The following is a 57671-nucleotide window of genomic DNA, read 5'->3' as shown; positions in this document are numbered from 1 at the left end:
TAACGCGCTCGTGCTGGGAAATAACCAAACTTTCTCTGCTGCCGTTTGGTAATGAAGCTGTTCATGTGGATGACTTATATCCAGACCGCAAAAACGCGCTGCTTTCTACCGGTGGAACCTTGCTGAATATTGTCTGGTTTATTCTCTTCGGCTGGTGGCTGTGTTTGTCACATATTGCCGCGGGGATCGTGCAGTGCGTCACTATCATTGGCATTCCGGTTGGCATTGCCAACTTTAAAATTGCTGCTATTGCATTATGGCCAGTGGGTCGCCGTGTCGTACCCGTGGAAGTTGCGCAGCAGATGCGTATCGCCAATGCGAGTCGTCGTTTTAAATAAAGGGTCACAACGTGCTCTCTTTTGCACCTGGTTTAAGGCGCTATGCGTACAGCAGCGCCCTGCTTTATAACTTTCGTATTTTTATTGCGCTCGCGGGAGCAGCTGGCCTGCCGTGGTTCATCGGTGAGCCTCGGTTAACGATTCCGCTGACCCTTGGCGTGGTCGCTGCCGCCCTAGCCGATCTTGATGACCGTCTGGTTGGGCGGCTACGTAATTTAGCCATTACCCTAACCTGCTTTTTCATTGCATCCGCTTCGATTGAAATTCTATTCCCTTACCCGTGGTTCTTTGCCGTGGGTTTAATGGCGTCTACCATCGGGTTTATTTTGCTGGGTGCGTTAGGGCAACGCTATGCAACTATCGCATTCGGCGCACTATTGATCGCTATTTACACCATGCTAGGTACCTCGATGTATCACATTTGGTATCAGCAGCCGTTGCTCTTGGTTGTTGGTGCGGTGTGGTACAACGTCCTGACACTGCTGGGTCATCTGATTTTCCCTATCCGGCCGCTGCAAGAAGCTTTGGCACGTAGCTATGGTCAGTTAGCCGTTTATCTCGATGCAAAATCCAATTTGTTCGACCCCGATCAGGAAGGGAACTTTAATCAACCGCTAATTGACGTAGCGATGGCTAACAGTAATTTGGTTACCACGCTGAATCAGACTAAAGCGTCTTTGCTCACGCGTTTAAAAGGCGACCGAGGCCAGCGCGGTACACGCCGTACCCTACATTATTATTTTGTCGCGCAAGATATTCACGAACGTGCCAGCTCTTCGCATTTTCAATACCAGCAGCTGAGCGAAATGTTTCGCTATAGTGATGTTTTATTCCGCTTTCAGCGTCTCTTGATGCTGCAAGCGCGCGCCTGTTCGCAGTTATCGCAATCCATCCTGCTTCAGCAGAAATACCAGCATGATTTACGCTTTGAACGAGTCTTTACCCATTTAGAAGCAACGCTGCAACGCATTGCCACGCAGCACGGCCATCAGCATATTTTGGTGAAGTCTCTGTTTAATCTGCTGCTGAATCTCAAAGCGATAGACGCTCAGCTAGCCAATATTGAATCTGAACAGTCTCTGGCTGCCGAACGTGAAGAGGAGAATACCCTGTCTGACGATCGCATCAGCGGTTGGAACGACATGAAACTTCGGATTAGCCGGCATCTCACTCCGCAATCCGCCCTCTTCCGCCACGCAGTCCGTATGTCGATAGTCTTAGGCGTGGGCTACGGATTTATTCAATTTACCGGTTTAAACCACGGCTATTGGATCCTGCTTACGAGCTTGTTCGTTTGTCAGCCTAACTACAACGCCACCAAACGAAGATTGGCGCTGCGTATTATTGGTACGCTGGCTGGGGTGTTGTTGGGATTACCGATCCTCTATTTTGTACCATCACTCGACGGCCAAATGTTGCTGATCGTGATAAGCGGGGTGCTGTTCTTTGCATTTCGTAACGTGCAATACGCACATGCCACCATGTTCATCACGCTGTTGGTATTATTGTGCTTTAACCTTTTAGGCGAAGGCTTTGAAGTCGCAGGGCCGAGAGTTTTCGATACACTGGTGGGATGTGCTATTGCATGGGCAGCGGTCACGTTTATCTGGCCTGACTGGAAATTCCGCGCATTGCCTGCGGTGGTACAAAAGACGCTTAACGCAGACTGTCGCTATCTCGACGCCATTCTGGTGCAATACCATCAGGGTAAATCCAACGGTTTGGATTATCGAATCGCACGACGTGACGCTCATAACTGCGATGCGGAGCTGGCATCTGTGATTTCAAACATGTCGGCAGAACCCAAAAATGATGCCCAGACGCAAGAGTCCGCTTTCCGTCTGCTGTGTTTAAACCATACGCTGCTTAGCTATATCTCAGCATTAGGCGCGCATCGGGAAAAATTGGATAACGGCGAAGTGCTAAGCATGTTGGATGATGCCGCGTGTTATATGGACGATGCTCTCAACTATGACGATAGCATTGCTGAACGTACCGAGGTGGCTATACAGGGTCTTAAGCAGCGTCTGGAAGCGTACGCATCTCCGTCTGATAACGCTGAACAATTAGTTGTGCAGCAGATAAGTCTGATGATGGGCGTACTACCGGAACTGATGCAGCTCAAGCGAGAACTTATTCCAGCCTAACCTCTCTATTTAGTACTACTTAGCACTACTCTGATGGGAGCCTTATTTTGGCTCCCGTTAGCGTGTAAACCACACTATTTTTTCTGCCACCGATAGGTATTTTGTTTCAACCATTCATCCAGTGTGGCTCGTACCTGATATGAGAGCGCCGCTTCATGGCATTTCCTAACTGCCCCCGCTAAATCGAAGAGCAAGCGGTTGTGCAGATTGGCATTCATTTTTTTAAGTCGAACAAACGCTTCTGTTTCCCCTATGCTAATCAGCTGCTCAGGGCTCGTAATACCTATTTTCCCCAAGAGTCGCTCCATCATATTGTTGATATTGGGCAGCGATCGCAAGCCTGTACTTTCTGCCGCTCGCAATGACCTTTTAAGCATCACGGCCTGTTCCAGCGAGGCATTCGCGAGGTGCTGTAAAAAGGCAGGGTCATCCCACATACTATGCTCAACGCGGTAATAACTTAAACGTACCGGTATTCCTCGTTTAGTATAAATGAACGCCTTCATACCATAAGTCAGAAAACGAGATTTCAGCTCATCATGCGCTCGTAGGTATAGCTCCCCATCGGAGACAACTCCAAACATGGTTTTGTCTAGCCATACGCCAAAACCTCCAAACTGCGAGCGCAAAGTCACCGCACCGAGCGAAGAAAAAACGTCACACGCAACGGCAGCTCTTTCAGTTAACAATCCTTTCATATGTAACTCCCTTGATATGCATTCACAATACTAATAGGTACTTTATTGAGTAATAACAGTGAATTAAGAACATAGCGAATTACCGAAAAGCATCCAAACTGAAAGTTAGTTTTAGCTCGTTTTCATCGCAGATTTGCGAAGAGCATTGTAAAAAATAGGTTGATCTCTGCCGATCACCCATGTACTGTATATTCATACAGTACACACAGCGAGAACATATCATGCGCACACAGTCACTGCATCACTACACCGAACGCTCATCATTTTTAAGCCCGTCAGCGCATCATGAAACTGAAGAGCAAGGGAATGCCTATGCTGGCGTCATCAGTGAATTGGTCTATAGCGAACATCAGCCTATGTTGTCTCTCCTTTTGCTTCCGTTACTGCGTCAGCTCGGTAAGCAATCTCGCTGGTTACTCTGGTTGAACCCGCAGCATAGACTGAGCAAACAATGGCTGGCCGATTCAGGTTTACCCGCAAGTAAGGTTATGCAGCTCAATCAGATTGAGCCTGTAGATTCTATTTATGCGATGGAGTGTGCACTACGCAGCGGTAACTATAGTGTTGTATTGGGTTGGCTGCCGCCGTTAACTCAAAATGAACGCGCAAGATTAAGAAAAGCTGCGCAGGATGGAGAGTGTTTTGGATTGGTTATGCAACCCGATCTGAACTCGGAACCAGACCAAGGACAACGGAATTTGCTAAAAATTCAGTCCAAATTGTTTCATTAAGTAAATTTAAGAGAAATCTTATCTGAACTATTTTTTCACTGCTAATTATTTAATTTTATAGCAGAAACCCGCATTGCGCCTGCATTACTGCTCTTTTTTGTGAAAAAAACGACGTTTATTTTTTGAACAAAACGTTAAACGAAGTGTACACATTAATGGTTTTTTTGTTGAGCTATATCACATCGTACTTGTAAGTTTCTAATCTCGTTGTAGACTTGTTATCGCGAAGGTTGCTCTATAACGCCGAGAAAATTGGCACAGTATTTAATCGAGCGAAAACCTAGCAAAGGATTTTAACCAAGGGCTAATTGTAGCATTCTAGCTCTTTGGCCTATTTGGATGATAACGAGGCGCAAAATGAAAAAGACAGCTATCGCATTAGCAGTGGCACTCGCTGGTTTCGCTACCGTAGCGCAAGCAGCACCAAAAGATGATACTTGGTATGTTGGTGGTAAACTGGGCTGGTCCCACTACTACGACAACAGCATCAACCATTTCGGTAGCACCAACGTTCGTCCTGACCAGTTAGGCGGCGGTGCGTTCTTCGGTTACCAAGCAAACCCATACCTGGGCTTTGAAATGGGCTACGACTGGTTAGGTCGTATGGAATACCGTGGCGACAACAACGGTGCTTTCAAATCTCAAGGCGTTCAGCTGGCTGCTAAACTGAGCTACCCAATTGCTGACGATCTGGACATCTACACTCGTCTGGGTGGTATGGTATGGCGCGCTGACGGTTCTGCAAACTCTGAAACTCGCGGCCGTTACATCGACAGCCACGACACCGGTGTTTCTCCACTGGCTGCAATCGGTGTTGAATACGCACTGAACAAAGACTGGGCTACCCGTCTTGACTATCAGTTCGTAAGCAACATTGGTGATGCTAACGAAACTGCTGCACGTCCAGACAACACCCTGCTGAGCGTAGGTGTTACCTACCGTTTCGGTCAGGATGAAGCTGCTCCAGTTGTTGCTCCAGCACCAGCTCCAGCTCCAGTTGTTGAAACCAAGCGTTTCACTTTGAAGTCTGACGTTCTGTTCAACTTCAACAAAGCAACTCTGAAACCACAAGGCCAGCAGGCTCTGGATCAGATGTATTCTCAGCTGAGCAACCTGGATCCTAAAGACGGTTCTGTAGTTGTTCTGGGTTACACCGACCGTATCGGTTCTGAACAATACAACCAGAAACTGTCTGAACAGCGCGCACAGAGCGTTGTAGATTACCTGGTATCTAAAGGTATCCCTGCAGACAAAATCTCTGCACGTGGCATGGGCAAAGCTGACCCAGTTACTGGTTCTACCTGTGACAACGTTAAAGCTCGCGCAGCTCTGATCGACTGCCTGGCTCCAGACCGTCGCGTAGAAATCGAAGTTAAAGGCATCAAAGACGTAGTTACTCAGCCACAGGCTTAAGTTAACTCGTTGGTCCTTTAATCAAAAAGCCTCGCATTGCGAGGCTTTTTTTATGCATTGTCCGTAGCGGTCACTGCTGATAGTGATTAATAGTAAAAATGGGTGTTATTCCGAGGGCTTACCCAAAAATGACTGCAAATCTTTCTTCAACGATGACATTTGATTAGCATACTGTTCTTTGCGTTCTGCATCTTCAATGAGCTGCACGATAGTTTCAGATAACGTACTCCCGCGCCGATGAGCAAGCCCCGCCAAACGTTGCCAAACCAAATACTCTAGATCGATAGATTTCTTGCGTGTGTGCATGTGTTCCGCGTTGAAATGACGCTTTCGCCGCGCGCGAATAGTTTGTTTCATCTTGTTTTGCAGATCGGGATTCATATGTTCCCTGATCCACTCGTGAACATTAACAGGCTCACTCTCAAGCTTTAGCAGCAGATCAACAGCCTGCTGGGCCATACTAGTTTCTAGATAGCGGGTGATCGCTTCGCCTTCTCGGTGTTTCTTCACCAAGTACTTCCACTTCCACCCACTTTCCAGATTTTCAAGCTGTTGGTATTTCATTGAGATATCTGCCAGTGACACGGTAACTTCCCATAAGAATAACAACTTTTTTTAGTTTTGCAGATATTTCATGTTTTATTATTGATTGTTTTTTATCCAGCACTGCATCGAAATCACTTCCTTTTAACTCTTCTGCCGTTGTTTCCTGTGCAGGGCGGTGGAATCTTGTATAATTGCGGTTTTCCTACTGACAATAAAATTGACGACTTTGAGCAATTATCGACTCGACTGGCAATCGCTACTGCCCGATACGACACCATATCAGTCTGTTTTCTCTGCGGCGGCACAACAGCCTGCGCTGACGTTCTCAGAATATCAGCCACGCTTGGAAAACAGCTTGGCCCATTTCTGTCATCCGCAATCGCCTTCACCTTTTATGATCTTGAAGGCAGAGGAGACCTATGAGTATTTGGCGATCCTGCATCGTGCAACCGGAGAGTTATTGCCGGAGCTCACCTTGCGAGGGAGCCAATATCACATCGATGGTATGCACGTCAGCATCATGCCGGCTGATAATCATCAGGCGAATTTTGCAGCAACCACAACATCACTTTTTGCCGACTGGTATGAAGGTGAACAATTGTTTGGCACTGTTCGTCAGTCCAATGGAAAAATCACCCTTGAACCAGGCATGGTCCATAAAGCAAACGGCGGCGTGTTAATCCTGTCTTTGCGTACGATGCTTGCTCAGCCGCTTCTTTGGCTACGATTGAAGCAAATCGTTCTTGGCAGGAAATTCAAATGGTTCTCACCTGATGATAACAAGCCCCTGCCGGTACACATTCCCGATATGCCTATCGATCTTAAGGTCATTCTGGTCAGCGACCGTGAAGGATTAGCTGATTTCCAGGATATGGAACCTGATTTATGCTTCAACTCAATTTACGGTGAGTTTGAAGCCGATATGTCATTGGTAGATACCGAGGATATGCAGCGCTGGTGCTCATTGGTGACAACCATTGCCAACGAATATCAACTTCCTCCCATTGCTGAGGATGCATGGCCAATCCTCGTCAATACGGCCATCCGTGCCATTGGCGACCAAGGCACGCTGCCACTTAGCCCAACGCTCATCGCGCGTACGCTGCGTGAAGCCGCGCTGCACAGCAATGATGTTATTGATGCCCAAGCCCTCAATGAAACACTCGCATCTCGTCGCTGGCGCGAAGGTTATCTTGCAGAACGGATGCATGATGAAATCGAGCTAGGCCAAATTCTGATAGAAACCGAAGGTGAGGTCGTAGGCCAAATCAACGGCTTGTCAGTATTAGAGTATCCAGGCCACCCGCTGATGTTTGGCGAGCCTTCGCGCATTACCTGCGCGGTGCATCTGGGCGACGGGGAATTTACTGACGTAGAGCGCAAAGCGGAGCTGGGCGGAAATCTGCATGCCAAGGGCATGATGATTATGCAAGCCTTCCTGATCTCTGAATTAGATTTAGAGCAGCAGCTTCCCTTCTCTGCCTCAATTGTTTTTGAGCAATCTTATGGTGAAGTTGATGGCGACAGCGCTTCACTGGCTGAGCTCTGTGCATTGGTCAGCGCACTTTCTCTTGCGCCAATCAATCAACAGATCGCAGTCACTGGCTCTGTAGACCAATTTGGACACGTACAGCCTATTGGCGGCGTTAATGAAAAGATTGAAGGCTTCTTTGAAGCCTGCCAGCGTCGTGGCTTAACGGGCTCTCAGGGCGTGATTATCCCGGCAACCAACGCTCGTCATTTATGCCTAAGTGCAGAAGTTATCGAAGCGGTTAAAGCTGGAACGTTCCACCTTTGGGCCGTGGAGAATGCGGAAGATGCACTGCCAATTCTGACCGGCGTAGTATACCGTAGTGAGACTGGGCCTAGCCTTATCGGCGCAATTCAAGATCGAATTGCGGCTATCAGTCCAATGGATAAGCGTCAGTTGCCTTGGCCATTACGCTGGCTAAACTGGTTCAACCATGGCTGATCGGACTTGTTCAGCGTACACGTGTTAGCTAACATGCACCCTTCATTAAAATAAGGCTTACAAGAATTATGGTAGATAAACGCGAATCTTATACTAAAGAAGACCTTGAAGCGTCTGGACGCGGTGAACTGTTCGGTGCTGGTGGACCACCATTGCCGTCAGGCAACATGCTGATGATGGATCGTGTCGTGAAAATGACCGAAGACGGCGGCAACTACAACAAAGGCTATGTAGAAGCTGAGCTGGATATCAATCCTGACCTATGGTTCTTTGGTTGCCATTTCGTTGGCGATCCCGTGATGCCAGGATGTTTAGGATTAGATGCTATGTGGCAGCTGGTCGGCTTCTACCTTGGCTGGTTAGGCGGCGAAGGCAAAGGACGCGCACTTGGCGTTGGTGAAGTGAAATTTACCGGTCAGGTTCTGCCTACTGCAAAAAAAGTCACCTACCGTATTCATTTTAAACGCGTCATCAACCGTCGTTTAATCATGGGTATGGCTGATGGTGAAGTATTAGTTGATGGTCAGGTGATTTATAACGCATCCGATCTGAAAGTAGGCCTATTCAAAGATACCAGCGCATTCTAATGCACTAGGATCCGTGGCTATTGCCATTTACGAATAAAAAAAGCGCAGCTTCTTGCTGCGCTTTTTTTTTCTAAACAACCGACATTCTGTTACCTAACGATGAACAACGGTATTATTCGTAATCAGAACCTCTTTGACTTTATTAATGAGATCTAATAACGCCTTATCTTGCTGTGCCTTTTTACTGTAAGACATATAGATTTCATAGGTCCCTAGATCAACCTCGCAATCTAGACGCTTAAGATGATATATATCTTTAAATTTTTCATACATTGACTGAGGGAAAAAACCAACGTCATTTGTTTTTTCAATCACGGCTAAAGCCGTAATTAAAGATGGCGATGCAAAAGACACTGTTCTTTTACTCCCTAAAAGAGTATCTATTTTTGTTCTAAACTCAGTAATTTTTTTTCTATTTTTGGTAATTGTTGTGTACCGCTCATCCTTTATGTTGCCAGTTGCCACATCACCACTTATTCTCGGATGATTTTTGCCGCAAACCATCACAATATCCTCACTATAAATCAGCTCAGATTCAATAGCCGAGTTATAAATTGGAACAATATCAAAAATAATGTCTGCTTTATGGTATAGCAGCGCATGCTCTACTTCGATAGGATCCTCAGGTAACAAATTATGGGCGATTCGGCACTTAATCTTCGCCGATGACATAAGGTGACTGCAGACATCTGGTATCAATAATTGAGCAAGATGAGGATCACTCCAAATCACCAGATTTCGAATACTATCTCCCTTATCAGCAAAAATATCAATAATGCCGTTTAAGCTTCCCTTTATATTTTCATGCATACTATCAGCAAAAACCGTTGCAGATATCCCCTTTCCATCTCTTATAAACAGAGGATCTGGGAAATACTGTCTGAGTCGTTGAATGCTCTGACTTACCGCTGGAGATGTCATACCTAAAATATCAGCCGCTTTACTAACGCTTTTATAAAAATAAACAGCCTCGAAAACCGTTAATAAATTTAGATCAAACTTCCTTAATGATTTTAAACTATCCTGATGTTCAAACATCCCAATAACTCCAAATAGCAAACTCCATTTTTGGCGTCATAAAATCCATTAAATTAATAATAATTTAAAATATGACAAAACCAAATTATTCGTCCATGGAATGAATTCACAACCCAATAATAATTCATTCAATAATACATTATCTGATAGATTATAAAAAATAAAGCCTAATTTAACCTAGGATTAAAAATATAAGGAATTTATTTATACATATAAAATTTAAATAAATTTCGTATATATTCATAAGTCAGTTCGTCTGCTGAATAAAAACCCCTGCGCTCGCAGAGGTTTTTATTACTAATCCGAATTGAAAGCGATGACCATCAGGCCATTACCGACCTGTCTTCCATGGCCTGCCGCCAGCCTCCCAACCAATGTGACCTTGCATCTACCGATTGATATGGGCAAAACTCCTTTGAGCGCCCGATAATACCAGCCTGATACCCACGTGATTGAGCCCGTTCTAGGCGGTCGCGTTTTTGTCTCTTCATGCCTCGTTTCCCTCATTTTCAGTTCTGCTGGAAAGAAAACAGTGATGGCTTTTTCACCATCACACATAATCAATAGCCGTTTTTAGCCTGAGGGTCAATGCGCAAAATTCATACCAGTGTCACAAATGTGAGCAACAAGACGTCGTCATATAACAGCATTTAACGCGATGTCTCACAATCATCTGTTCTACATAAAGAAAACCCCGGCCAGCGATACTTACTCTGGTCGGGGTTTATTTAGACAATGTTAGTCTAGCGTATTACTGAACCTGACGCGCGATCTGCTGCGCTTCCTGTTGCCAGCCTTCCGCGAGCGTCTTAACCAGCGCATCATAGCCATCCTGCTGCACAGGAAGCACTAGGTTGAACGCTCGCTTAGTCAGTTGACCATTACGCGTTAATATCCATTCACCGCTGATAACTGCTTTGCCATCATAGCGGCCATGGAAGCCTGTCACGCTGATATTTAGCGTATCCTGAGCGTTACCTAGCGGCTGAGATGAAACAATCCAGCCTGGCATCGCCACACTCAAATTCGCGACCATCGTTTGCTGAAGCTGTTGCTCCAACGGGCTTGCCCAAAGATTGTTCCCTGCGGTGACAAACTGCACATCATTAGTTTGATAAACCACGCCGAGGGCGCTCAGAAAATCAGCCACGCTCACACGCTCAAGCCATAGCTGATGCGTATCGCTGTTGATAGGCGCTTGTACCACCGCCGTGCTAGCCACGGGAACAGGCAGCTGATAGTAACTTTTCTGTGGTTGGCTACTACATGCACTCAGCAGTAAAGCAGCCGCTCCCAGCATCCAGATTTTCATTATTTTGTCCTCTTAGGCTGCGGATCTTTGCCAGCTGGCGCTTCAAATACCAGTGAATTGCTCTTCTCATTAAGCGTACGTAACACTGGCTGTAGCTCACGTAACACCTGATCCAAGCGCTGCATATCACCAACCATATTATTATAGGCTGGAGAACCTGGCTGGAAGCCTTTGACACTACGATTCAACTCAGTCAGCGTTTTCTGCATATCGCCTGGTAATGCTTGCGCCTCTTTACTTGAAACCAATTTATTCAACGCATCCAACGTTTTCTGCGTTTCTGCCATCGTTTTCTGGCTGGCTTTCAAGGTATTAGTCGCTTCATTAATCATTGGCTCGATAGGCAACGAGTTGATTTTATCAAGTGTCGCGGTCAGTTTCTGTTGCAGCTGCGCTAAGCCACCGCTCACCGTAGGAACGACCGGCCAACCATCAATTTTACGCGGCCCTTTCCACGGCTTAGCCTGTGGATAGAAGTCCAAATCAATATACAGCGAGCCAGTTAGCAAGTTGGCAGACTTCAGTGATGCGCGTAAACCTTCACCGACTCCGGAGAATAGGTGTTGCTCGACGTTAAAGTTATCACCCAGTTTTTGCTGAATACGTCCCGGCTCGATATTAACCAAGACCGGAATCTGATAATCAGAGTCCAACTTCTGGCTTAGACCAGTGACAAAGTAAGGCGCTTCAGCCACAGTACCTAAGCGAATGCCGCGGAATTCAACCGGAGCACCGGCCTGCAAACCACGAATAGAATCACTAAAGAACATCAGCACGCTTTTATGTTCTGTGTATAGCGATTCCTGAATGCTGCGCTGGTTATCAAACAGTGCAAACTGAGACTGATTTGCCGCAGGCTTACCGACTGACCAGCCTTGTGGTACATCAAAGCTCACGCCGCCGCTAAACAGCGTGGTTAATGAGCCCATTTCCACACGCATTCCCTGAGCCGACATATCGAATGCAACGCCGCTGTCGATCCAGAAGCGAACATTGTCTGTCACCAAGGTGTCATACGGCGCAGAAATGAAGATCTGATAGTGGATCTGGCGATTTTTTGGATCAAACTGGCTGGTCTCAACAGAGCCCACGCGTAAACCACGGAACAAGACCGGATCGCCTGGGCTAAGTTGTCCAGCCTGCTCGCTGTTTAACGTTACGCGGATGCCTTTCGCATCCGGTGGCGCTAACGGCGGCTGATCAAGCAAATTGTACTCATCGCGAGTCTCTTTATTTGAACCCGGTTGCAGCTCAATGTAAGCCCCAGAGAGCAGCGTTCCGAGCCCCGAAATACCTTCTCGGCCTATTTGTGGTTTTACTACCCAGAACACGCTGTCTTTACGCAGGAGCTTTTCCATTCCTGAGTTCAAGCGTGCTTTTACGATAACCTGCGTCAAATCCTCATTTAACGTGACGGTTTCAACCATACCCACGTCAACGCTACGACTTTTGATCGCCGTTTTTCCACCTTCTAGGCCTTCTGCACTAGAGGTAATCAACGTGACTTCCGGTCCTTGGTGGCTAAAATGATAAAAAATCACCCATGCGCCGATCAGTGCCGTGACGATAGGGACAATCCAGACAGGGGACCAGCGTTTGATTTTTTCAACCTTAGCTACGCCAGTTTCTTGCTCATTCACTTTGAGGCTCCTTGTACGTTAAGCCACGTTCCCGATCCCAGAGCAATCTAGGATCAAATGTCATCGCTGAGATCATGGTAAGAATCACCACCATCGCAAAAAGTAACGCTCCAATATCAGGGTAAATACTCATCAATTGGCCCATATTTACCAACGCAGAAAGCACCGCGATAACAAATACGTCAATCATTGACCAGCGCCCAACAAATTCCACAATTTCATAAATAAAATGCATACGCTCGCTGTCACCGCGAGTGGCATATTTGGCATCCCAACATAACCACCCTATCGCTAATATTTTCAGCGTAGGAACCATAATACTGGCGATAAAAATAACCATGGCGACCGGATAAGAGCCTTCGCCCCATAGCAAAATAACCCCAGCCATAATCGTTGAGGTGAGCTTGGTGCCAAGCGCCTGCGTCACCATAATCGGCAGAACGTTTGCGGGGATATACAGCATGATTGCCGTGACGAGTAGAGACATCGTCCATTGCAAGCTATTACGACGACGTACGTGACCTTTACTATGGCAGCGAGGGCACGACAACTGATCGCCGGGTAAAATAGCCGAACAACATGAACAAGAGCGTAACCCTTGCTGAAGCCCGGTTAGACCAACACGCAAATTTTCCGGATGCTGCGGGGCGGGCGCAATATCACTCCACAGAAGTCGTTTATCGATCACTTGGAATACGCGCACCTGCAGAACGCAAAATAGGCAATAAGGCAGGAAACTGGTACCCACACCGACATCACCATAGGCCATCAGCTTCACAAAGCTGACCAGAACCCCCGCTAAGAAGATTTCAACCATGCACCACGAGCGGCATTTGAAGAGGATCTTTGCCATCATAACCTTGAGTTCTGTCGGCATCGGTATCCGCAAATTAAGCAGAATAATCGAAACCATACAAAACGCAGGTACCAGCTGTACAAAAATCATAAACAGCGACGCCATGCTGGCATAGTCTTCTGACACCAACACCTGCGGGATCTGAATCAGAGTGATGGCATTGCGGATCCCAGCAACGGACATGTTAACGAAGGGAAATAAGTTAGCCAGCACCAGCATAAACAGCGCACAAATGGCGTACAGCACGGGCTGACGACGCGGCTCTCGCCACTTCACCATCAAGGTTGTATGACAGCGTGGACAGCTACTTTTAGAGCCCTCGGGCAATACCGGCAGCTCCACCAGCATGTCACATTGCGGGCATAATATTTTGTTTTCTGAATCCAGATGATGTTCAGAACACATGATTTCTTCCCACTATTCGGTTGCTACATAAAATGCATAAAAAAGCCTGACACAACACATCACTCCGCGTTAGTCAGGCTTGATTCCGTCTTAGGCAGATCGATTAAGCATTCTTCATTGCTTCTAACTCTTCCCAACGCTCAAACGCCGTTTCAAGCTGCTGCTCGACTTCCGCCATCTTTTGCAGAACGTTCTGAGTTTCTTCATGGGATTGATTGAAGAAATCAGGTTTAGCCACTTTTTCCTGCAAAGCTGTCAGTTCGGTTTCCAACTCTTCAAGCCGCGCAGGAAGCTGCTCTAATTCACGTAGCAAATTATAGCTCATCTTATTGCTGCGCTTTTTCGCTTCAGTTTTAGGTGCACCTGCACTCGCCTGAGGTTTAGACGCGGCCTGTTGGCTGAAAGAACGCATATCGGCTTTTTGCTTGTGCGCGTCGTAATAACCACCCACGTAGCTGTTGATAACGCCGTTGCCCTCAAAGATCCAACAATCAGTCACAGAGTTATCTACAAATTGACGATCGTGGCTAACCAGCATAACCGTGCCTTGATAACCATCAACCAGCTCTTCCAACAATTCCAATGTTTCGATATCTAAATCGTTGGTTGGTTCATCGAGGATCAATAAATTACTTGGTTTCAGGAACAGCTTCGCCAGCAACAGACGGTTACGTTCACCGCCTGACAAGGCGCGTACCGGCGTCATCGCACGTTTAGGGTGGAACAGGAAGTCCTGCAAATACCCTAAAACATGGCGTGGACGGCCATTAACCATAACTTCTTGCTTACCTTCAGCCAGGTTATCCATCACGGTTTTATCCGGATCTAGCTCTGCACGATGCTGATCAAAGTAAGCAATTTCCAGCTTCGTCCCGCAGCGCACTTTTCCGCTATCTGGCGGCAATTGACCCAGCATCAGTTTCAGCAGCGTGGTTTTACCACAGCCGTTTGGCCCAACCAGCGCGATCTTATCGCCACGATTGACCTGAACGCTGAAATCACGCACCAGCGTTTTGCCGGCCACGCTGTAATTAACATTTTCCATCTCAAAGACAATTTTGCCGGAGCGCAACGATTCTTCAACCTGCATCTTGGCATTGCCTTGCACACTCCGGCGCTCAGCATGTTCGTTACGCATAGCTTTTAACGCGCGAACACGGCCTTCGTTACGGGTACGACGCGCTTTGATCCCTTGACGGATCCAGACTTCTTCCTGCGCTAATTTGCGATCAAACTCTGCGTTTTGCATTTCTTCAACGCGCAGCGCTTCTTCTTTCGCAATTAAATAAGCGTCATAGTTGCCTGGCCAAGAGACCAGCTTTCCGCGATCCAGATCGACGATACGGGTCGCCATGCTGCGAATAAATGAACGGTCATGGGAAATAAATACGATGCTACCGGTAAATTCCTTCAGGAAATCTTCCAGCCACGTGATCGTTTCGATATCCAAGTGGTTCGTCGGTTCATCCAGCAACAGCACATCAGGCTCACATACCAGCGCACGAGCCAACGCCGCTTTACGCAGCCAGCCACCTGACAACGCAGACAGGTCGGTATCAGCGTTCAAGCCCAGCTTGGTCAGCACGTCGCTGATGCGGCTATCAATACGCCATAGGCCTTGATGATCCAAGATTTCCTGTAGCGCAGAAAGCTTATTCAGATTCTGTTCGCTAGGATCGGATTCGACCTTTTTCAGCAAATCATGGTAAGCCTTAAGATGCTGAGCCTGTTCGGCAACGCCTTCTGAGACAAAATCAAAAACCGTTCCACCGATATTACGCGGCGGATCTTGCTGCAAACGCGAGACCACTAAATCTTGCTCATAGATGATACGTCCATCATCCAGCGGTAATTCTTTGCCCAGTACTTTCAGCAGGGTTGATTTGCCTGCGCCATTACGGCCTACCAGACAAACACGTTCATTTGGCTCGATGTGTAATTCGGTGTTATCGAGCAACGGCGCATCACTAAATGAAATCCATGCACCGGAAAGACTAATTAACGACATATCTTACTTTTCCTCGCCAGCATGACGGATCAGCCAGCAGTTATGGATCTGACGGTTACGGGCAAAGTCCTGAGACAACGTCTGAGCGGTAATTTCTTTCGCTTCCAGACCTAATGCACCGAGCGCTTCAAGATCCATTTTAAATCCACGCTTGTTGTTGGAGAACATAATGGTTCCACGACGACGCAGCATACGCTTAAGGTTGCGCATAATATCAATATGATCGCGCTGCACATCAAACGTGGCTTCCATACGTTTTGAATTCGAGAACGTCGGTGGATCAATAAAGATCACATCGTACTGTTCATCGCTGTTATGCAAATAAGACAAACAGTCAGCCTGAACCAAACGATGCTGGCGTCCTGTTAGCCCGTTGGCACGCAGGTTTTTCTCTGCCCATTCGAGATAGGTGCGTGACATATCCACCGTGGTGGTTGAACGTGCGCCGCCTAACCCTGCATGAACGCTAGCCGTTCCGGTATAAGCAAATAGGTTCAGGAAGTCCTTACCGTTACACATTTCGCCCAGCATGCGGCGGGCAATGCGGTGGTCAAGGAACAGACCCGTGTCTAAATAGTCAGTTAAGTTAACCCACAGCTCAGCGTTGTACTCTTTAACCAGCATGAACTCTTCTTTTTGTGCCAGTTTTTCATACTGACTTTTGCCTTTCTGGCGTTCACGGGTTTTCAAGATCAAGCTGTTAGACGGCAAGTTCATCACCGACTGTGTCGCGTTAATCACGTCAAACAGACGCTGACGTGCTTTTTGCGCATCAACGGTTTTCGGCGGCGCATATTCCTGCACCACCACTTTGTCGGCATAGCGATCGACGGCAACGTTGTATTCTGGCAGATCGGCATCATAAACGCGGTAGCATTCAATGCCTTCTTGCTTCGCCCACTTATCAAGCTTCTTCAGATTCTTACGCAGTCGGTTCGCATAATCTTCAGCAATTTGGCCTGCTGGCGCACCCAGAGGGTTCTCTGCAAGCTGATAGTTTTTCTGCACACAGTCCAGCGGGCCGTTTTTCGCCTTAAATTGACGCTCAGCACGCAGCTGTAAACAGCTCAGCAGTTCAGGAGATGCGCTGAACAAAGAGAGTTGCCAGCCGCCAAATGCGCCTTTCATGATGCGACCTAACGCATTGTGCAGCGCAATCAGGGCGGGTTCGCTTTCTAAACGTTCACCGTATGGCGGGTTGCTCAGAACGGTGCCGGTTGGGCCTTCTGGCAGCGGATTTTTCAGGTTGCTTACATCTCCTACGTTGAACGTAATCAGCTCGGAAACGCCAGCACGACGGGCGTTTGCTCGTGCCATTTCAATCACACGGCGATCGTTATCTGAACCGAAGAAACGTGACTGACCTTCCTGTTCTTGCAGACCACGGCGCGCACGCACCTGTGCTTCCGCCATCAGTTCACGCCACAATTCAGGATTATGACCATTCCACGCGGTGAAGCCCCAGTGCTGACGGGTCAGCCCCGGCGCGTGATCGGAAGCCATCATTGCAGCTTCAATCAGCAAAGTACCGGAACCACACATTGGATCGACCATCGGGGTACCGACTTTCCAGCCTGAACGCAGCACAATGGCCGAGGCCAATGTTTCTTTAAGCGGTGCCGCACCGGTGAGGTCGCGGTAGCCACGCTGATGCAGGCCTTCTCCGCTGAGATCTAACGCCACGCTGGCCGTTTCGCGCTGAAGGAAAACGTTAATACGAATATCTGGAGTTTGTTTAGCGACGGTTGGACGCGCATCAATTTTGCGCGTGAAACTATCCACAATCGCATCTTTGACTTTCAACGCGCCATATTGGCTATTGCGAATTTCTTCGTTGGTGCCGGTGAAATGCACGGCAAAGGTCTTATCGACACCAAAAATAGAAGTCCAGTCGATTGCCTGTACACCTAAGTACAGATCCAGATCGCTATAGACTTTAAACTCATTCAGCGGCATCAAAATGCGCGAAGCTAAACGGCTCCAGAGCAGGCTCTGATAGAGCAAACGATCATCCCCTTGGAAATGCACACCGCCTTGAACAATTTGACAGGAGTGCGCACCGAGGGCTTCGAGTTCATTTTTTAACAGTTCTTCTAGACCGCGCGCGGTGCTGGCAAACAGAGATTTCATGTTTTCACTATCACTAAAGAGAATTTACGGAGACTAAAAGCCAGAAAAAGCTTAATAATCAAATGAGTATGCAACTCCATGCATTATAACTAAGCAGCAAGTCACACCGTTTGCTAGGTTCTGACAAATGAATATCAGTAAGTTAATTAGCTATTTTAACCTGTAGGACCCTACATTTGATACTTTTCTATGAAAAACCGCCATCCTTCATTTTATCTTTTTGCCGCCCCCTCTCTTTAGCCTGTTTTTACACAATGCCTAATGCGTAATTTTCAATCTTCCACTTTCTACCAAAAATGCATAAAATATCTACGCAATAAAAATTATAGTTAACGATTTCATAGATATAGATGTGATGAAAAATTTGATCAAAATCATTTTTTTTGCAAAACAACGATTTTAAAATCTCACACCGAATTCATGACCTACCGAAGATATACGATGAAGGAGGAGCTGAAGATGAGCCAAGAAAGCGTGATGACATACGATCGCAACCGTAACGCCATTAAAGTTGGCAGCCGCGTCATGGTGAGTGGTACCGGTGAGATTGGTGTAATTACGGCGATTCACGGTGACAACCTACCCTCAGCGCAAATCCGTCGTTCAAAATGCGTAGATATCGATAACCTCAGCGATCGTTACGTTCCGACCGACCTTGTTCGCTTAGGGATGAACTAATCCGATCTTGCGCTTGAATACTCACCGTTAAGTGCCGGTCGCAGATCTCTCGATCGGCACTGCATCTCTTCCCCCACCGCTCTACATCTACTGATAGCTCTGTACCCATAAAAGAAAACGCCGCGCTATCTGTTCAATATGACATAGGTATCATAAAGTGATCGGCTGAAATTCTTTTAAAACGACGGAACGAGGAAGTGCTGAAATGATCACGTTATCAAAGCTGTATGTTCATCCGATAAAATCCATGCGTGGCTTACAGCTTTCACAGGCTCAGGTTTTGCCAAGTGGTTTAGCATTTGATCGTGCGTTAATGATAACTGAAACTGACGGCACCTTTATTACCGCTCGCCAAAATCCACAGATGGTGACATTCACACCGTCTTTATTACCGAATGGCATAGCTCTCACCGCGCCCGACGGTGAAAGTATTATGGTGTTATGGCGCGACTTTATTAATGAGCAACAACCCACCGAAGTTTGGGGTAATCATTTTACCGCGCTGGTTGCGCCTACTCAGATAAACGTATGGCTTAGCCGTTATTTTAAGCGAGAGGTACAGCTTCGTTGGTTAGGTGATGAACTCAGTCGGCGTGTAAAACGTCACCCAGAAATTCCGCTGACGTTTGCCGACGGCTATCCTTTTTTATTAATTAATGAAGCTTCGTTTCAGAATTTACAGCAGCGCAGCCCAAGTGCCATTCGTATTGAACAGTTTAGACCGAATATCGTCATTAGCGGCGCTCAAGCTTTTGATGAAGATAGCTGGCAGGTTATCCGCATCGGCGAAATTATTTTTGATTTAGTCAAACCATGCAGCCGCTGTATTCTGACCACAGTAAGCACCGACCGTGGGCGTAAACATCCCGCAGGTGAACCGTTAAAAACCTTGCAATCATTCCGCACCGCAGACAATGGTGATGTGGATTTCGGTATGAATATGATCGCGCGCAACGGTGGGGTTATTCGTCAAGGGGATAGCGTTGAAATACTCAGCATTCGTCCCCCTCGCCTTTATTCGGCTGGAGAAACAAACGAATCTCTATCAGTACCCGATACCGGGGAAAAAAGCGTCAAAATTGAATATCAAGGGCAGGTATTTACCGGCAACAACCAGCAGATACTGTTAGAACAGCTTGAAGCTCAAGGTATCCGAATTCCCTATTCTTGTCGGGCTGGATTATGCGGTTCTTGCAAATTAACGCTAAACGAAGGGGAAGTTACGCCGTTGAAGAAAAGCGCCGTTGGCGAGAATGGTCTCATTCTTAGCTGTAGCTGCATTCCCAAAAGCGATATCAAATTAGCCTAGTCGTCGTCTCGCTATAATAGCTATCGTTCTAATAATAGAAATATGCGGGATATTTACTGCCCGCATATATTAAACGGCGTAGGCTAAAATATCTTCAGCGTCAGCGGATGGCTGTACGGCAATTAATCTGTCGTGCATAACCTTAATCGCATCGCCAAGCTGCATCGCTTTACCTGCCAGCTGCAAATAAGGCTGGGCTAAAAGACATAAACTGGCACTATCTCCAGACTCAACCACCAGCAAACGCGCCTGCTCAGCAGTATTGGAAACCTGCACTGCAACCACTTCACCTAATGCCGGACTCACTGAGCAAGACTGTGGGGCAAAGTGCCAACTTTTTGGCATTAGCGGTTTCAAAAAACGCTGCGCAACTAATGCATTTAGTATTAATTCTGCACATTGTTCTTTTTTTAATCCCGTCTGGCGGCTTCGTTCTTCAAACTGGTAATAGAGCGCTGCATCATCAACGCAAAATGAGCATTCTTCGAAAGCATCTGGCGTCAGCATTTTGGCCGCAAAGCGGGATCGAAAGATCATTCCGTTGGCTAAATCCAACATCAAACGATCGTGTTCCTCATCAAAATACCAGCGCCAGTTATCGCCCGGTTTTATATTCATAACATCCCTCTTCTGCATCGACCATCAGGATCGTGATTCGACTGTTGCCCGTGTCATTAATACGACCAAATCATGCGTTGATTAAATTAGCGTGACTCGTTTGGACAATTAATTGGCAGAACGGTTGAAATATAGACTACCCCGGAGAAGAAATAAACCCCCGAGGCAAATAGGCAGGCAAATAATTAGATGTAGTTAACGATATCTTTAATCAGACCAGGTCCTTTAAAGATAAAACCTGAATAGATTTGAACCAATGAAGCACCGGCATCTATTTTTTCTCTGGCTGCAATAACGGAGTCGATCCCGCCAACACCAATGATCGGTAAGCGCCCCTGCAACTCTTTAGATAGCTGACGCACAATTTCCGTACTGTGCAGCTGTAAAGGACGTCCGCTAAGCCCGCCCATCTGATCGCAGTAATTAAAGCCGTTAACTAATTTACGATCTAAGGTGGTATTCGTTGCAATAACCCCATCTATATTATGGCGAACCAAACTATCTGCGACCTGAATCAATTCCTCATGAGAAAGATCTGGCGCGATCTTCACCGCAATAGGAACATATTTATGGTGTTTCTGTTGTAGCTCGATCTGTTTTGCTTTTATCGCGGTTAATAGATCGTCTAATGCTTCACCATATTGCAAGGTTCTTAAACCCGGCGTATTTGGTGAGGAGATATTTATCGCAATGTAACCCGCATAGGAGTAAACCTTTTCCATGCAGATTAAATAATCGTCTTTACCCTGCTCAACCGGCGTATCTTTATTCTTGCCAATATTGATCCCTAACACGCCGCCAAAATGAGATTTTTTGACGTTCTCGACCAGATTATCAACCCCGTGGTTATTAAACCCCATGCGGTTAATTAAGCCTTCAGCTTCAACAAGGCGGAATAAACGTGGCTTATCATTACCTGATTGAGCGCGAGGCGTTACGGTGCCAACCTCTATGAATCCAAATCCCATTGCGCCTAGCGCATCGATACATTCGCCATCTTTATCTAAACCCGCAGCAAGGCCAAGCGGATTTTTGAAAGATAATCCCATGCATGTTACCGGCTTAGAAGCCACTGACTGACGAACCAGAAACTCCAGCGGAGTGCCCGTAATACGGCGAAGCTGCTTAAAGGTGAATTCGTGCGCGCGCTCTGGATCGAGCTGGAAAAGTGCCTTTCTAACGAAGGGGTAAAGCATGGTATCTCCTGAGTCCCGGTGGCAAGTCTGAGCTGTATTCTTCACAATAAATCATATTATCGTATTAATTCAGCGTGTTAGCAGGTTTATCCATCATTTCAATTTCATTATTTCTGTACATTTTTCGACGTTTTAGTATATTTTTTTACTCTCAGCACCCCACACTGCACCCCAAGGTTTTCAAATGGCGTACTTTAGTATTGAGAAAAGAGAGCGAGCCGATGGAACACCACGTTATCGCTGTACTGTTGGTGTTCGGCAAAATGGTAAATATCTTTTCCGAGAAAGTAAAACGTTTGCGCGTCAAGCTCAGGCAAAAAGCTGGGGCGCTCGCATGGTTCAGGAAATTGAAACCAATGGCATACCTGATGCCCGGTCCTCTAAAACAATTGGTGATTTAATCCGTGATTACTTAGAGCACCCCAATATAAAGCAAAAAGTCGGGCGAGATAAATTGGATGTTCTCACTAGACTGCAAAAGTTTGCGATCTCCAACGTACCTCTATCCTCCATCGTTTCAAATACGTTTATTGAGCACTGCCGCTTCAGATCAGCTTCTGGCGCATCACCTGCCACTGTTTCTCATGACCTAGCCTATATGGGCTCTGTTTTATCTGCCGCAAAGCCTCTCTTTGACATTGACGTGAACCTAGATAGTTTGAGCGTTGCTAGATCAGCTCTTTCGAGCATGGGAGTAACTGGACAATCTAAACGTCGCAGTCGTAGGCCGTCAGCTGAAGAGTTCGATAGGCTCTACGATGGAATGCGCGACCGCGCCAAAAGATCCTATAAGGGTATTCCGTACGACGATATCTTTATGTTTTCAATTCTGTCATGTATGCGCGTTGGGGAAGTTTGTGCCATTCGGTGGGATGATATTAACGAAGAACAAAAGGCGGTATTGGTTCGCGACCGTAAAGATCCACGTAAAAAAGAAGGTAACCACATGATGGTACCTTTACTTGGTGAAGCATGGGAAATTGTTCAGCGGCAACCAAAAAGTGATGACAGAATTTTCCCTTATCCCCCCAAGGGGATTACGCTGGTCTATAGGGACGTTCGAAACGAGTTAGGCATTGAAGATCTGCGCTATCACGACTTACGTAGAGAAGGTGCAAGCCGCCTATTTGAAGCGGGATTTAGCATCGAAGAAGTAGCGCAAGTGACTGGGCATCGAACTCTAAACGTTTTATGGCAGGTATATACTGAGCTATACCCTAAATCACTCCATGAAAAATTTGATGCTCTGCAAAAAAAACCGCTTTAATAAAAAACAATCCCTCTCGACAACACTGTATGAATACACATATACTGTGTAAATAAACAGTTATTAACGAGAGGCGATAACATGGCAGATATAAAGAAAAAATCCACTAGTGACGTAGCCCAGATAACAAACAAAGACGACAAAGCTAAAGCTCTGGCCGCTGCAATTGGTCAAATTGAAAAAGCATTTGGCAAAGGTTCCATAATGCGTCTGGGAGATAACAAAACTCTTGATATCGAAGCTATATCTACCGGCTCAATCACTCTAGACGCTGCTCTTGGTATTGGTGGCTTGCCTATGGGTCGTGTTGTTGAAATCTTTGGACCTGAGTCATCAGGAAAAACCACACTTACTCTATCTGTTATCGCTGCGGCGCAAAAAGCAGGGAAGATGTGCGCATTTATCGATGCTGAACATGCCCTCGATCCAATTTATGCACAAAAACTCGGCGTAAACACAAATGAGCTGCTCATTTCTCAGCCAGATACAGGCGAACAAGCATTAGAAATCTGTGATGCCTTAGTCCGCTCTGGTGCTGTGAACGTGATTATTGTCGATTCAGTTGCTGCATTGACACCTAAAGCAGAGATCGAAGGCGAGATGGGGGACTCTCACGTAGGTCTACAGGCTCGCCTTATGTCTCAAGCTCTGCGCAAAATGACGGGTAACATTAAAAATGCCAACTGTCTGGTGATTTTCATCAACCAAATTCGTTTGAAGATTGGCGTAATGTTTGGGAATCCAGAAACGACCACTGGTGGCAATGCACTAAAATTCTATTCTTCCGTTCGTCTTGATATTCGACGTATTGGTGCGATTAAAGATGGTGACGAAGTTCTTGGCAATGAAACCCGCGTTAAAGTGGTTAAAAACAAAGTTTCACCGCCCTTCCGTCAAGCTGAATTCCAGATCCTTTATGGGCAAGGGATATCACATGAAGGCGAGCTCGTTGAGCTTGGAGTAAAGCTTAAAATCATTGGTAAAGCTGGTGCGTGGTATGAGTATAACGGTGGGAAGATTGGGCAAGGTAGAGCTAATGCGATGAAGTATTTAGCGGAGAATTCAGAGGTAGCGCAAGAGATCGAGCAAAAAATCAGAGATCTGGTTCTTGCGAAACCACTCCCTGTCACTAGTGATATTGGTGAGGAGATTGTAGAAAGTACCGCCGATGAAGAAGTTGAACTTACCGATATTTAAGGCTGCTTTTCTGAGGTAGATACGGGGAAATCCCGTATCTACACACAATAAAATATCCCATTGATTCTCGTTGATTTCTTAGTTTTACTCCGTACAATCCGCGCCTGACAATATCCATTTGAATCACTTAAACGCATTAGCGATCCACTGGTATTGTCACTGCGCCGGAGTCTTGCATACGCTCCGGCGCAAACTTATGAAATGCTAGCGAACTCATTCCTTACTCAAGAGCAGATCAACCTTTCCCTTCAAATCCGCTAACGCCCTACTCAACTTTTCCCTCTCCGACTTCTCAGCCTTTAAGGCTGCGACCAGAAAACCAATCACCCCCATAGGCTCAACACCATATGTTAAGTTAGACAAATCATCATTTGCTTTAAGACCGATAAAATCGCCATCTTCATTGTATTGTGGTATTGGTTCTGCTTTAGTGCTTATTATGTCAGGAAGAATCTCTTTAAACTCTTGAGCAATAATTCCCGCCGAAGGTAAATCTGTATCTCTAAATTTGTAGGTATACCCATTAACTTTATCTAATTTAGAGAGTGGGTCGTCGATAGTCTCAATATCGTATTTTGCATCTCTATCACATGTTTGAGTTAGGGATATGCATGAAATATTGCCCGGCGATACAAATTGGCCTGTCTTTAAAAATTGGTAATATTTTTCTGTCCCAGAAATACCATTCGTTGAAACAGCAAGAGTCCAATCACCACCACGCTCGTTGTAACAAGATCCCATTACCGTATTATTTTTATTGCGAACTCTAAGCATGCCGAATGTATCAGAAACATTCTCCTGTACTCCAACAGCCTCAATCACCCCCTCAAACGCTGATGATGGATAGAGCGGATTCTCGTTCGTATTTGTTGGGCTCGATGACGATGGCAGAGACGTTAACATGACAACCCAAGGATTCCATGAATTATGATCACCATCCAATGTCCTTAATGAGAATAAACATCTCCCATTGTTATATGTGTACTTTCCCCCAAGTTGCATTCGGTAGCTTTCACTAGAACCCGCAAAGTCAGCAAATATACCATTGAACGCTGGCGTTGGCGGATTTTCCGATGTTTGATATCCGAACCATGAAGAGTTGGCGGGCATATCATTAAATGATTTTTTAGCCGACACAGTATTATGTTTGCTGAAACCAAAAACAGAATAGTAGTTATCGTCAAAATTACCTGCTGCCCATCCATGTTGGGTTCCAGCTTGTGTATTTTTATTTAAGGTTGCGCTTAAACCGAGGTATTCGCGAACGCCATCCGCATCTTTTGATTTAGAAAGATCCGTAAGAATATCGCTTTTATCTTGCTTCTTATCGATGTCCTCAGACATCTTTGTAAAGCTCTTAATCGTTACTTTAGTGCCATCCGGCGCAGTAAGTGCAATATCGCCCGTTCCGGTCATAATTTGCTGCCAGCCGTCCATCTGCGCTTGATAGTATCCAAGCGTAGCCGCGAGTTGATTAGCCCATGCCGCTGTACTGGCGGACTCTGCCACCAAGATCGAATATTTGGAATTAGTGAACATTTTATAGATTGGCTGGGCCAGTTCTATCGACGTATCGCTGATGACACGCTTAACCTGATAAACGCCATCAACCCCTGCATTAGAGGATACAAACAGCACGGAGCCATTCGTAATGCCGACCTTCGCATCGCTCCACTTTGTGCCGGTGCCGGTAATAGTGGTTGCATTCAATGCGCCCGTGATCGTGCCTGTCGTGTATAAAGACATAATATTTGCTCCAATAAAAAACCCGCCGAAGCGGGTTATTAAGATTTAATCCATGTAAGCTGTTTCGATATAAACCTGATAATCGAGCCGAGGTGTAAGCGATGTATTCCAAGACCACGTACCGGAGCCGCCGAAGTTTCCAAAAGCCTGCGCACGCAAGCCATCAGAAAAACCGGTAATCACGCTAAACGCACTACCACCGTTACGCTTTATCGTTCCGGTGATTGATGGGCAAACAGCTATCGAACGGCCTGCAACAATGCTGGTATTTGGCATTGCATGGGCATCTGTAATGGCGACGGTTCGAATAAATAGTGGATTATCCAGCGATGACCATTCAACGGCGCCAGCCTCATTTCTAATGACTGCCCCATACTCTGGCGCAATACCGGTAGTCCCAACCCCCATCAGGTATACAATAGCGGGTTTACTGACAGCAGCACCTGACGGCGGCGGCGCAAGTATGAGCCCTACCTGAGAGCCAGAAACAGAGGCTAGCAAAGCCACATTCGCTTCATATCCGCCCTCTATTCGAACAAAAGGGATCGTAGTTTGGGGATTTGGAATGTTAATGATTAACGGGCTTTGCCCTGCCGGAGGCACAATGACACGCTGGCGAGAAATCAGCGAAAAATTGCGCAGGGTTGTATCGTATATTGTCCTGTCCTTATCATTTTTCAGTTCAACGTAAAATGGCATAGCCTATTTCTCCACCAAGCAAATAAAGATATACCCCGATGAAGAAGCATCGGAAGCAATGCTTGTCCATGAAATTGTATTTCCGCTTATTTTGGGATGAATATATGCGCCTATCGCGCCACCTGATCCCGACACGGCATAAGTTAAGTTATATACATTCAAATCTACGCTCGGATAGCTTTTACTCCCATTTCTATTTGCACTAGTAATCATAATGCTATCGAGAAAAAAAGAGCGCCCATCAATGGCACTCGTTTCAATCCCTTTTTCGTTGTAGACAAAAACACCATAACTTCCCATTAAGGTTTATACCCCGCTGCAAAACGCCTAACGCCATTTGGGTCATATACACCAATACCATTCGAATCAAACACGGAGCGACCGCCGCCTGGTAACGCCGAGTTCATTTCTAACACGCCATTCTTATCGATGCGCCAGCCAGACTTACCCGCGACGTAATTGTTAGACTGAATATAGCTACCGATTTTGGCGTTAGTAATAGATGCATCTTGGATGAGCGCGGAAACAATGAAGGTTTGCGAACCTTGAATGAAGAATGGCAACGTATACCCGTTAGTGGCAGGATTTAACACAGCGAATTGATCAGCACTGGCTAAAATACGTGTGCTCACCGTCCCTGCCGCGTTTACTTCGGCCCCAATTGACAAACCGGCTGCATAATATTTCCCTTTATACGTGATACCGGCACCCATGCTGTAAACGGAACTACCCGTTCCATCTTTGTTAAAGATAGTTTGGCCGCGAACTTGAATAGCCGCCGTGTTTTCTCCGACCGTCGATGTTAAGCCGGTTATTTTTTCCGATAAGGCTTTATCACTATCTGCAACGGTTTTTTCTAAGGCAGTGATATTGCTATTAGTGGTATCAGTTTTTGAATTGAGTTGGGTAATCTTCTGCGCTGTAGCCTCATTATCTTTTGCTACGGTTTCGCGGAACTCAGTTAAATCTGAGCTTGTTTTATCCGTCTGCGTTTTTAACTGAGTAACTGCCGTTGCTCTTGCCTCTGTTTCATCAGCGACAAGTTGCTGGGTTTCGATTATTTCCGCCTTACGGTCGCCGTTCTGCACCATCCAGCGGCGCACATCGGCATCATTTGCCAGCGCATTCTGTATTGCAGCATCGGCTGCGGATTGAAGCTGAGCATTCGAATCAACTAGATTTTTGTCGATCTCTTTGAATACATCGGACTCCTCAATCCCTTTTTTAACTTCATCGGCGATCCATTCAACATCGGTGCTCGACTCACCAAGAACCCACTCAATCCAGTCACCCTGATTCCCCGTCTTATCTACCAATCGAGCGCGATAGAAGAAAGACTGTCCTGCTTTCAGGCCCATCTGCTGATAGCCGCGCTGGGGATACGGAATATCTGATAGAAGCATGGCTCCGTCTTCAGCGTTTTTATCGTTGTATTGAATCTCAGTTTTAAGGGTATCTTCCGCTCCCTCAGGAAAATTCCACGAAAGCTGTATGCCAAAAACTAGCGGATCAGTTTTGAAACCAACCGGCTGCGGCGGCTTCCCTTCTTTACCCTTAAGTTCAGTTTCTAACGAGCTAGCCCATAGCGATGAAATATCACTGGCGTTGATAGCACGAACGCGCACCAAATAACGACCCGCGTAAATACCAGGAACCTCGAAGCCCAGTGCCGACGTGCGCGGGACTGATACCCAGTTACCGTTATCTTTTCGCCACTCAGCCTCATAAGCGATCGCATTCTTCACCGCGTTCCACGTTGCACGCAGCGTAGTCACCGCAATACCTTGGTTGACGCTTGAATAGCTGGTAATGAGAACATTTTCTGGTGCTACCTGAACACCCGGAGGAATAACAGAAATGGGACGTTCGTCTATGCGTGCGCCGGTATCAATCCGCGCATATTTGTCCGGGTCATGGTAAGCCCCAACGATGGTGTATGTGTTGTCGTTGTTGTCTGCCACACTCACAACGCGGTAGAGCTGCACAGCGAGTTCATCAGCATCAACTGCCCATACTGATTCGGCCTGCGGAGTTTCACTGTAGCTTGTTGTTACAGTGACGAGACGACCATTTACCGACTGCACCGTTCTGGCCTGACTGATACCGGAAGGTAGATTAACGATCAAGCGGTCACCGCTCTTAATGTCTGGCTCGCGGTCAAGGCGAACATTTCGCCCTTCAACGCTGCTAATACGGCCTCCCATGACTCGCCCTGAGAGCATCTGATCGGCAACGCCAATAATATGCCCCGGAAACGGGATTAAACCATCGAGTCCAACGGAAAACTCAACCGTTCTATCTTGGCTATTACTCAATAATGCCCAACGGCCACGGCGATTAGCCTCGCTTTGTCGCGTACAACCAATGGCCGTGATCTCGGTCTGATTCACCCCATAGCGACGTACTAATGTATTTTCGAACACAGACTCGACAGCATCGGCATAATGATTGGCTGGGTCTGACCATCCCACCATGGCTGTGGTGTACCGTGTGCGTTCGCTCGAGGCTGAGTAGGCAAACTTCCCATTGATAACGTTGGCGCGCGTATATGTATAATCCAAGTCTCGCGGCATATCTGCCAATGTCACTATCTGGTTTTGCCCGTAACAGGTCATACCGCGGAATATCGCGGCAAAGTCCGTTAGAACGGTCCACGCATCTTCACGCGACTGAATGTACACATCACACTTAAAGCGCGGCTCCATTCCTCCACCGCCGCGACCATCGGGCACCAGTTGATCACAATACTGCGCGATACGATAAAGCTCCGATTCATCCACCTGCGTGGAGTCAATGCGTTGGCCTAAACCGTACCGATCAGAGATCAGGATGTCATAGAACACCCATGCTGGGTTATCAGTCCATGCCCACTTGAACCCGCCCGTCCAGACACCAGAGTATTGTCGCGTCACCGAGTCATAATTATCCGGCACTCTGACAATCATCATCTTGGGTCGGCATGTTACTTTAGGGATGTTTTGAAACTGCTTAGCGTTAAATTCTACGTAGAGCAGCGCAGTGTTTGGATAGCGTAATTTGGCATCGATAACTTCAGTGTAAGCCTCAACATTCATCGTATCGGCAATACGACCGCTATTAGCGTTGGCGGTGAGACGGCGAACACGCAACTGCCAGCCGGTTGTCGCTATGGGTAAGTCAATACGGTGGCTTCGCTCATAAAGCGTTGTCGTTTTACCATCAACCGCAGATTTGAGCACCTCGCGATATGCGCCACCGTCCGTGGCCACATCGATAGCGTATTCAATTTTGTAGCCGTTCACATCGCCGTTATCTTTTTGCTGCTGCAATGCAGGCCAGCCGAACCGCAAACGCACTGCAGATAACTGGGTATTGTTAACCGCACGCACCCACGGCGCCGAGCTCTTAAGTTCGGTGCCAATGGTGATTTCATTCTCAACAGCAGGGACACCTTTGATATATTCCTGCGATTGGGTGCCGGGGCGAAACTCCCAACTTACCCCCTCGAAATTCGAGCTACCGTCCTCATTAGTGAGCGGCGTTCCATCTAGGAAGATATTGGTACCATCAAGGCCACCAGCCCATTCCCCCTCACCCAATGCGAGCAATATTTTGGCAATGGCCATCGACTGGATACTATCGGGTGATTCCACAGGCGTATGCCCACTACCACCGCCACCTTTATGGCCTTTAATCTCGTTTATCATATTTCACCCATAAAAAAACCCGCCGTAGCGGGTTATTTCAATAACAAGTGTGTTTAATAACGTATATGAATTAGTCTATTTCCTACTCACATGATTTTATAACTTCTATGCGGTTATCGGCTAAAACATACGCTCCACCTACAGTTTTATAAAACGCAGCTTTGCTCTTCTCTCCAGAAGTAATGTCTACAAACATCGTATCATGCCAAGTAAAAACAGTTATTCGCTCAACACCTCGCTCTGTATGTGTAGTATTGTCTCGTTCTAATAAAGCTCTAGTGTTAGTCCACCCTTCATAAATACATGATGCCAAATCATTGGATGTTTTATTGCTTTCCAACGTAAATATAGCTTTACCTTCTCTAGCTTCATTCGGCGTAGACATGCATCCCGCGAGCATTATTGTGACAAAAAAAACTAACATTATTCTCATTGTTCATATCCCAATCTAAATATTACTGCTTACTGTATCAAATCGTATGCAGAGTATCCTGAAAAATAGAATGGATAAAGAACAAGAAAGTTAATTTATTGCTGGTCCTCTGTATATATCCCAGCGGATATTATAGCGCCGCCTATTTCGCGCTGCCCATAGCCAATAGATACAGGATTTCCTTGAGCTGTACTATTAACTGGCCCACCGAATGCGTAACTAGGTTTATTGTCTGGATCTTGTCGCATGCGAATGCCTGATTGTTGTGGAGAAAGCATTTGAACTACTCCACCTAGGGCCATAGAAGCGCCCGTCAATGCTAACGCTCCGCCCCATGTTCCAGCTGCCGAGAATGCAGCAAAACCGGCAGGTCCTGTTAACATCGCCGCACCAATTAGCGCCACTCCAAGGATCGTTTGGAATAACCCGCCGCGCTTACTACCTATAACAACAGGCACTAAATGAATGGTCTCACTCCCCTTAGTCATTTCTATTTCTTCTAAGCTAACGCTTCGCTTACCTACAAAAACAGCAAAGGTTAAACCTCTCTGATGCGCCTCAAGTAGATATTTTTCAAAGTTCGGTATCAGATTTTTAGCAGCACTCACCATTTTAGGGACATTATGAGCACGGTATTTAAACTCACGCCCAAACTCAGTAATCAATGAGCCATGAAAACGTAGCGTACGAAGAGGAATTTCTACAAATGCCATAGTTGCTCCATATATTTCATATATTAATAGTTAAAGCGGGGATCAGTAGCTTTCGTTTAATTAGATAGACTCATATGCCTGACTATCTTCACAGTTCGATCTTTCCAGTACCCACCGTAGGGAACACGCTGGCTCAACATGCCGTACATATGATGCAATAGCATCCCATCATCTAGCAGAATACCGGCATGATTCGCGACCGGCGCTGAGACCTGCATAATCACCATATCACTCGGTCTAGGTGGACCGCTAAACTCACGAAAACCGCATTCGTACCAGTTATCAAGATAGAGATTTTCGCTTCCTGACTCCCACCATGGATGATCAACGCGGTAATCATTGAGCACAATGCCATGCGTTTGCCGGAAATAGCTCATAACCAGCCCCCAGCAATCGGTATGCCCCAGCACAAAAGCGCGACCCACCAGCGGCAATTCCCCACGTGGCATAACAGTGCGCAAGTCCCCCTCCGGATAACTCACGATATGCCACGGTATTGCCATCGCATCACATTGCGCCTTATCCAGCTCACTCGGTTGCGTAGTGGCATCGGGATGACTATGCACAATCCCCGTTACGGTTCCCCATTCTTCTGCTGTAATATAATCCTCGGGAGATAAATGAAACTGCTCCGTTGGGTTTTCCGCAATATTACGGCAGGGGAAGTAACGCTCGACGCGTGATTTCTGCGCCACCACGCCACAGCATTCAGCCGGATAAACCTCTGCGGCATGGGCCACGATAGCCTGTATCGTTTTCTCTCTCATACTATTGCCTTATCAGTGCTGCACCCGGAAAGCCGCCAAACGGCACCGGATTGTTTTCACCATGCCGCTTTTGACAATCGCTGAGTAACCCACCGCATTTATCCTGACTCGGATCATCAACCGGCTGCCCATTCTCATCAAAGTAGCGCGTGCCCACGTAATCACACCCTTTACCCGTTCGGTACCAACCGCGTGAGCACCATGTACACAGCGAGTGGATCTGGCGCGTCGGTATTTGCAGGCCACGTAAATCGGCAGGGCTCGCCAGCTCAAACTCAACGGTTTCATCGTTTTCGAGTGATTTACGGTCGATATAGTAAACCTGCTTTTTTTCCTGCTCGGGATCTGCGGTAGGATTGCCTTCGGGGAAGTTATTTGCATCGAGATAATGTGCCAGCGTGTCGTGAATAGTCACTTTAGCCTGCGCCATATCTTCAAAGCGTAGACAAAGCGCAGTAATCGAACCGTTTAAGTTAGCAAGGGTCAATGTAGGCTGGGCTGTGCTACCACTCGTCGCCATTTCTAATCCTTCTATTTGGCAAGGCCATGCACCGTATTCTTTTCCTTGCCACCAGATAGATTTTGCGGCGAGCTTAGCGTTATCCCCACCAGCCGCAGTGATTTCTTCCGGCGTATGAGACAGGTTATAAGCATGAAAACGCAATACTTCATCCAAACCAAATGCGGAGCCATCGACTTCAAACAAACGAACTGTATTACCCGGCTCCAATTTTTGATAATCACTATGTAGTGACATTAGACCTCCACAGCTGAAAAGGTTTGCTCAAAAGTCGCCGAGACTGTTGCTTGCGTTTTGCCGTTAGGAATTAATCGGATTGAATCTGCGCTGATAATGTACAACCCTTTATCACCATGCGGAGGCGTCCAAATAAATGCCTTAGTACAGTGACGACGACAAAAATCACGGATCGCAATGGCCACGCTCAGAGAGCCACGAAAAGAATAAGAAAACTTTATCCGCTCTGAGTTAATGCCACTTTCAGATACCTGCTTATATCCATCACCAAATTGCACCTCGCGTATTGTTCTGGCGTACTCCGTCGTGGGCTGTCCTGCGATCTGTGTAGGCCACATAAAAGTTTCAATTGCCATGAGCGTTCCTCAATGAATACGCTGATTAACGACCTTTCATCGCGTTAAAAAGCTGTCCTCCCGGACGAAGGGATTTACTAATATTGTCCTGACAAAACTGATCGAGCATTTTCATCATGGTTTTGCTCACAGCTTCATTGCCACCAGATGACTTAGATGTGGCTGATCCGTCATTTTGTAAAATAACGGTATTATGGAAAACGGGGCTTCCGCCGCCGCCACTTCCCGCAACCACACCTAGTTTTCCATTGGCGCCACGGCGTAAAGGTAAAATAGCCTCAGGGCCAGCTTCTCCCATGACACCGCCCCCTTTAGCGAATGCAAAAAACGTCGGCTTATCGACAACCGAACCACTGTATGCGCTCAAACTTGCGGAGGAATACACCCCGCCTTTTGCATTGGCCTCAATGCCGCCCCATCCCATCGCACCAGCCAAGGATTTAACGCCATTTACTAGAGCCATTTTTACGAGAATTTCAGTCAACATACTGAGAATGGAACTGGTAAAGGATTTGAAGTCTGCTTTACCCGTCGTCAAAAAGGTGGTGAGTTGAGAACTTAAACCGGTCAGTGCTTGCCCTCCGGCATCTTTCATCACGCTATAAGCATCTGTTGCTGCATCTGCATAATCCGCCCAGGCTTTTTGCCCTCCGGCCTGCCAATTCGATCGCAACTGGTCCTCTTGCTCCCACGTTTTTCGCTGAGCATCTAGCATTTCATTGAGACGAGGATTATCTTTCTGACCTGAAAGCAGTTGAGAGCGCTCGAGTCCTCGCTGCACCTCTCGGCTGGACTTTGTTTGGCTAGCCAGCAATGCGTCCCGCTTAGTTTGCTGCTGAAGAAGATACTTATCGGCCTGATCATTGAGGCGATTTAATCGCTCCTGTAAAACAACCTCGTCACCTACCGCGGCAACGCGGGCTTTATATGCCAATACACTCGACTTGCTGGCTAATAACGATTGTTCCTGCGTGGTGAGTTGGCGCTTAGTCGCAGCGGCCTCTAATACCGCGAATTGCGCCTGCGATTTCCATAAGTCTTTGCGCTGCTGGCTGATAACATCTGTCACCGCCTTGTGTTGTTGCAGAACCACCAGCTGCGCCTGCAGCGCTTGTAAATCAGCTTGGCTTGATTCCTCTGCCTTATCACCCACCGGCGCTTTATACTGGGGTCCTTTACGCACTTTGCTCGCCTGCTCTTTGGCAAAGCGCGCATTTTCACGCTTAACCGCCTCATCTTTTGCAGACTGTGATGCGTAGGAATTCTTGATCCGCAAAATCTCACGCTGATGTTTTTCCTCCGAGGTTTCATACTGCCGCTTGAGATCCTGGTCACTTTGAAATTGGCGCTTTTGTCGCTCCTGCTCTTTTTGCTCAGCGGCTGCTCGCGCTGCAGTCACTGAATCCTGATAGGATTTCTCACTCAGTTCACCCAGTTCTTTTTGCAGGCGGGTAACCAGCGCCTTTTGGCTACTGACCCGCTGAGTCTCTTGCTGCGAGATCAGAGAGTCATTTTTACGCCCATAGCCATATCCCGTGGAGTCCGCCGCCCCCCCACGTTGCAGACTATCTAGATCCTTTTGAGCTCGCTCGAGCTGTTGGCGGGTAGACTCTACCTTGTCTTTTAGTGTGCTCTCACGCCCGACATTCAGCATCTGATCCCACGCGCCGGATGCAGCATTGCCTAACCATTTCCACGCGCTCTCCAAGTCTCCGAGATTATTTTTAATATCGGCACTTCGAGCACGCATAGCATTAGCGTAGGTGTCCATCGCTATCCGAGCAGCATCCGTTGTACGTCCCTGCTCTGCCAGTGTAGTGATCTGCTCGAGTTGGGTTGCCGTTAGAAAGTGCAGCGTTTTATCCAGTTCCAAAACCGACTGCACGGGATCATCCTGCAAGCGTTTAAACTGCCTGATTGTCTCATCCACGGACTGGCCTACGCTGGCCTGCATCTTAGCGGCAGTATCTGCAATCATCGTAACGGCATTGCCAGAAAAACTACCGCTGCCCACCACTGAGGCTAACGCACTCGACATGGCGCCCTGAGTGATACCGCCGCCCGACAGTGATTTCGCCATAGACTGTAGTTCAGCCGATGTTTTACTCGCATAATTACCCGTTAGAATCAGTTGCCGATTAAAGGCCACGGCTTCTTCTGAACCTTGGTACCATGCTTTTCCCAGCACATAGACCGCTGTTGCAATCCCTCCCACAACGGCGGCTAAGCCTAATCCGCGTAGGCTCATCAATTGTTCTATCCATCCAGCACGGTTCGCCAAGGTAATGCCTGACCCTCGCAAGGCCCCAAAGTTACCTCGAGCCAGTTCCCCCACCAAAACACCCAGTTCACGACGCGCTGCCGCACTTTGTATGCCAAGGTTGCGGGTTGCTGTTTTAGCTGTCTCTAATTTGCGGATATACAGTTCTGCCGCATCACCAGCCCCGACTTGAGCCGCTTTGAAGCGCAAAAGCTCAGTACCAGAAAGTTTCTGTGCGACAACCTGAGATTTTAGCTGCTGTAAAAATCGCGCTTTTTGCTTACCAGCCTCCGCCTCTGCCAGTGCCGTTTCTTTAATACGTGCGGAAGAATGCGATAGAAGAGTGAGATAGTCTTGCTGGGTAATGTTGCCATTTTTCCGCGCGGCACGGATCTGTTCCTGAATGCGCCCAAGCGATTGCATCCCGTTACTCAGCTGCTTGGTACCATCAATTTGTCGAAAAAATGAGGCCGTCAGCGCATCCTGATCGCGACCTAATGCCGAGCTCTGAGACTGACTCTCCTGTAATTTTCGGTTCAACTCCGCGACACGTCGGTGAGTTTCATCGACCGCTTTGGATGCTTTTTCCCAATCCTTTTTGAGCGTATCGGCCGTAGAAGACTGCTGAGATTTAACCTCGCTCATTACCCGAGCATTGGTATCCCCCATCCCTTTGATTGCGTTGGTTTGACTATCCACCAGCTTACGCATTCGATCCGATGAACCATCTGCATCTTTCCCCATGCCTGATAGTTGCCCACGGATACGCGCCATTTGCTCTTTAAACGTGGCAGTATCTACATCGAGATTAATAACTAAGTCGCTAATTTGTTGGGACATATCGAACTCCCCCGTAGGCACCTTCACCGATCAGCATAAGTTCATCATCCGTTTTAACCTCTTCACGTTCTGGCTGGGAAAGCAGGCTAAAATCTTCAGCGCGTATTTCGCCCCCACTCGCGAACACGGTCACAAGCATCTCTTTCATCGTGGCAAACTCCGCATCCAGTAACTGGTCACTAAACGGAGTTAGCGCAAAATAATTTGCCCAATCTGAGAACTCGGTGGCGCTCATTTCACTGAGCATACGGCGCCAGTCTGGGCGCCGAAACTCATGAGCCAGACGCTGTGCAAATGCCCGCTCGCGGGCCGCTATTTTGCCAGCGGCTTTTCCTCTACCGGCTCAACGGTATCAGGCGAGGGAGCAGCCTCGTCTGCTGACTTGGGATGCATGCCGCTAAGCGCTAGCACTATTTCCACCGCTTCGTTAATTGCTTCGCTAGGCCATGTTTTTTGGATAGTTTGGTGAAGCTCATTTTCATCGCACTCTGGTGTTTCATGGGATAACGAGCGAGAAATCAGCCATGCATTTACATCCACATTAAGACGCACAAGCTGCGCTGTATGACGTAAACTTTCGCTTCCCTCATCGCTAATGGCTTCTTTCGAGGCTAAATAATCAAAATACTCCACGCGCTGTAATGCCGAGATTTGGTGCAATACGACAGACTGGCCGTTGTACTTAAACGTTTCTTTTTTCAAAAACATGACAAATACCTATAAAAAAGGCCCCAGTCAGGGGCCATTGAAATGAAATAGAGAGAAGTTACGCCACGGTAAACGTTGCTATGGCCACATGTTGACCATCATTCGTCATGCCGATAATTTCGACTTTTCCCGCCTTAACACCCGTGACCGTAGCAACCTTATCCTTTACCACGACGGTCGCCGTTTTTAGATCTGATGATGCAACCCGCAAAGTGTTATCCGTGGCATTGTCTGGCTGAATCGCGAACGTGACACTTTCAGAGGCGCCAACCGCAATATTGCCGGTCGCAGGGGTGACGGTTACCCCAGTGACAGGGACTGCCGGTGTGCGTAAATCTTCAGCCAGTGACGGCTTGCCTGAGTTGGTAACTTTTACCGTACGGGTAATGACTTCTTTCGCTGGGATCGCTTTGCCTAGGCTACTAATCCAACCACGGAACACATCAACCGCACCGTTGGGATATTTGATTTTATAGCCACGAACATCCCCTTCAGTAAACCATTCAACCAACCCTTGTTGGCCACTCTCTCCGGGTTTCCACGCGAGGGTAAAACTGGTATCCCCAGCAGATTTCTCTCCTTGCGCCGTGCTGCTCCAATCGGCGTTTTCATCATCGAGATAGGTATCATCATAGGATTCGGCGGTCATTTCGCCGGGTTGAAGATCTTTAATTTTCGCCAAACGCGACCAATCAGCATCGCTTAACGGGTTTCCATAAGGGTCACCCTTGCCGGTATAGAGCCATAGCGTGGTACCCGCACCTTTTACCGGTGCCAGTGGGTTAGGTGTTGTCATATAACATCCTTACATTGAATAAGTGAGAAGATAAGTCAGATCAACCGAGCCCCACGTCGCCATCTCCTCATCACGTTGGTAGTCATAACCTTGGGGGGTCATCGTCTCAATCAGGGTATCGAGCGTTGGGATATTGGACAGTGCGGGATAAATGTGCGACTCCATCCAGCTATCTAGCGCACTGTCTGGCTGGGCCGATTTAAGAAACACCTCAACATGTAACGCTGCTTGCCAACTATCCTCATCCAAGGTGTCTCCGGTGTATTCCGCATCAGAGAGATAAACGGCAACAGCGGGAAGATCTTGCTCATCAAGAAAGGCAGGGCGCCCATCAAACCATGTCACTGGCTCAGTAATTTCACGTTGAAGCTGTGACGTTACGGCCTGACGGATCTGGGTATGTTTGCTCATCGTTTGATATGTAGTCTCAGTTGATTTTTCAGCGCCGAGGCCAACTCTTTTGGCATGTCGCTATCGATAAGTTGTGACGACGATGCCATAAATGCTTCGGTCAACGGCCCAGACAGGGGGACCTTCACCACATCAATGGGATAACGGGCACGCCCAACACGGCGCATCACTTGCCAGCGGCCATTAGCTAGTTGCTGAATAAAAGCATTGCGAAAGGTGTAGGGCCCCACTTTAAGTACGCTGCCCTTACCGTGTTTGGCCTCTCTGCGACGAGAGAGACGCACACGCGCAGCGCCTAATTTAATCGCCGGAAGGTTGCCTCGATTTATTTTGATCGACGCAATTGGACGATCCGGTTTGGCCTTCCTTAATCGAGCTCGCTGCCTGACCAATTTGACAGGGAGCCCCTTTCGCCGGTTGTCATCCACTCGCGCTTCTTTTGCTACCTTACGCGTGCTGTGACTAATGGCTCGCGCGGCCACACGATTGACGGCCTGCGCCGTTGCCGTGGGCACCATTATCCGACTCAAGCTATTCAGATTTAGGATCGCCTGTTCAAGCCCTTTAACTGACATAGCGCTACTCCAGCCAAATCTGAGGTTTTCCATTAAAGAGCTGATGACGGGTGACGATATAGGACCCATCATCCACCACCACGTTGTCGTTGCGGCGTGGTGAATATGCCAATGAAAAAACCACTAATGAAACACCATCCCCCTGCACAGGGCCCATTTCAGGCAATAGATGAGACTCAACGGCCGTATAAGACTGCCCATTGATGGTGACCGCTTTGCCAAAGCGTTCAGCGGTCACACGATCCATTTTTGCCGTGAGCTGCACAAACGGGCTAGCCATTGAGTTTCACTTCAATCATGACGCTATTTTTATCAGCAGCCTCCCATGCAATACCTGCGGCCACCGCATCAGTAGCGTCCAATTGAATTTTCCCATCTTTTAGCGCCACTTTTTTCCCCATAGGGATCACGTCTGCCGCTAATTTTGGTAGCAAAAAGACACCGCTTACCATTGCGGCCCCTGCATCTCCCACGGGAATATCAGTAATTGCCACACCGACAATATCGCCAATTACGATAGGTTCACCGCTGGAAATTAGGTCGGCGTTACCATTAACAACCTCGATCACATTGCCATCTTGCACAAAATTCGTAGCCATACTCTTTGCTCCACGGCCCCAATGGGGCCGGATTTTAGGTATAAAAAAAGCCCGTTAGGGCTGTTCACATCACATGTGTGGAATGTTATTTGCCGCTTGAATACACCAAACCGCGATGATCTAACGGAGCTACACCGGCATCAATACGGACCTTAGTGGCAATCCCGTCAGTATTAAAGCCTTCTTGCTGATCGATATAGGGCACATCCACACCATTAAGATAAGCAACCTCAATCGTATCCGTCCCTTTAGCCGCCGCCAGATACCATGCGGCTGCATCTTTATCATCCAGACGGGCTTCACTGATGACGGTTGCAAAGTTCTGGATTGGGTTGATGATCCCCGCGTTGATATCAGCACCTTTGACGCTTACAGACTTAATCGTCTGATTAGCGAGTGTTTCTAGCGCTGTTGGTACCAGCATAAATGCTGGACGGATATTAAGGCTTCGATCACCTTCTTTTTGGGTTCGCATCAACAAGCGGGCTTTGTCCAAATTAGCGACATCAATCGCCCCAGTGCTTACGTTCTTGTGGTCTGGACTGAAGAGTTTTTTACCATCAGACAGCACGGCGTTCGCCGTAAGAATTTCATAAACCAGATCGCCAATGGTCGCCTTCGCTGCTCGGCCCATTTTCATCGGGACATCAGTTAACTGGTTTAGATCATCGTTAATCAGTGCCTGACGCGTAATTGAGAAAATTTCACCGTAGGTTGCCAAGGCAATTGACTCACCACGATCTTTGGTTGTGATGTATTTATACTCTGCCCCCTCTCGAACCTTTCGCAGGGAAGGGAAGCCCCCTAAACCTACACGATGAGCGGTTTTAAAGTCCGACAACTGCCCTTTTTTAGTCCAGATCTCGAAGGTTTCCTCCGCCTCTTCCCACCCTTGCAAGATCGACTTATTCGCGACATCGAGCAGGATATTGCCAAAATCCGATGTACTGTGGGTTAGCGCCAGCCCCACCATTTGAACAGGATTCAACGAGGACACGCCAATACCGCGCTCAGTCAGTGACATACGTGCATATTCACGCAATGTCATACCGTTGTAGACGTTATCATTCTGACGTTCTTCATAGCCTGCACGCGCCATAATCGCCTGACGAATACCGTCACCGGTGAAATTACCGTTACTCGCATGAATAAGGTTATGAGGCGTGTTCTTATTTGATGGCGTCGCATCTTTGCCCAATTCAGCAAGCAGTTTATCTTTCGCTTGCTCGACAGAACATTCGATATCCTCAATACAGGATGCCTGCAGGGTTTGATGCTTACCGCCAAACATCGCAAACAGGTCTTTAATACCATTAATGCGCTGTTTTTGTTCTTCTCGCGCCTGAGCGCGGATAGCGTTCTCATCAACCGTGGCTGGCGCAGCAGTCGGAGCTGCCTGTGGTGTTGATACGGGGGCTTGGGCCTTTGGCGCAATAATCATATTCTTTAATGAATTAGGCATGGAATCAAAATCCTCAATACGTTTTGAATGAATGCAAGCCATTGCCTGCACAGATGTTGTCAGTTGATCAGCAAAACCATGCTCCACACACTCTCGTCCAGAAAGCCATGTTTCAGCGCTCAGCATGTCGGCTAATTCGTCAGTAGTCTTGCCGGTTTTCTTGGCATATGCGGGGATAAGCACCGTTTCGACCTTATCAAGGAGATCGGCGTAATCACGCATATCATCCGCATCGCCCCCCGTAATGCCCCACGGCTTGTGGATCATCATCATCGCATTTTCAGGCATGATGATAGGGTTACCGACCATCGCAATAACTGAAGCCATCGATGCGGCCAGCCCATCGATATAGACCGTTTTGCTCGCAGGGTGGCTGTTAAGTAAGTTGTAAATGGCAATGCCATCAAACACATCTCCACCCGGCGAGTGAATATGTAAGTTGATATGGTCTAACTCGCCCAGCGCTTTCAATGTGCTAGCAAACTGCCGCGCACTCACTCCCCAATAACCGATCTCATCAAAGATATAAATATCAGCAGACCGTTCTCCACTGGCTTTCATTCGAAACCAGTTTTTCTCCCCGTTCGCAGCCGCTCGCGGAGTCATAAACACACTATTTTTTTGTTTTTTGCTCACTGCCTTCCCCTTTATCGTTCGCCGGGTCTGTGTCAAATTTCAGTCCTAAGGTGGCGTTTTCATCAATTTCGGCCTTGCGGCGGCGTTTAACATCGCCCGGATTTGCCCCCCGAGCCCGAACCCAATCGCCCTCCGTGGCTGCACCGCCACGTAAAAGCACCCGCCACGAATTAGCCTCTTTCAACGGATCAATCCACGGCATCACCGGCCCGCTGTATACCGCATTGAAAAGAGTCTCCCTATCCACATCGAGGGGGACATTAATCACACCTGATGTGATCGCCATTTGAAGCCAATTGCGGTAAATCGGGCGACTCACCGCCGCGATAAATGCATCTTGCAAAATGCTGTAGCCCTCAAACGATTCCACCAGCTCTTGGCGCTGTGAGCTGTAAGTCCCGTTGTAGTTACGGGCAATACTGGAAAAGCTTCCACGGCTACCGGCTGCAACCGCTCGCAGTTGGCCATTACGGAAAGTTTCTAGGTTGGGATTTGGCCGGTCGGATTTAATCATGCCAATATCTTCGCCGGGCTGTAGCCCATCAAAAAGCATGCCCGGCTGGATATCTAATTCTCGAGGACCATCTGATGAGCCTGAACCTTCGTTATCACCGTAGGTTTGGGGATCGCCTTTCTTAACAAACATGCCCAAAGCCGCCGCAATACGCGCTGCAGTCAGTTCAGCATCCTCATACTCTTTGAGTGCACTTAGACGCATCAGCACCCCAGCGAGCAAACTATTGCCACGAATTTGGTGCAACCGACGCATAAACTTCAGATGAACCATGCTGTCTGCGGCGATTTCTTTCGTGTTTCCCTGCGCGCTGCCCAAACGAGTTAATGTTTTATACACAACGTATTTTGTCGGACGCCCCCACTCATTGAGCGCAACACCCTGACAAATCCCCTTACCCTCGTCATTTAGCTCAAGCGGGATAAAATCAGGCTCTAATGCTTCGATCCAAAAGGGAACGTTGCCCGTAGGATTTAGCCCTGCTGCAGCCCCGCTCACCATTTGCCCAAACACCTCACCATCACGTAACCACGTGCGTGCCATCAACCGCTCTAGCACGGGGCGCGTAAACTGCCCTGTAACATCCGGCGCAACAGACCACTCCGCCCAAGCCGCACGAATGTCTTTCGCTAACTCATCGGCAACCAAACCCGTTTTTAAAATGGGTTGAGGGTCTACAATGATTCCGCGGGCACCAACAATACGTTCCTCCAGTTTATCCAACAGACCAATCACCAAGTCATGGTTACAATCGAGCCATCGAGCCTGCTCACGTAACGAGCGCCCCCCTGATTGGGTCAGCTGATTGGCATTGCGGTTTTCACGTTTAGCACGGTGCGTTCTTGTCGGAGTAACGGCTTCATACGCCCGGATCATCGCCCGAGATTTAAGACGTGCCGCTTTCCAGCCCGGTGATACTAAACCAATGGCTTCATCTAATAGGCTCATACAAACCTCGCCAGTTTATGTGATGACCGTCCCCGTTGGCTGGCTTGATACTGCACAAGACGACGCTCCCAAGACATTCGGCCTTTCTGAATTTCGCCGAGGTTCTCCATCGTCATCGACTGTCCATTAAAGGTGATCGACTTCCCCTGTAGTAATGTTTTCTCGGCTTCCAGATAACACTGGATCATGTCTTCAATATCGGTCTGATTCATAACCAGCCTCCTGTCGTCGATGGCGCCCACGCCGAGGCCGTAGCCTCATGCTGAGTCTGTGATTGTGTTGTCTTATGAGTTGATACTTCGGATGTTTTAGTCTGAGCGGGGCGAGGCGATAATACAGGTGTGGATTCATCAAGTGATCGCGCCCAAGGAGGTGGTTTTTCCCAATTTATCCTTTCGTACCCGCGCAACATAACCAATGCATGGGCATACACCATGAGGTCGAAGGCTTCATTAGCCCCCTTGCCCGGTTTCGTCCATTTTCCGTCTGGACTTCGCTCCTCATAGGTCAGCTCGTCATAGAACCATTCACCCAGCCACTCAGGAAAATGTATGTAATTAGCCCCTACCGTTTCACGCGATAGCGCGTTATTGATTCGATCTTTGAGGGCATTCGTTTGTAAGAGATAAAGAGGCACATCCCCGCGGGCCTCTGCACGACGATTCGGTCGGTCGGTATTATCAGGCAGTGTTTTGCTGATGATCTTACCGTTTGACTGGCTCGCCCCTTTAAAGAGATAGACTTTTTTATGCACCCCATCACGACGACACTGGCGCCAAAAGTCATATGCGTTACCCGTTACGCCATCCTCACCACCGCTATCCACTGCCATCGCCAACACCGGCAAATGACTTGTGGGATCAGCCGCTAAGGGCCACGTTCTATCAAGTACATCAGTACGTAATAAATCCCAATCCTCGAGATAGCCTGCGGGGTCAATGGGGAGGCTCTCGCCGTTTGGCCCGGCACGCATTGACTGCTTGATATTGAATCGATCAATCACCCACCGTTCACCATGAGCACCATAACCTATAACCTGCACAACAAAGCGGCGGTGTTTACCACCCTGCACATCGACTGTGGCCACAAGAAACCGTACTCCTGGTGGCACCGTCCGCTTAGCCACTTCCTCAGCGCGGGCCTTAAGGCTTTCTCCTTTACGCTGTTCGGTGCTAGAGCGTGGTGCGTAAGGCAATCCCCAGTCCGTATTAATAACCGCCTTAAGCGTTTCCTCACTGCCTGTTCGCTCATACTCCTGCTCAGCAGTCAGTAATTTATAGACCAGTTGCGCCCATGTTTGATAAGCCGCGGCGGGTCCTTCCATCCAAAACGATGCGATACGTGATCGACGCGCCTCGCCAGAAATCACGCCATGCCGATCAATACGCTGCCCTTCAATCAGCCATATCCCGAGATTATTTAACTCGCGTTTTTGTGCGGGCAAAATATGTCCCTCGCAATGAGGGCAAAGCAAAAAAGCTGATTCACTGGCAACGACAGGATCGGGATTATCACGGTAGCCATTCATTGAGCTCATGGCTGGCTGGAAATACTCACCACAATGAGGACAAGGCCAATACCAGCGACGGCGATCACCTCGGTTATAGAGAGATAAAATACCTGTCGTTGGTGGTGCTTCATGTATCGATGTTCGTTTCCACTTCAGATCGGTTATTTCTCTGCCGGGAGAGCTTTCCACCAGCGTCATACCCGCGGACATAAAGGTTGTCGTGCGTTTTGATGCCAGAGAAAAACCATCCCCCTCTCCATCAATATCCTCGGGGAAACGGTCATAATCCGTTAGCGCCACGCATTTAAAGTCCGATGAGGACATGACATTGATCGATGGCCAACCCAACTTTAAGTAGCTACCGTTGAGGAACACGCGATCGTAAACATTATTATCGTTGCGGCGTGGGCTTAAGCATTTAGTCACTTCTGGACTGCAGCGAAATGTTCGGGCAAGACGTTTTTTAGAATGCTCTTGCGCTTTGTCCTGCGTCATCTGGATAACCAGCATGTCCGAAGGATCGCAAACTACGTTATAGACAACCCACCCATCAATGAGTCCGATTGTTTTACCAGTTCGCGCAGGGCCAACGAATATCACCGCATCATATTCACGTGAGGCAAGGCAGTTCATTGGTTCTACAATATAGGGCGCAACCATCGGGTCCCAAGGTACTGAGTTACCCGCCCCAACGGGGACACGCATATACCGAGCAACAGCATCCGCGACAGGCATGCGCCGAGGCGCACTCAGTAATCCATAGGTGTTTTTACGTAATACGCTGGCTGTAACCTGCGACGCCATCACGCCTCCTCTGGCTCTCCCTCCTCTGGCATTGAGGTGTCAGCATCAGCCACTTTTTGGGCAATCTGATCACGCATATCGTCTATGATGTTTTGAACACGTAGCACCGCTGATGGTGTCATCGCGCAATCACGCTCAAGAATATCCGGTAAGGTTTCCAGACCTTGGATCATCGCCTTGGCCATAGACGCCATTTCCCGTGCCACATCACTTGCGGGGAGTAACTCCCCTATCTCTTGTTCGAATTTGAGCCGCTCACGTTCTGACTGGTACCAAGCTTTGCGATCCTGCGGCGCCATGTCATCACCTGAAACCGGCGTTGGCATCTTCATCAGTTCAGAGAGAACCGACGTTAATTTATAGAGCTTAAGGTTTGATTCATTCCCACCAGAAGTTGCCACATTCTTTAGACGCGCCGTCACTGTTTGGCGATGAACATCCGAAAGTGCTGCAAGTTGGCTGATATTGAGCGTGAGATTTGTTAACTCTTTATCCATTCTCCACTCCAGTGATGAACAAAAAACAGTCACATTCACCACTGAAAAATAATTTAGCTATTATTTTCAAAATGTTGAGGTAGTGGTGATGGCAGATCAAAATCCAAAAATGAGGCGTTTTCCGCGAGGTCGCCGCCCCGTGGCAAAGACCCCTCTCGGGAGTACCTTTTCGATAATGGGGATTATTTTATAATTGAATGATTATCATTTGAATGATGGCAATTTTGTGACATTGTTTTCAGTGCTTCATTGAATCCTTGAAAACACCACCTATTAACTAAATATTATTAACGTGGTTAATTCTACTGTTTAGTCTTGACCAGTAGTGAAAGTTTTGAGATGGCTTCAACTAATACTTTGGCTTTAATATTTCCTTGAAGTAATTCACTGTGCAACGCAAACAGTTCAAAAAACGCTTTCCATATCTCATTATTAGGCATCTCATCATACCCGAGCAATAGACATTGCTTGTGTATAGCATCCAAGGCACCCTGCAATTGAAATGCTATATCTTTAAATTCCGGTGATGGTTTAAAATCATTCGGGACATAGTAAAGGGTTGATTTGTATGAAAATATAGACTCTTTTAACAAAATAATACGTTTATACTTCTCTTGTTCGCGCCAAGAATTAGTGCTTCGTAAAGCTATAAAACAAGCAACTGTAGTTGCTAGCCCTGATACCCACCCACCAATCATTGTCCATAGAGACCATCTTGCTGCCTCTTGAGCAGCAAGAAGAGATTCAAATGAAATAATATCTGCGTCCATCTTCTCACCTTATTAACATTACTAATTTGAGTGATGGCGATTATCAGCAATTATGTACCAAACTTCTATAACTTGATTAATAGCGATTAACGAATCGATTAGCAAAAGATTTTCTTACTCACTGGCACCCACCTGTTTTAAATGACGCACGTACTCTAAATTATCAATACTTGATAATTTGTTATTAGCTTGATCGATAGTTGCTAATAGCGGCCTAATCCACAGAACAGCCTGACAATACGTTATCGAGCTGGTGGCAACGGTGGCACTACCATCTGAGTTAACGTCGCTGGTATTGGTGTGCAAGGCTGTGGCACGTAGACGGTGCGTGTACTCGAGCAACCCGCTAGCAATATCAGCAGGGATAAGCAGATCACAGGTCGGCTCTTTCTCAATAATCCTGCGGTATTCAATTTCTTTCTCCTGCGCTCTGGCTTGGACTGTCACGCCATACTGACCCGCTGCCGACGCTATCTGATTGAAGCGGTTGAACTGCAAAGACTGCCCAGCAATGATCGAGGCTTGCCCATCAACCTCCCCCTGCAGACGCTCAGTTGCTTTTGTTTGTTCTTGGTATTTATCGCGATAATGGCTAGCTATTTTCCCAGCAGCGACCAACGCCACAAGCAACAGACCTATTGCCATCATTCGCCAACTGAAATTTATATTCATACTCTTCGCCTGACTAGATAAAATCCCACATATCCAGCGCCCCAGCGCGTATAAAGCCACATTCTTCGGCCTGTCGATGGTCGAGGAATATCCTGACGAACAACGGCAATTGCAAATAAACGCCACCACGGCCATTTCTGTGGCCCATGAGACGGCTTCAAATCATCGGCAAAGTGCGCTGTGGAATACTCAAATTTTATTTTCATACCAACAGCGCCGCCCGCGCTTTGTTGTAACGCACCTTGCGATCATCGATACCATTCAAACCGCCGTTGATAATCTGCGTCACACGGTAAACATCAGCACCATAGGCCATGCAGCCTTTTGATGTGTAGAACCATGCAGCTGAGCGCGCAGCTTGTAGATCTAACTCGAGCAGCTCTGGATTAGTCACCAAATCAAGCTTTAACGCGGCGCCGCATGCGCGATAGTTATCAAGCCCGGTAATCTGGATAAGGCCACGGCCTCGGTACTTCCAACCATCACCCGAAGCTTTATTACCTAAGCGGTTGGCATAAACAAGATTGGCGATCGCATCTTGTCGAGCAGATTGCGCTGTCGTTCGCCCGAGAGCATTGGCTTGCTGTTGAGTAATACGCTTACCAAACACAGCTAACAGCGCTCCTGGTGTGTAATTCAGTGACTCAACAACCTGCCGGAAACCGCCCGACTCATGGCCGACCTGAGCAATAAGCATCGCCTTATCGGTTGCCGCCGTAATACCAAATTCTTTCATTGCTGCATCGATGTGCGGAAACCAGCGCGCAGCTAATCCGGCGCTAATATCAGCCGCCTTTTGAAACTGTTCGAGAATCATTAGATAGGGTTCCTGAATAACTGCATGAAGTTGCCCCGCGCCCTAAGAACCAGACCGCAGAACATGATATTAATCAGCGTTTCCGAAATATCAGCCGAGATATATGTGCCAGTGATGATCCGAATGGGGACCGACGCTGCTGCAACTATGAGGACGTAAGCCCCAATAGCGCCCAACCACTTATGCTTTGCTCCCTGACGATTAAAGAGCATTAAACGCAAGGCTATCAGGCCGCAGGCCAACGCATTAATGTGAAGCAATATAATCTGGAGTGTCATTTGCCACCCCCTTTGAAGTTCAACGTGGGGTTACTAGACCTTGAGATAATAACCATTAAGATCCGCACAACTGTGGCAGAAGCCACCAGCGCACCTATAGACTTCTCAACTACAACGGAATCCGGTGTAACAGTGCTGATCATCGACGCAGCAAAACCCGCAGTTAGAACACCTAGCACAAATGAAATCCCGAAGAATACGAGACGCTTCCAGATAGGGAATTCAGTAGCGGACAACACGAAAACCACAGCACCAGCAAATGCGCCAATTACAACGCCAGCATCAACACCAGATAGCAATCCTACAAATGTGACGCCAGTTAACGCAGCCGAGGCTGTTCCGGTGCCGATTAACGGCTCAGACATTGGGATTACTCCATTTTGATTTAAGGAATAGCGCCCAGCCGTAACCACTCTCAGCTAGAAGGTGTTTAATGTGTGGATGATTGTTGGCTGGGCGCTAGATATGAAAAAGGCCACCCGAAGGTAGCCTCTATATATGATTTATGGCTTGATGCTTCGGCGCTTATCTCCGAACGTCTAGCGTGTCAGATCTTCAACAGTAGCAAGCTATAAAGAATTGTGGTGCCCGGTACTTATCCCGGTGGTATCACTTAGGCGCTGGTCAACCTGATACCGGGTGGTTTTTCTAGGAGCTCGTGAACTAATCCCGCCAGCCATTACCTTCACAGTAGTGCAAACACCACAATCGACTGAGCCATCCCTCTAAGTTGAAAGACACGCACCTGTATTCGATGCTACAAAGAGATGGCTCATGCGATTGTGCAGTACATCAAACGCTCCGGGCTATCCCTTCTTCGCTGAGTGATGTACTGAATGCCGTGGCGACTAACTAAGATCACTTCTCTCACAAAACAACCCGCCGCCGCGACACTTCAAACCGTATCTTATAATGGCAACCCATACAATATTAGGCCGCTATTTCAGATTTTTCAGTTATTAGTTAACGCTAATACTTCTTCCTCGGTCTGTTTAAAACGCTCCTTCTCCAACTCTACCCCTATTACATAACACCCCATCTTTATGGCCTGCTTAATGGTTGAACCCGAACCCATAAAGAAATCAGCCACAACGTCACCGGGCTTGCTGCTTGCCGCGATAATGTCACGCATCATTTCAGCAGGCTTTTCACATGGATGTTTGCCCGGATAGAACTGGACTGGCTTATACGTCCAAACGTCAGTAAACGGCACAAGCGCAGAAACAGAGAACGGACGGCGTAATGCCTTAAACTCTTGCGACAACTCAATGTAACGCCGCGACAGCGCTCTATATTCCGCAACAAGCTGGTGGTGTGGATCGCTTAGTTCATTACGCTGGTGCTTTTCTTTCGCTATACGTTCAAACAACGCCTGCAGCTTTAAATAGTCCTGCTCGCTCGGTAGCTGCCACTGACTTTCAGTAAACCAGTGTGAGGCCATTTGCTTGCCGGTTGCCGCGTGTATCTCTTTACTCGATACGCCCAGCGCGTTTCGCGCATCACGGAAATAATCGATCAGCGGCATGAGGACGTTCTGTTTAAGCTCGGTACATTTAACCGCGTAGCCGTCCTGCTTGGGCTTACATGGGCCTTGGTAATGTTCAGCAAATAACACGCGCTCAGTTGCCGGGAAATACGCCCGTAGGCTTTCTTTATTGCAGCCATTCCAGCGGCCTGATGGCTTAGCCCAGATAATATGGTTCAGCACGTTAAAGCGCTGCCGCATAAGTATTTCAATGTCCGATGCCAGCCTATGGCCACAAAACAGGTACAAGCTGCCAGCAGGCTTTAATACTCTGTAGAACTCGGCAAGGCATTGATCAAGCCATTGCAAATAGTCACTATCACCGCGCCACTGATTGTCCCACCCATTCGGTTTAACTTTAAAATAAGGTGGATCGGTTGCTATGAGGTCTATGCAATTATCAGGAAGGGTTTTAATAAATTCGAGTGAATCAGCGTTTACAAGATTGATACTGTTTAAATTCACAGTATTTTTCATGGATGTTTTGGGCCTTTTTTGATAGGCTCAGATCCGCTTTGTGCACACAAGCGGTGGGCCTTGTTGCGCCCGTGACTCATACAACGGGTGCATGGCTGGGAAGTGCTACAACACAACCCAGCCGCCCATTTCACAGCTTAGAAGCCACCAGCAAAGCTAGCAGCGTTTGAATTTGTTCTCTGTCTTATCTTCTTCAACTAAACCAGCCATCGCCAACTGAGTCAAAATAAACTGGCAGCGCGCTTCGCTAATCTTTAACAAGCCGCCAAGGTAAGCCGCAGACCACCAACTTAAACGACTCAAACAAGCAAGCACTACCGATGCTTCTTGCGTCATATCATTCTGATTTAGCATGTCTTTTTCTCTTTTTTCGTTGCGTTACAACACTAGTAACTCTGTCCAATGCCAACAGCAACTCATTCTTGAAAAAGACACAAAAAAACCCGCACTAGGCGGGTTTACATGTAATTTTGGCAACATACCAAATTAACGTTAAATATCGCTCAATTTATTCATTTTTGCAAGCATCACGTAATTAAAGTTAGGCTTGTTAGCCGATCTTGTCTCGATCGTGTCATGTAGAGAAGTATTATCAAGGCTATGGCAAACCATCAATATGCCTCGCCAGTGGATAGCATAATTAGTTGACCAATTATTCAACTCAATGCCCATTAGCTTAGCCAACTCAGTCGCGGAATAATTCTTGCCTAGAACTCCACCACAGCTATGTGCATGTTGCTGTACTGCCAGCCATACAAGCCTCGCTATACGTGCCGTCACTTTTTTAGTGATCCGTTTACCTGCTAAGGTTTTTTTATACTCCTCCCAAACATGGGTGGTGATCTGAACTTGATAATCGTATTCAAGATTATGCGCATAACAGTAATAAACCCATGCACGCTGGTGGCCTTCCAACTCAAATACAGCTCGGCGCCAAGAGCTGAGGCAGAATGTTATTTCCTCGATCGGTGGCTTTGGCCTCTTGCCACCGCGTGTCTCTGAACATGCTACAGGGTCAGATTGCCGATACTGACCACCAACCTCGACCGCTGGCCTACGCTTGTATCGTGTTGTATTGATTAACGCAGCCCCCTGAAACGCATCAAGCTGCCCTTTTGTTCTGCTTCCATAATCCGCCAACGCCAGATTTAAGCGCTCACGAACATATTCTAAGTTACAAGTTCTCATTACTCAGCGCTCCCCACACACTTTACGCTTTGAAAATTGCGCCAACACCCAGCGCGTAATTTAAAAATTCAATCAATAGGAATCGCTGATCCCCGTGTTCCTGCTCCCACGCCCCAACATCCTTGTGCAACTTGTCGTGGCACCGCCTGCATAGCGGCAACACGAACAGGTCATGCGTTTTGGTTCCCATGCCGCCCAAGCCGTGATTAATCACATGATGCGGATCGTCAGCTGGTTTACTGCAACCGCAGCACTTTTGCGTTTTTACCCACCGCGTGTACTTCTCACACTCCCAGCGTGCCAGTTTAGGTTTCAACATAAAGCTCGCTGGTGGTGCCTCATCACCCGCAAGCTTGATAATGGGTTTTACCTGCTCCACCAGCTCGGCAACAATAGAGAATGGATCTGGCTCCCACGGGTTAATATCCGCCTCTTTCGTTGTGCCTCCGATGGTGGGGAGTTCCATCCCAGTAATAGCGTACGCAGGAAGAAGGTCAGCTACGCCGTTAAGCGTCGCCCACCAGCACACCTCAGCAAATGAAATCTCTCGCCCTTCACTCAAATCCAGTTTGATGCGAATGGCCTCAAGTAAGCATTCAATCCTGTTCTGCATAGCAATCGACATCATGGCTTCAGTAAAATGCGTATGTGTACGATTGTCACAACTCCAACACAGCCGAACCGCACCGCCCTCGTACGGCGTTGTGACTAGCTCTTTATGGTGCCAATCCGCATGCCACTGGCATTCATCCTTCCTATCCAGCCATGTGAGCAAACTATCCAGCCCACCAACTGCTCGATAAACGCGATCATTAGCCCAGAAAGCAGACAGGCGCGGATCTGCGGCTAGTGTCTGATGTTCGGCAGGAACTTCACCCGTTGGTAGCTCACGCAGCGCCTTTGGCTCATCGGAAATGTATAAACGCTGTAGCGGTTTGAAATGGTGCATCAGACCGGTACCGGGGCGCAGTAAAACCACGCCCAAGTCTGACTGAGGAAAAGCAGTCAGTAACAATCTCATTAAGTACCACCTATGCCGCGTTAGCTGTCATCATCAATTCGACCAAGTCTTTAATTTTTGAGTCAAAAAAATGTGGCTGAGTTTCACGAGGATTTTGTGGACTAGTGACATTCTTGCCATACACAAGGCCTTTGGTTGTCACACTCCAAAATTCACGCATACCATTTTTGGCTTTTGCTGAACTACTAGGGCGCTGTTTACGTTCTACGATCCCCAGTTGCTGTAATCGTAGGTAGGCTTTACGGGGCGAGACGGGGATATTGTTTTCTTTGAGGATTGCGCTTAGCGCTTTTGTGGGGAGACTGGAACCATCAACAGCATCCGCAGGGGCATCTATAGCATACGCAGGCATAAGCTGCGGTATACCGGCAAATTGTTGCAGAGTTTGGTATCCAGCTAACTTGGAAGAATTGGAGAGGTTAAGCATCTTAGCTGCAGATTCAAGGATCAGAATACCCGCTTTAATCTTATCTTCTGCTGTAGTTGCTGATTGAGAGGTTTGGATTGCGTCAAACGTGCGTATAACTTTCAAATTAAAAGCGGCGCTAATCCACATGGCATAGGAGTAAACAAGCTCTTTGCACACATAGGTGCCGGGATTATCACCACCATGAATAACACTAACAGGCTGGTTTCCAATCAAAGGCGGGATCTCGCCCTTGGTTAGTTCTTGAACAAGCTCTTGCGTCTGAACTTGAGCTAGCCAGTACTTAGGGCGATGACGGTTTTCGCCACCAGCTGCACGATGAAGGTCGTTAAGGCAATAACGGCCGGAATTATCTTGGCATACGGCAAAGCCGTCGATAGCAATCAACTGATTCATTTTCTTTCTCCACACATGTTGTCACAAGGCTCCGCTCGATTTTCTGCATAAAAACCGGAGCCAACCGTTGTTCTACTCATGCCATCTATTCCTGCATGAATAGACCGAGCCCGTTCAATATATTGCTTATTAATCATGATGTCACCTAAGAACTGGCATTTTATCCAGCAGATCATGCGCATGCCGTCACCCCATCGATCACCAACTCAACACGACCACCTTTAACAACAGGCCCCCACTTAGCTGAAAGCTCTTTTATCTGGCTATCGTCAGCCCATACATTTGCTTTTGTTAGCGCATCAAACAGAGCCTTGAAATAGTTATCCAGATCGCGGCGCGCCTTCGTTGGTGGGGACAGCACAACGGAAACAGAAACGTTCTCAGTAATCGCCTTCGGCTTACGGCGTAGTTGCTCGATGACCATCGCGTATGTTTCAGCCTGATATTTACGCCCACGTTCGCTCACTAGATGCTTACCGATTGAAGCGCCCTTGTTCGGGGCGCGCCAGTAACCATTTACGCTCGGTGGAAATGGTAGGATTAACTTCACGCAGCTACCCCCACCAGCTTTTCAGCCATACGACGAACCTGCGCAAGAAATGCATCGCCCCGAGTGATTAGATCATCGCGGGTTACATAACTGATTGCTGGGCCACGCCATTGGTTATCCAGAATGACCACCGCACCAGCAAAGAATGCACCGGTCGGCTTTTGCTTCTCATCAGCAGGCTTAAACCACACAGGCAGATCAAAGCCAATACGCCCACGAATGAAAGCAACATGATCGGCTTCTTCTGGCCACCACACTTCGCTGGTTGCCGCTTTAATCAAGAAGATGTAACGACCGCCCTTCTCACGCATGCCCATCGCATGATCGATAATGTGGCGCATGCCTGTGACATATTGCCCTTCATACTCTTTCGCCCGGCTGTAGGGTGGGTTTGCGTATGCCGCACCGCCTAGCTCTTTTAGACATTCTGACCAGTCCTGAGTAAGTGCGTTATCTTCAGCGGTGTAGTACGCGTCACACTTGGCATTATCAGCATCAGCAAACAGATCGAGAGTGATTGGCCCGAACATAGCGTTAATACCCCAAAACAATGAATCTGGAGTACGCCACTGATCGCCAACGTCTTTTAGGTAGTGTTCAGGCTCTGCACGTTGTGCGGCTAAATCGGCGCAGTATTGGTTGATGACCATATTCACGACAGCACCTCCAAGCGGACAACCGTTTCAAAATCCATTCGCGGATCAGCTGTTACATACGTTGCACGGCAATGAATTGAGCACTGGTTGCGGCATTTCACTGCGTGTTCCATATCTTCTTCGGTACCGCAATTCTCAATGACTCGGGACCATTCATATTCAGCGCGGCGCCACTGTTTTGACGCTTCGCAACGTCTAGCTCTTTCCTGATGAAGGTGAACGAGTGCCGGACGGTGGCGGCGAATTACTGGCATGGTTTGTTTTTTCACACTGCACCTCCCGTACGCTCTACGAGCCATTTTGGTAAATCGCTTCTGTCCACCGGTGCTGCTTGTTCTCGAGACTGTTCGCTTGAATAACCGTTTCTAAAACCGGTAGGGATCGATGAGTAATCCTGCTTCGAAAAGTCCATATCAACGTAGCCTTTCGGCTTGGCTTGATTTGCTGTTGACCATTGGGCTCGAGGTGGACGGCTAGCCTTGGACCAGTTGGTTGCTGAACTCAGGTAGGTCGGGAATTTTCCCGGACGGAACAACGTGGTCGGGTTCAGGTTCGGCGCCATATCTAGATTACTTCCCCAGCGCTCGACGCTGAAATCAACAACCAAAATCAGCTCATCAGTGGTGAAACCATCACGCAGGCGGGCTCGAATGTTCTCGAGTGAGGATTTGCAATTCTGGTACCGCGAGGCGGTCACTTGATTCAGATGTTTGAGTACCTGAATCGCTTTATCAGTAATTTCTACCTCTGGGTCGGTCGGCGCAGCCGAACTGCCCAAAGTGTTTTTATCTGATGTGATCTCTTGAGTACTCTTTGTAGTGATCTCTGTAAGAACATTAGGACAATTTGTCCCAATGGAATCCCCCGATTTTGTCCCATTGCATGAGGTCACTTTGTCCTTTTGCATTTGGACATTTTGTCCTAATGGAGTTGGACATTTTGTCCCAATGGAATTGTTGATAATTTCGGCATCATCTAGCGCCGCATGATCGTAGTTAATAGCGTAGTATTTCGTTTGGTCACGCTTATCTTTGGATAGCTTTTCGCCAGTGATAAGCCCTTGTTTTTCTAGAGAAGTAAACGTGCGGCTTACTGTTTTCTCATTCCAGAATTTAAACTGCTTGTGCCACTCTCTGATTGAGTTATATACCCAGCGACGGCCTTCATGCTCAATACCTGAGTTTGTCTCAGTCAGCCAGTATTGGACCTGTTGAAGTACGATGGCCTCGTTTAGTCCGATGCGTTCCGCTAGGTCTGAAAGCACTATGAGAGGGCGAGATGGTAAAAGTAGGCTCATATCAGTCCACCATCAGCTCAGAGGCGTAACGATCGGCAAGCCATTGCAGGCCCAGCGGCGTTACGCGGGTTTGAGTAAAAGCATGACCAAACTCAGATGTGCCGGTTTTCACGCAGAATAAGCCGTTACGCTGGTGGATTGAGGATGGCAATAAGTTGCGAGACTGACGAAACGGAACCTTGTCACGCAATAGCGCCTCTATCATCGACTTTTCAGCCATGCGCAGAATCTTGGCGCTTTCACGCAGGCTCTTAGCACCAGCGGCATCAACGAAATGATCGACAAACGCCACCTTCGGCGCATCCTGCTGAACCTTGTACTCGAGCGCGGCTTTCTGTTCTGCCATATCAGCAGCAAGGCGCAACGCTTCTGGTAATGATTGAGGAAGCGCTGGAGTGCTATTTTCCAGCTCTTGCCAGCGGTCAACGACAGCCGCCGTGAACAACGGAGACAAACGGGCAACCAATATCAACGAGTCTCGCTTGTTAAACCGATACTCCTGGTATGTATTCCCGTTATGCTCAAAATCGAACTGCGCCAACGGCGCGGTTAAAATACCCGCACCCACTAGGCGTTCGGCTGAACGCTTAACATCACCGTGTTTGCTTTTAACTAACTCAGCAATTTCACGGCTGCTCATGGTTATTTCAGAAGATATAGAAAGGTTAGCCATGTTCATAACCCCTCCTGCTCTGCGCTCGAACGCAAAGAAAAAATCATTGGGCATTCAGCTAACACCCTTATGAAAAACTCAGGGCTAACCCACATTGCATAAGCGAAAACCAGCTCTTTACAAACAAAGGTTCCCTGAGTTGTTCCGCCACGGACAACCGAGACAATTTCGTGCCGCGGTTTAGGTAACTTATTGATGAGTGTTTGAGTGGACTTAGCTCGCATCCAATTAAAAGGCTTATGCTTTTCTTCGCCACCAGATGCTTTATGCAAATCATTAACACAATAAAGCTCACGCTCGTATTGTCGGATTGTTGCCCCGTTAATAGTGATTAGATTATTCATGCCACACCTCGACCGGCTTGTTGTTCACCCACAGTCCACTCAACAAAGCTGTGGTTGATGTCAGTCCACTCACCTTGTAATTTAGCGGCATACGGAAACGCAATCGGCTTACGCCCACCGGGTACCGGTTTGCAGCGGAATTGCGGAGTTCGTTTGTTTGTTGTTAAAATGCTCACGCGGTTATTTCTCCACACACTGATTTAGTCGCACCCGACGCCAAGAGCTGCATACTCTTGGCGTCACCCTCTCCCCACAGCATTTCTGAAATCACCCAAATCTCGGCTATCAAAGACTGTGCTCGATAACCTTTGGCACGTAGGCGTTTGCTTTCTTCTCGGTCAAGCACGCCATCATGGGTGAACTCGTTATGTGCTCGGCTAAAATCACCCAGAGCCGCCAGTAGGTCGTTAAATTTGTGCAGCAGCTCTTCATTCCCGACCTGATCCACATCAGGCAGTTTCACGAACACACCACCAGCACGCTTACACATAGCTTCGGTAATATCCGTGCGACCGGAAAAGGCCTCCAACTGAATAGCCATGCCGAACGGCACCATTTGCCCACCGATCTGGCGAACGCGGTTACTCAGCGCGTTATGGGTACCGTCGTGCGAAAGCTGTTGCGCCATCGCTTCATACCCACCCGGTGTTGAAGTGATCAGCTTGTGCATTGCTGCTGTCATATCTGTCGGGGCTGGAAAGTTCTTGTTGTCCACAGTATTGGTCTCTCTTTTGTGGTTTTAATCGCTCTCAATACCCTTATGATTTAGGGTAAATA

The 57671-nt window shown here is 47.7% G+C and carries 61 protein-coding genes and 1 pseudogene (1 of these 62 running past the window's edge); 10 read left to right on the top strand and 52 right to left on the bottom strand.

The features are described from left to right. On the top strand, positions 1-338 hold the 3' portion of the coding sequence (locus RSC70_RS00310) for a YccF domain-containing protein (RefSeq protein WP_025801014.1). The gene continues 109 nt to the left of window position 1, outside the view; only the last 338 of its 447 coding nucleotides appear in the window; its start codon lies beyond the left edge, outside the window; its stop codon occupies positions 336-338. Positions 339-349: 11 nt separating this feature from the next. Continuing rightward, positions 350-2485 (top strand): YccS family putative transporter, encoded by a 2136-nt coding sequence (gene yccS / locus RSC70_RS00305; protein ID WP_025801013.1) that lies wholly within the window; start codon positions 350-352, stop codon positions 2483-2485. A gap of 74 nt (positions 2486-2559) precedes the next feature. On the opposite strand, the gene RSC70_RS00300 is transcribed toward yccS, so the two are convergent. Further along, entirely contained in the window at positions 2560-3183 is a 624-nt protein-coding gene (locus tag RSC70_RS00300) for a TfoX/Sxy family protein (RefSeq protein WP_025801012.1), read from the bottom strand. Positions 3184-3404: 221 nt separating this feature from the next. On the opposite strand from RSC70_RS00300, the gene sulA reads away from it, so the two are divergent. Next, positions 3405-3914 (top strand): SOS-induced cell division inhibitor SulA, encoded by a 510-nt coding sequence (sulA, locus tag RSC70_RS00295; RefSeq protein ID WP_040045934.1) that lies wholly within the window; start codon positions 3405-3407, stop codon positions 3912-3914. Between the two features lie 357 nt (positions 3915-4271). Then, entirely contained in the window at positions 4272-5327 is a 1056-nt protein-coding gene (ompA, locus tag RSC70_RS00290) for a porin OmpA (RefSeq protein ID WP_332541274.1), read from the top strand. A 105-nt stretch (positions 5328-5432) separates the two neighbouring features. Here the strand turns inward: ompA and matP are convergent, their stop codons facing one another. After that, positions 5433-5891 carry a macrodomain Ter protein MatP gene (matP, locus tag RSC70_RS00285; protein WP_040045932.1) on the bottom strand — a complete coding sequence of 153 codons (459 nt, stop codon included), beginning with the start codon at positions 5889-5891 and terminating at the stop codon, positions 5433-5435. A 208-nt stretch (positions 5892-6099) separates the two neighbouring features. On the opposite strand from matP, the gene RSC70_RS00280 reads away from it, so the two are divergent. Both RSC70_RS00280 and fabA read left to right on the top strand, forming a co-directional pair. Further along, on the top strand, positions 6100-7845 hold the full coding sequence (locus tag RSC70_RS00280) for an AAA family ATPase (protein WP_186277630.1): 1746 nt from the start codon (positions 6100-6102) through the stop codon (positions 7843-7845). A 68-nt stretch (positions 7846-7913) separates the two neighbouring features. Further along, positions 7914-8432 carry a bifunctional 3-hydroxydecanoyl-ACP dehydratase/trans-2-decenoyl-ACP isomerase gene (gene fabA / locus RSC70_RS00275; protein WP_025801007.1) on the top strand — a complete coding sequence of 173 codons (519 nt, stop codon included), beginning with the start codon at positions 7914-7916 and terminating at the stop codon, positions 8430-8432. A 93-nt stretch (positions 8433-8525) separates the two neighbouring features. On the opposite strand, the gene RSC70_RS00270 is transcribed toward fabA, so the two are convergent. From RSC70_RS00270 to rlmKL, 7 genes are all read right to left on the bottom strand, one after another. Beyond that, the gene (locus RSC70_RS00270) at positions 8526-9470 is read right to left on the bottom strand and encodes a LysR family transcriptional regulator (protein ID WP_282814744.1); all 945 of its coding nucleotides are present in this window, start codon (positions 9468-9470) and stop codon (positions 8526-8528) included. A 323-nt stretch (positions 9471-9793) separates the two neighbouring features. Beyond that, entirely contained in the window at positions 9794-9961 is a 168-nt protein-coding gene (gene rmf, locus RSC70_RS00265) for a ribosome modulation factor (RefSeq protein WP_004095659.1), read from the bottom strand. 260 nt (positions 9962-10221) lie between these two features. Then, a complete protein-coding gene (gene pqiC / locus RSC70_RS00260) occupies positions 10222-10782 on the bottom strand; it encodes a membrane integrity-associated transporter subunit PqiC (RefSeq protein ID WP_172721375.1) in 561 nt (186 codons plus the stop codon). Then, positions 10782-12422 carry an intermembrane transport protein PqiB gene (pqiB, locus tag RSC70_RS00255; RefSeq protein ID WP_040045929.1) on the bottom strand — a complete coding sequence of 547 codons (1641 nt, stop codon included), beginning with the start codon at positions 12420-12422 and terminating at the stop codon, positions 10782-10784. The genes pqiC and pqiB overlap by 1 nt, the downstream gene beginning before the upstream one ends. Continuing rightward, the gene (gene pqiA / locus RSC70_RS00250) at positions 12415-13683 is read right to left on the bottom strand and encodes a membrane integrity-associated transporter subunit PqiA (RefSeq protein ID WP_332541270.1); all 1269 of its coding nucleotides are present in this window, start codon (positions 13681-13683) and stop codon (positions 12415-12417) included. Before pqiA ends, pqiB begins: the two co-directional genes overlap by 8 nt. A gap of 103 nt (positions 13684-13786) precedes the next feature. After that, entirely contained in the window at positions 13787-15691 is a 1905-nt protein-coding gene (locus tag RSC70_RS00245; protein WP_103009389.1) for an ABC transporter ATP-binding protein, read from the bottom strand. Between the two features lie 3 nt (positions 15692-15694). Then, the gene (rlmKL, locus tag RSC70_RS00240; protein ID WP_332541269.1) at positions 15695-17821 is read right to left on the bottom strand and encodes a bifunctional 23S rRNA (guanine(2069)-N(7))-methyltransferase RlmK/23S rRNA (guanine(2445)-N(2))-methyltransferase RlmL; all 2127 of its coding nucleotides are present in this window, start codon (positions 17819-17821) and stop codon (positions 15695-15697) included. Between the two features lie 474 nt (positions 17822-18295). Between rlmKL and ydfZ the strand changes: the two genes are divergently transcribed. Both ydfZ and RSC70_RS00230 read left to right on the top strand, forming a co-directional pair. Continuing rightward, the gene (gene ydfZ, locus RSC70_RS00235; RefSeq protein WP_130997858.1) at positions 18296-18499 is read left to right on the top strand and encodes a putative selenium delivery protein YdfZ; all 204 of its coding nucleotides are present in this window, start codon (positions 18296-18298) and stop codon (positions 18497-18499) included. Between the two features lie 205 nt (positions 18500-18704). After that, positions 18705-19808, top strand: a complete 1104-nt coding sequence (locus RSC70_RS00230) for a YcbX family protein (protein WP_234618977.1) — start codon at positions 18705-18707, stop codon at positions 19806-19808. A gap of 69 nt (positions 19809-19877) precedes the next feature. Here RSC70_RS00230 and RSC70_RS00225 read toward each other — a convergent pair whose 3' ends face one another. Continuing rightward, entirely contained in the window at positions 19878-20426 is a 549-nt protein-coding gene (locus RSC70_RS00225) for a cell division protein ZapC (protein ID WP_332541267.1), read from the bottom strand. Between the two features lie 185 nt (positions 20427-20611). Further along, positions 20612-21622 (bottom strand): quinone-dependent dihydroorotate dehydrogenase, encoded by a 1011-nt coding sequence (gene pyrD / locus RSC70_RS00220; protein ID WP_040045924.1) that lies wholly within the window; start codon positions 21620-21622, stop codon positions 20612-20614. 184 nt (positions 21623-21806) lie between these two features. Here pyrD and RSC70_RS00215 point away from each other — a divergent pair, with 184 nt between their 5' ends. Both RSC70_RS00215 and recA read left to right on the top strand, forming a co-directional pair. Continuing rightward, positions 21807-22889 (top strand): tyrosine-type recombinase/integrase, encoded by a 1083-nt coding sequence (locus tag RSC70_RS00215; protein WP_282814746.1) that lies wholly within the window; start codon positions 21807-21809, stop codon positions 22887-22889. An 81-nt stretch (positions 22890-22970) separates the two neighbouring features. Next, positions 22971-23999: pseudogene (recA, locus tag RSC70_RS00210) on the top strand (recombinase RecA); the annotation flags it as partial. A gap of 300 nt (positions 24000-24299) precedes the next feature. Here the strand turns inward: recA and RSC70_RS00205 are convergent. The 41 genes from RSC70_RS00205 to RSC70_RS00005 form a co-directional block, all read right to left on the bottom strand. Beyond that, positions 24300-25832, bottom strand: coding sequence for a tail fiber domain-containing protein (locus RSC70_RS00205; protein ID WP_332541265.1), 1533 nt, complete (start codon positions 25830-25832; stop codon positions 24300-24302). Positions 25833-25877: 45 nt separating this feature from the next. After that, positions 25878-26531 carry a hypothetical protein gene (locus tag RSC70_RS00200; protein ID WP_332541263.1) on the bottom strand — a complete coding sequence of 218 codons (654 nt, stop codon included), beginning with the start codon at positions 26529-26531 and terminating at the stop codon, positions 25878-25880. Positions 26532-26534: 3 nt separating this feature from the next. Beyond that, positions 26535-26831: a hypothetical protein gene (locus RSC70_RS00195; RefSeq protein ID WP_131000384.1), complete on the bottom strand. Its 297-nt coding sequence runs from the start codon at positions 26829-26831 to the stop codon at positions 26535-26537. Next, the gene (locus RSC70_RS00190) at positions 26831-30217 is read right to left on the bottom strand and encodes a host specificity protein J (RefSeq protein ID WP_332541261.1); all 3387 of its coding nucleotides are present in this window, start codon (positions 30215-30217) and stop codon (positions 26831-26833) included. Before RSC70_RS00190 ends, RSC70_RS00195 begins: the two co-directional genes overlap by 1 nt. An 82-nt stretch (positions 30218-30299) precedes the next feature. Further along, positions 30300-30602, bottom strand: coding sequence for a hypothetical protein (locus tag RSC70_RS00185; protein ID WP_332541260.1), 303 nt, complete (start codon positions 30600-30602; stop codon positions 30300-30302). A gap of 143 nt (positions 30603-30745) precedes the next feature. Beyond that, positions 30746-31363: a tail assembly protein gene (locus RSC70_RS00180; RefSeq protein WP_332541258.1), complete on the bottom strand. Its 618-nt coding sequence runs from the start codon at positions 31361-31363 to the stop codon at positions 30746-30748. A 56-nt stretch (positions 31364-31419) separates the two neighbouring features. After that, a complete protein-coding gene (locus RSC70_RS00175; protein WP_332541257.1) occupies positions 31420-32130 on the bottom strand; it encodes a C40 family peptidase in 711 nt (236 codons plus the stop codon). A 1-nt stretch (position 32131) separates the two neighbouring features. Continuing rightward, entirely contained in the window at positions 32132-32887 is a 756-nt protein-coding gene (locus RSC70_RS00170) for a phage minor tail protein L (protein WP_332541256.1), read from the bottom strand. Then, a complete protein-coding gene (locus RSC70_RS00165) occupies positions 32887-33243 on the bottom strand; it encodes a phage tail protein (RefSeq protein ID WP_095661694.1) in 357 nt (118 codons plus the stop codon). The genes RSC70_RS00170 and RSC70_RS00165 overlap by 1 nt, the downstream gene beginning before the upstream one ends. 25 nt (positions 33244-33268) lie before the next feature. Next, positions 33269-36343, bottom strand: coding sequence for a phage tail tape measure protein (locus tag RSC70_RS00160; RefSeq protein ID WP_332541254.1), 3075 nt, complete (start codon positions 36341-36343; stop codon positions 33269-33271). Beyond that, on the bottom strand, positions 36327-36590 hold the full coding sequence (locus RSC70_RS00155) for a phage tail assembly protein T (RefSeq protein ID WP_051874090.1): 264 nt from the start codon (positions 36588-36590) through the stop codon (positions 36327-36329). The genes RSC70_RS00160 and RSC70_RS00155 overlap by 17 nt, the downstream gene beginning before the upstream one ends. A 65-nt stretch (positions 36591-36655) precedes the next feature. Continuing rightward, positions 36656-37051, bottom strand: coding sequence for a phage tail assembly chaperone G (gene gpG, locus RSC70_RS00150; protein ID WP_043491641.1), 396 nt, complete (start codon positions 37049-37051; stop codon positions 36656-36658). Positions 37052-37109: 58 nt separating this feature from the next. After that, positions 37110-37847, bottom strand: coding sequence for a phage tail protein (locus tag RSC70_RS00145; protein WP_043491639.1), 738 nt, complete (start codon positions 37845-37847; stop codon positions 37110-37112). Positions 37848-37856: 9 nt separating this feature from the next. Further along, the gene (locus RSC70_RS00140; RefSeq protein ID WP_043491637.1) at positions 37857-38258 is read right to left on the bottom strand and encodes a phage minor tail U family protein; all 402 of its coding nucleotides are present in this window, start codon (positions 38256-38258) and stop codon (positions 37857-37859) included. Continuing rightward, complete coding sequence (locus RSC70_RS00135; RefSeq protein WP_043491634.1) at positions 38255-38833, bottom strand: phage tail protein; 579 nt, start codon at positions 38831-38833, stop codon at positions 38255-38257. The genes RSC70_RS00140 and RSC70_RS00135 overlap by 4 nt, the downstream gene beginning before the upstream one ends. Before the next feature lie 4 nt (positions 38834-38837). Next, positions 38838-39113 carry a hypothetical protein gene (locus RSC70_RS00130; RefSeq protein ID WP_043491631.1) on the bottom strand — a complete coding sequence of 92 codons (276 nt, stop codon included), beginning with the start codon at positions 39111-39113 and terminating at the stop codon, positions 38838-38840. Continuing rightward, positions 39106-39432, bottom strand: coding sequence for a DUF2190 family protein (locus tag RSC70_RS00125; RefSeq protein WP_332541251.1), 327 nt, complete (start codon positions 39430-39432; stop codon positions 39106-39108). Before RSC70_RS00125 ends, RSC70_RS00130 begins: the two co-directional genes overlap by 8 nt. An 85-nt stretch (positions 39433-39517) precedes the next feature. Next, complete coding sequence (locus tag RSC70_RS00120; protein WP_332541554.1) at positions 39518-41500, bottom strand: ClpP-like prohead protease/major capsid protein fusion protein; 1983 nt, start codon at positions 41498-41500, stop codon at positions 39518-39520. Positions 41501-41507: 7 nt separating this feature from the next. Next, a complete protein-coding gene (locus RSC70_RS00115; protein ID WP_043491627.1) occupies positions 41508-42992 on the bottom strand; it encodes a phage portal protein in 1485 nt (494 codons plus the stop codon). Continuing rightward, a complete protein-coding gene (locus RSC70_RS00110; protein WP_043491625.1) occupies positions 42989-43204 on the bottom strand; it encodes a hypothetical protein in 216 nt (71 codons plus the stop codon). The genes RSC70_RS00115 and RSC70_RS00110 overlap by 4 nt, the downstream gene beginning before the upstream one ends. Then, complete coding sequence (locus RSC70_RS00105) at positions 43201-45306, bottom strand: phage terminase large subunit family protein (RefSeq protein ID WP_095661688.1); 2106 nt, start codon at positions 45304-45306, stop codon at positions 43201-43203. Before RSC70_RS00105 ends, RSC70_RS00110 begins: the two co-directional genes overlap by 4 nt. Beyond that, positions 45306-45803: a DUF1441 family protein gene (locus tag RSC70_RS00100; protein WP_095661687.1), complete on the bottom strand. Its 498-nt coding sequence runs from the start codon at positions 45801-45803 to the stop codon at positions 45306-45308. The genes RSC70_RS00105 and RSC70_RS00100 overlap by 1 nt, the downstream gene beginning before the upstream one ends. Before the next feature lie 302 nt (positions 45804-46105). Further along, the gene (locus RSC70_RS00095) at positions 46106-46573 is read right to left on the bottom strand and encodes a hypothetical protein (protein WP_332541250.1); all 468 of its coding nucleotides are present in this window, start codon (positions 46571-46573) and stop codon (positions 46106-46108) included. 114 nt (positions 46574-46687) lie between these two features. Next, positions 46688-47245: a hypothetical protein gene (locus tag RSC70_RS00090; protein ID WP_332541249.1), complete on the bottom strand. Its 558-nt coding sequence runs from the start codon at positions 47243-47245 to the stop codon at positions 46688-46690. Between the two features lie 13 nt (positions 47246-47258). Next, on the bottom strand, positions 47259-47393 hold the full coding sequence (locus RSC70_RS00085; protein ID WP_332541248.1) for a hypothetical protein: 135 nt from the start codon (positions 47391-47393) through the stop codon (positions 47259-47261). A gap of 54 nt (positions 47394-47447) precedes the next feature. After that, entirely contained in the window at positions 47448-48062 is a 615-nt protein-coding gene (locus RSC70_RS00080) for a glycoside hydrolase family 19 protein (protein ID WP_332541247.1), read from the bottom strand. Further along, on the bottom strand, positions 48062-48340 hold the full coding sequence (locus RSC70_RS00075) for a phage holin family protein (RefSeq protein ID WP_095661683.1): 279 nt from the start codon (positions 48338-48340) through the stop codon (positions 48062-48064). Before RSC70_RS00075 ends, RSC70_RS00080 begins: the two co-directional genes overlap by 1 nt. Next, positions 48337-48705, bottom strand: a complete 369-nt coding sequence (locus tag RSC70_RS00070) for a phage holin family protein (RefSeq protein WP_095661682.1) — start codon at positions 48703-48705, stop codon at positions 48337-48339. Before RSC70_RS00070 ends, RSC70_RS00075 begins: the two co-directional genes overlap by 4 nt. 587 nt (positions 48706-49292) lie before the next feature. Beyond that, complete coding sequence (locus RSC70_RS00065; RefSeq protein WP_332541245.1) at positions 49293-50342, bottom strand: DNA-methyltransferase; 1050 nt, start codon at positions 50340-50342, stop codon at positions 49293-49295. A gap of 156 nt (positions 50343-50498) precedes the next feature. Next, complete coding sequence (locus tag RSC70_RS00060; RefSeq protein WP_130975665.1) at positions 50499-50696, bottom strand: TrmB family transcriptional regulator; 198 nt, start codon at positions 50694-50696, stop codon at positions 50499-50501. A gap of 138 nt (positions 50697-50834) precedes the next feature. Beyond that, a complete protein-coding gene (locus RSC70_RS00055; RefSeq protein WP_332541242.1) occupies positions 50835-51530 on the bottom strand; it encodes a bacteriophage antitermination protein Q in 696 nt (231 codons plus the stop codon). Between the two features lie 22 nt (positions 51531-51552). Further along, positions 51553-52551 carry a DUF968 domain-containing protein gene (locus RSC70_RS00050; RefSeq protein WP_332541241.1) on the bottom strand — a complete coding sequence of 333 codons (999 nt, stop codon included), beginning with the start codon at positions 52549-52551 and terminating at the stop codon, positions 51553-51555. A gap of 10 nt (positions 52552-52561) precedes the next feature. After that, positions 52562-53374, bottom strand: a complete 813-nt coding sequence (locus RSC70_RS00045; protein ID WP_332541239.1) for a KilA-N domain-containing protein — start codon at positions 53372-53374, stop codon at positions 52562-52564. A 172-nt stretch (positions 53375-53546) separates the two neighbouring features. Continuing rightward, positions 53547-53924 (bottom strand): RusA family crossover junction endodeoxyribonuclease, encoded by a 378-nt coding sequence (locus RSC70_RS00040; RefSeq protein WP_332541238.1) that lies wholly within the window; start codon positions 53922-53924, stop codon positions 53547-53549. Further along, entirely contained in the window at positions 53921-54574 is a 654-nt protein-coding gene (locus tag RSC70_RS00035) for a phage N-6-adenine-methyltransferase (protein ID WP_332541553.1), read from the bottom strand. Before RSC70_RS00035 ends, RSC70_RS00040 begins: the two co-directional genes overlap by 4 nt. 2 nt (positions 54575-54576) lie before the next feature. After that, a complete protein-coding gene (locus RSC70_RS00030; RefSeq protein WP_332541237.1) occupies positions 54577-54849 on the bottom strand; it encodes a PerC family transcriptional regulator in 273 nt (90 codons plus the stop codon). Next, positions 54846-55877, bottom strand: coding sequence for a conserved phage C-terminal domain-containing protein (locus tag RSC70_RS00025; RefSeq protein ID WP_332541236.1), 1032 nt, complete (start codon positions 55875-55877; stop codon positions 54846-54848). The genes RSC70_RS00030 and RSC70_RS00025 overlap by 4 nt, the downstream gene beginning before the upstream one ends. A 1-nt stretch (position 55878) precedes the next feature. After that, positions 55879-56550, bottom strand: a complete 672-nt coding sequence (locus tag RSC70_RS00020; RefSeq protein ID WP_332541551.1) for a phage antirepressor KilAC domain-containing protein — start codon at positions 56548-56550, stop codon at positions 55879-55881. Between the two features lie 2 nt (positions 56551-56552). Next, positions 56553-56894, bottom strand: coding sequence for a KilA-N domain-containing protein (locus tag RSC70_RS00015; protein ID WP_332541235.1), 342 nt, complete (start codon positions 56892-56894; stop codon positions 56553-56555). Next, positions 56891-57070 carry a hypothetical protein gene (locus tag RSC70_RS00010; RefSeq protein ID WP_332541234.1) on the bottom strand — a complete coding sequence of 60 codons (180 nt, stop codon included), beginning with the start codon at positions 57068-57070 and terminating at the stop codon, positions 56891-56893. Before RSC70_RS00010 ends, RSC70_RS00015 begins: the two co-directional genes overlap by 4 nt. Beyond that, entirely contained in the window at positions 57067-57564 is a 498-nt protein-coding gene (locus tag RSC70_RS00005) for a YmfL family putative regulatory protein (RefSeq protein WP_211095765.1), read from the bottom strand. Before RSC70_RS00005 ends, RSC70_RS00010 begins: the two co-directional genes overlap by 4 nt. Between the last annotated feature and the right edge of the window lie 107 nt (positions 57565-57671).

Source organism: Hafnia sp., assembly GCF_036648275.1.
Lineage (GTDB): Bacteria > Pseudomonadota > Gammaproteobacteria > Enterobacterales > Enterobacteriaceae > Hafnia > Hafnia alvei.
The sequence above is the reverse complement of the archived record's forward strand: the minus strand, read 5'-3'. Positions and strand labels throughout refer to the sequence as shown.

What these genes read in the sequence shown, in the direction of transcription:
- RSC70_RS00020 (WP_332541551.1), bottom strand. Translation starts at nt 56,550, where the DNA reads ATGGCTAACCTTTCTATATCTTCTGAAATAACCATGAGCAGCCGTGAA.
- RSC70_RS00120 (WP_332541554.1), bottom strand. Translation starts at nt 41,500, where the DNA reads ATGACTCCGCGAGCGGCTGCGAACGGGGAGAAAAACTGGTTTCGAATG.
- RSC70_RS00100 (WP_095661687.1), bottom strand. Translation starts at nt 45,803, where the DNA reads ATGGATAAAGAGTTAACAAATCTCACGCTCAATATCAGCCAACTTGCA.
- gpG (WP_043491641.1), bottom strand. Translation starts at nt 37,051, where the DNA reads ATGTTTTTGAAAAAAGAAACGTTTAAGTACAACGGCCAGTCTGTCGTA.
- RSC70_RS00155 (WP_051874090.1), bottom strand. Translation starts at nt 36,590, where the DNA reads ATGCTCAGTGAAATGAGCGCCACCGAGTTCTCAGATTGGGCAAATTAT.
- RSC70_RS00180 (WP_332541258.1), bottom strand. Translation starts at nt 31,363, where the DNA reads ATGGCATTTGTAGAAATTCCTCTTCGTACGCTACGTTTTCATGGCTCA.
- RSC70_RS00135 (WP_043491634.1), bottom strand. Translation starts at nt 38,833, where the DNA reads ATGTCAGTTAAAGGGCTTGAACAGGCGATCCTAAATCTGAATAGCTTG.
- pqiA (WP_332541270.1), bottom strand. Translation starts at nt 13,683, where the DNA reads ATGTGTTCTGAACATCATCTGGATTCAGAAAACAAAATATTATGCCCG.
- ompA (WP_332541274.1), top strand. Translation starts at nt 4,272, where the DNA reads ATGAAAAAGACAGCTATCGCATTAGCAGTGGCACTCGCTGGTTTCGCT.
- RSC70_RS00140 (WP_043491637.1), bottom strand. Translation starts at nt 38,258, where the DNA reads ATGAGCAAACATACCCAGATCCGTCAGGCCGTAACGTCACAGCTTCAA.
- RSC70_RS00085 (WP_332541248.1), bottom strand. Translation starts at nt 47,393, where the DNA reads ATGGGCCACAGAAATGGCCGTGGTGGCGTTTATTTGCAATTGCCGTTG.
- RSC70_RS00005 (WP_211095765.1), bottom strand. Translation starts at nt 57,564, where the DNA reads ATGCACAAGCTGATCACTTCAACACCGGGTGGGTATGAAGCGATGGCG.
- RSC70_RS00175 (WP_332541257.1), bottom strand. Translation starts at nt 32,130, where the DNA reads ATGAGAGAGAAAACGATACAGGCTATCGTGGCCCATGCCGCAGAGGTT.
- RSC70_RS00095 (WP_332541250.1), bottom strand. Translation starts at nt 46,573, where the DNA reads ATGGACGCAGATATTATTTCATTTGAATCTCTTCTTGCTGCTCAAGAG.
- RSC70_RS00195 (WP_131000384.1), bottom strand. Translation starts at nt 26,831, where the DNA reads ATGGGAAGTTATGGTGTTTTTGTCTACAACGAAAAAGGGATTGAAACG.
- rlmKL (WP_332541269.1), bottom strand. Translation starts at nt 17,821, where the DNA reads ATGAAATCTCTGTTTGCCAGCACCGCGCGCGGTCTAGAAGAACTGTTA.
- RSC70_RS00050 (WP_332541241.1), bottom strand. Translation starts at nt 52,551, where the DNA reads ATGAGATTGTTACTGACTGCTTTTCCTCAGTCAGACTTGGGCGTGGTT.
- RSC70_RS00300 (WP_025801012.1), bottom strand. Translation starts at nt 3,183, where the DNA reads ATGAAAGGATTGTTAACTGAAAGAGCTGCCGTTGCGTGTGACGTTTTT.
- RSC70_RS00200 (WP_332541263.1), bottom strand. Translation starts at nt 26,531, where the DNA reads ATGCCATTTTACGTTGAACTGAAAAATGATAAGGACAGGACAATATAC.
- rmf (WP_004095659.1), bottom strand. Translation starts at nt 9,961, where the DNA reads ATGAAGAGACAAAAACGCGACCGCCTAGAACGGGCTCAATCACGTGGG.
- fabA (WP_025801007.1), top strand. Translation starts at nt 7,914, where the DNA reads ATGGTAGATAAACGCGAATCTTATACTAAAGAAGACCTTGAAGCGTCT.
- RSC70_RS00190 (WP_332541261.1), bottom strand. Translation starts at nt 30,217, where the DNA reads ATGATAAACGAGATTAAAGGCCATAAAGGTGGCGGTGGTAGTGGGCAT.
- matP (WP_040045932.1), bottom strand. Translation starts at nt 5,891, where the DNA reads ATGAAATACCAACAGCTTGAAAATCTGGAAAGTGGGTGGAAGTGGAAG.
- pqiC (WP_172721375.1), bottom strand. Translation starts at nt 10,782, where the DNA reads ATGAAAATCTGGATGCTGGGAGCGGCTGCTTTACTGCTGAGTGCATGT.
- RSC70_RS00060 (WP_130975665.1), bottom strand. Translation starts at nt 50,696, where the DNA reads ATGCTAAATCAGAATGATATGACGCAAGAAGCATCGGTAGTGCTTGCT.
- RSC70_RS00165 (WP_095661694.1), bottom strand. Translation starts at nt 33,243, where the DNA reads ATGGCAATTGAAACTTTTATGTGGCCTACACAGATCGCAGGACAGCCC.
- RSC70_RS00160 (WP_332541254.1), bottom strand. Translation starts at nt 36,343, where the DNA reads ATGTCCCAACAAATTAGCGACTTAGTTATTAATCTCGATGTAGATACT.
- RSC70_RS00185 (WP_332541260.1), bottom strand. Translation starts at nt 30,602, where the DNA reads ATGTCTACGCCGAATGAAGCTAGAGAAGGTAAAGCTATATTTACGTTG.
- RSC70_RS00090 (WP_332541249.1), bottom strand. Translation starts at nt 47,245, where the DNA reads ATGAATATAAATTTCAGTTGGCGAATGATGGCAATAGGTCTGTTGCTT.
- RSC70_RS00105 (WP_095661688.1), bottom strand. Translation starts at nt 45,306, where the DNA reads ATGGCGTCGCAGGTTACAGCCAGCGTATTACGTAAAAACACCTATGGA.
- RSC70_RS00075 (WP_095661683.1), bottom strand. Translation starts at nt 48,340, where the DNA reads ATGACACTCCAGATTATATTGCTTCACATTAATGCGTTGGCCTGCGGC.
- pyrD (WP_040045924.1), bottom strand. Translation starts at nt 21,622, where the DNA reads ATGCTTTACCCCTTCGTTAGAAAGGCACTTTTCCAGCTCGATCCAGAG.
- RSC70_RS00070 (WP_095661682.1), bottom strand. Translation starts at nt 48,705, where the DNA reads ATGTCTGAGCCGTTAATCGGCACCGGAACAGCCTCGGCTGCGTTAACT.
- RSC70_RS00215 (WP_282814746.1), top strand. Translation starts at nt 21,807, where the DNA reads ATGGCGTACTTTAGTATTGAGAAAAGAGAGCGAGCCGATGGAACACCA.
- RSC70_RS00245 (WP_103009389.1), bottom strand. Translation starts at nt 15,691, where the DNA reads ATGTCGTTAATTAGTCTTTCCGGTGCATGGATTTCATTTAGTGATGCG.
- RSC70_RS00110 (WP_043491625.1), bottom strand. Translation starts at nt 43,204, where the DNA reads ATGAATCAGACCGATATTGAAGACATGATCCAGTGTTATCTGGAAGCC.
- RSC70_RS00225 (WP_332541267.1), bottom strand. Translation starts at nt 20,426, where the DNA reads ATGAATATAAAACCGGGCGATAACTGGCGCTGGTATTTTGATGAGGAA.
- RSC70_RS00130 (WP_043491631.1), bottom strand. Translation starts at nt 39,113, where the DNA reads ATGGCTAGCCCGTTTGTGCAGCTCACGGCAAAAATGGATCGTGTGACC.
- RSC70_RS00170 (WP_332541256.1), bottom strand. Translation starts at nt 32,887, where the DNA reads ATGTCACTACATAGTGATTATCAAAAATTGGAGCCGGGTAATACAGTT.
- RSC70_RS00125 (WP_332541251.1), bottom strand. Translation starts at nt 39,432, where the DNA reads ATGGCTACGAATTTTGTGCAAGATGGCAATGTGATCGAGGTTGTTAAT.
- sulA (WP_040045934.1), top strand. Translation starts at nt 3,405, where the DNA reads ATGCGCACACAGTCACTGCATCACTACACCGAACGCTCATCATTTTTA.
- RSC70_RS00205 (WP_332541265.1), bottom strand. Translation starts at nt 25,832, where the DNA reads ATGTCTTTATACACGACAGGCACGATCACGGGCGCATTGAATGCAACC.
- RSC70_RS00025 (WP_332541236.1), bottom strand. Translation starts at nt 55,877, where the DNA reads ATGAGCCTACTTTTACCATCTCGCCCTCTCATAGTGCTTTCAGACCTA.
- RSC70_RS00115 (WP_043491627.1), bottom strand. Translation starts at nt 42,992, where the DNA reads ATGAGCCTATTAGATGAAGCCATTGGTTTAGTATCACCGGGCTGGAAA.
- RSC70_RS00015 (WP_332541235.1), bottom strand. Translation starts at nt 56,894, where the DNA reads ATGAATAATCTAATCACTATTAACGGGGCAACAATCCGACAATACGAG.
- RSC70_RS00045 (WP_332541239.1), bottom strand. Translation starts at nt 53,374, where the DNA reads ATGAATCAGTTGATTGCTATCGACGGCTTTGCCGTATGCCAAGATAAT.
- RSC70_RS00055 (WP_332541242.1), bottom strand. Translation starts at nt 51,530, where the DNA reads ATGAGAACTTGTAACTTAGAATATGTTCGTGAGCGCTTAAATCTGGCG.
- RSC70_RS00230 (WP_234618977.1), top strand. Translation starts at nt 18,705, where the DNA reads ATGATCACGTTATCAAAGCTGTATGTTCATCCGATAAAATCCATGCGT.
- RSC70_RS00080 (WP_332541247.1), bottom strand. Translation starts at nt 48,062, where the DNA reads ATGATTCTCGAACAGTTTCAAAAGGCGGCTGATATTAGCGCCGGATTA.
- RSC70_RS00145 (WP_043491639.1), bottom strand. Translation starts at nt 37,847, where the DNA reads ATGACAACACCTAACCCACTGGCACCGGTAAAAGGTGCGGGTACCACG.
- RSC70_RS00065 (WP_332541245.1), bottom strand. Translation starts at nt 50,342, where the DNA reads ATGAAAAATACTGTGAATTTAAACAGTATCAATCTTGTAAACGCTGAT.
- RSC70_RS00270 (WP_282814744.1), bottom strand. Translation starts at nt 9,470, where the DNA reads ATGTTTGAACATCAGGATAGTTTAAAATCATTAAGGAAGTTTGATCTA.
- RSC70_RS00035 (WP_332541553.1), bottom strand. Translation starts at nt 54,574, where the DNA reads ATGGTCATCAACCAATACTGCGCCGATTTAGCCGCACAACGTGCAGAG.